Below are 54,372 nucleotides of genomic sequence, written 5' to 3'. Positions count from 1 at the left end.
TTCCAAAGGTGCTGATTTGCCCGGCGCGGGCCCGGTTGACGATCTGCTCCGCACGCCTTCGGGCTGGACGCTCAAGGCGGGTTCCGTGACGCTCCGGCAGGCCTCTCAGTAAAGGCCGCGCAGCAGGCGCTCGATATAGCCGCGCTCAATGGGCTGGAGCCCCTGCTCGCCAACCTTGGAGCGCAGCGCGTCGAGGATTTCGCGCGCCCGCCGCAGCGCCTGTTCGGTGGGCAGGATATTCCGGTCCGGCCCGGTGTCTGGGCTGTTGGAGCGGTTGGGGCGGCCCAGCGGGTCGGTGTCGTCGCCCCGCGCTTCGCCATCGCGCCCCTGGCTTCCCTGCTGGCCCTGGCCGCGCTGGCGCAACTGCTGCGCCAGGCCCTTGGCGCCTTCCCGGAGCTGCGAGAGCGCCTCGCCCTGCTGGCCCAGCGCCTGATCACGGTCCTGGCCGCGGAGCGAGCCTTCGGCGCCCTTCATGTTGCGGCCCGCGTCGCCGAAACTCTGCGGCGGGCTCATGCCGTTGCGGCCCATCTCACGCATCATCTGATCGAGAAGATCGCCGAGTGCGCCCTGTTGGCCGGCCAGATCATTGGGCGAGGGTTGGCCACCCTTGTTGCCGGGCTCCTGCCCAGGCTGGTCGGTGATGCCGCCATCGCCCTGCTCAGGCATGCGCTGTGTCTGATCCATCAGCTTTTGCTGGCGGCGCATCAGGTCGGTCAGCTGGTCCAGCATGTTGTTGAGCGGATCGTTCTGGCCGTTCTGCGCCTGGCCCTGCTGCGGCACCATTTGCAGATTGCGCAGAATGTCATCGAGCTGGGCGAGCAGATCCTTGGCCGCGTCATTGGCGCCGCTCTGGGCAAGACGGTCGATCATGTCGAGCATCTTCTGCAGATCCTGCGGCGTTACCATCTTGAGATTCTGGTTCTGCCGATCGCCGCCCTGATCCTGCTGCCCGTTCCGCTGCGCCTCCTCGCGCATGGACTTCATGTAGCGGTCCATGGCGCTGCGCATTTTGTCCATCAGTTTGGCGATGCGTTCCGGGGGCGCGCCTTCGGCCAGCGCCTGCTCCAGTTCCTTGCGGGCCGCTTCAAGCTCCGCCTTGGCAGAAGCCATCTGGCCATCCTCGATGCCCACCGCTGCCTGCCATAGAAGATTGACGGCCACATCCACATCGTCCTGATCGGCGGCGGCATTGAGGCGCGAGATGATGGCGGCGATGGCGAGATAGTCGCCGCTGCGGTCAATCAGGCCTTGCGGGTATTCGACGAGGGCCGAGAGCATCTGCGCGACCTGGCCGTTTTCCTCCGGCTTGACGATCAAATGGCGGCGCTGCTCGATCAGGGCGCGGGCCAATGGCTTTGTGAAGATGCGCTCCGGCATGCGGAAACGGCGGATTTCGCTGTCCACCCTATGGCCCGCTGCATCGGTGGCGGTGAGCGTCATCTCAACCATGAAACCTGCCCAGGGATGTTCGGCGAGATTGGCTGATGAGGTTCCGGTTTCGGTTTTCGCCGCCGACTTGCGCATCACGATCGGGAATTTCGGCGGGTCGTAAAGAAAGATGCCGTTGCCATCGATGCCATAGCCATCGTCCTGATCGTCGGAGAGCGAGATATCGGCGGTGATGCCTGTTACGCCATAATCATCCTCGGCCTTCCACTTGACGGTGGTGGTGCCCGAGGAATCGCCCGAGGGCAACTCGGTCATGGTGATGGTGGGGGCGCGATCCGGCGTGAGGAGGATGCGCCACTGGGCGACCGTGTTGCCGTTGTCGGTGAGCGAAATGAGCGCCGGGCGGGTAAGCTTCACCTCAGCCTGATAGCCTGTGGCGCCGGTCTGGGTTTTGGGAACGATGCCTTTCAACGGTGCGCCCGTCTCGGGATCGGTGAGGGTGAGCTCAGGCGCCTTCGCCTGCGAAAGCCTGAGGGTGAGCACGGAATTTTCCGGCACGGTCAATTCAGGCTCGGCCCTGAGATGCTCCACCATCGCCGGGCTGGTGAGCAGGATGGGCGGCTTTGCCGTATAGGCGGGGGGCTTCAGCCAGGCATCGAGCATCTGTCCCGGAACCGCAGCGGGACGCGTGAAGGCCAGCGCATCGGCAAAATTGCGGCGCGGTGTGCCAGGGCCGAGCACGACACTGGCGATGAGAGCGAGCGCCACCGGCAGGCGCAGGGCCTTGGGATCAAGCGCGCTCCACCGCGAGCGGGGCGCACCGGCTTTCAAATCCGTGAGGCGCGCCAGTTCGCGCTTCCGGTGCACGTCCCACAGCGCCAAATTGCCTTCGGCCAATTGGTCATCGGCGGAGGAGACGGGGCGATGGGTGAGGCCAGATTGCATTTCGACCCGGCGCATCGCCTGTTTTTCGGTAGGCCAGCGGAAATGCCTGAGAGGCCAGAGCGAGACGGCGAAGGCGATTGCCGCGAGGATCAGGATGGCGAGTCTGAGGGCAGGTGGCAGCCAGGCGGGAAGGCCGGAAAAGATGAAGGCGAGGGTGAGCCCGGCGATCAGCAGCGGCCACAGCAGCAGCGCCCACAAGGCTTCCGCCGCCAGCGCCAGGCGGGCGCGGGAAATCGCAAAGGACACGGAGCGAGGGGGCGCTGAGTTCATGTTGGCGATCATGCTAACACAGAAGGGCCGAATTGTGCCCAGCGCAAAGGATCACGATTAAGGGGGCATCCGGTGTCCCCTCACCTCCCCGTTGCGTTTGCAACGGGTCCCGTCCTCTCCCGCACGCGGGAGAGGACGATTTCCCTTTACTGCCAGCTTGCCAGGCGGTCGAGCCCGATCAGCTCTTCATAGGTCTGGCGGGGGCGGACGAGGGCCCAGCGGTTGTCCTTCACCAGCACTTCCGGCACCAGCGGGCGTGAATTGTAGGTGCCGGACTGGACCGCGCCATAAGCGCCCGCCGTCATGGTGGCGAGAAGGTCTCCGTCCTTCATCGCCGGGAGCTTCCTGTCCTTCGCCAGATAATCACCGGATTCACAAACCGGCCCCACCACATCGGCGGTGATGGAAGACTCGCCGTGCGGCTCCGCCACGGGGATGATCTCGTGATAGGCGTCATAAAGCGTGGGGCGGATCAGGTCGTTCATCGCCGCGTCCTGGATGATGAAGTGCTTTTCATCTCCCTCCTTCACATAGATGACGCGCGACACGAGGATGCCGGCATTGCCGGCGATCATCCGCCCCGGCTCGATCATATACTTAAGACCCAGATGGCCGAGCGTGCGCTTGATCATCTGGGCATATTCATCCGGGTGCGGAGGAACATCATTGGTGCCGCGATAGGGAACGCCCAGGCCGCCGCCCAGATCGAGATGGCGGATGTTATGGCCTTTCGACTTCAGCATCGCCGCGAGATCGGCCATTACCCTGAAGGCCTGCTCGAAGGGTTCGAGCTCGGTGATCTGGCTGCCGATGTGCATGTCGATCCCCGCCACGTCAAGGGCGGAGAGGGAGGCGGCGCGGGCATAGACCTGTTCGGCCCTTGCATAGGAAATGCCGAACTTGTTTTCGGCCTTGCCGGTGGTGATCTTGTGATGCGTCTTCGCATCGACATCGGGGTTGACGCGGATCGACACCTTGGCGCGCTGGCCGGTGCGTTGCGCCACGCTGGCCAGCAATTCAAGCTCGGGCTCGGATTCGATATTGAAGCAGGCGATGCCTTCCTTGAGCGCCAGCGCCATTTCGCGCGCCGTCTTGCCGATGCCGGAAAAGACGATCTTGCGGGCGGGGACTCCGGCCGCCAGCGCGCGGCGAAGCTCGCCTTCCGACACCACATCCATGCCGGCGCCCAGATCCGCCATGGTCTTGATGACGGCCTGGTTGGAATTGGCCTTCATGGCATAGCAGAGCATGTGATCGGTGCCCGCGAAGGCATCCGTCATCACCTTGTAGTGGCGGGTGAGGGTGGCGGTGGAATAGCAATAGAAGGGCGTGCCAATTTCATCGGCCAGCGCCTTCAGGTCCACATCCTCGGCGTGGAGGATGCCGTTCCGGTAAGAAAAATGATGCATGATCAGTCTGGCGTGTCGCCGGGTTTGGCTATGATGGTCTTGGTGGTGTCTGGCGGTTTGCCTGGCTTGGGCGTGCCGGGCGGCAATTCGGGATCGTTGCGCACCCCGCAGGCGGCGAGCGCCACGGCCAGAGCCAGCATCATCAGAATGGCGCGCATGGCGATCCCTCTCAAGCCTTGAGCAGCTTAAGCCAGCGCGCCGCTTCGCGCTTCACATTTTTGGGCGCGGTGCCGCCGAAGCTCCGGCGCGAGGCGACGGAGGCTTCGACCGTCAGCACCTTGAACACATCGCGGATGATGCGGGGCTCGACCGTCTGCATGTCGGCGAGGGTGAGTTCCGGCAAGTCCACGCCCTTCTTCTCAGCCAGCGCCACGAGACTGCCGGTCACATGATGCGCCTCGCGGAACGGCATCTTCAGTGTACGGACGAGCCAGTCGGCAAGATCGGTGGCGGTGGAGAATCCGGAGGCTGCGGCCTTGCGCATTTCCTTTTCGTTCGGCGCTATGTCCTTCACCATGCCTGTCGTCGCCGCAATGGCGAGGGAGAGCGAATCGAAGGCGTCGAAGGCCGGTTCCTTGTCTTCCTGCATGTCTTTGGAATAGGTGAGCGGCAGGCCCTTCATCACCACAAGCAATGCGGTGAGGGCGCCGAGGATGCGGCCCGGCTTGGCGCGCACCAGCTCCGCCGCATCGGGGTTGCGCTTCTGCGGCATGATGGAGGAGCCGGTGGTGAATTTGTCGGACAGCTTCACGAAGCGGAACTGGGCGGTGGACCAGATGACGATTTCCTCCGCAAGGCGCGAGAGGTGGGTGGCGCAGATGGCCGAAGCCGCGAGAGTTTCCAGCACGAAGTCGCGGTCGGCCACCGAGTCGAGTGAATTGCGCGTCGGGCGGTCGAAGCCCAAGGCCTTCGCGGTGTCGTGGCGGTCGATGGGGAAAGATGTTCCGGCCAGCGCAGCAGAACCCAGCGGGCTTTCATTCATGCGCTTCCGTGCATCTGCAAGGCGCGAGCGGTCGCGTGCCAGCATCTCCACATAGGCGAGGCAGTGATGGCCGAAGGTGATGGGCTGCGCCACCTGCAGGTGGGTGAAGCCCGGCATGATGGTGGCAGCGTGGACATGCGCCTTTTCGGCCAGCGCCAGCTGCAAATCCTTCAACTGCGCGTCAAGATGGTCCACGGTGTCGCGGACATAGAGGCGGAAATCGACGGCCACCTGGTCATTGCGCGAGCGGGCGGTGTGCAGCCTTCCGGCCGCCGCGCCGATCAACTCCTTCAGCCGGGATTCGACGTTGAGGTGAATATCCTCGAGCGCCCGGGAAAAGGTGAAGGTGCCGGCGGTGATCTCGGCCTCAATGGCGTCGAGGCCCTTGCGGATCTCCTTCTCGTCGGCCTTCGAGATGATGCCCTGCTTCGCCAGCATGGCGGCATGGGCCTTGGAGCCCGCGATATCCTGTGCGAAGAGGCGCTGGTCGAAGCCGATCGAGGCGTTGATCTCTTCCATGATCGCGTCCGGCCCTGACGAGAACCTGCCGCCCCACATCTTGTTGGTCACAAATTTCCCCACTTCGCCTGAAAAGAAACCGCATGAGCCCCAAAAAGACCCTCGCCGTCCTCATTGTGCTGCTTGCCGCCGTAGGCATTTACTGGTTCGGGGTAGCAGGGCGCAAGCCCGATGCGGCAGCGCCGGGCGACACCATGGCGGCCTTCGTTGTGAAAAAGGAACGCCCGCCGGTTCCGGACTTTAGCTTTGCAGATGGCTCGGGCGCGCCGCTCAAGATCTCGGACTGGAAGGGCCGGGTGGCGCTGGTCAATCTGTGGGCCACGTGGTGCGGGCCGTGCCGCAAGGAAATGCCGGCCCTGGCCCAGCTTGAGAAAGAGCTGGGATCGAAAGATTTTGAGGTTGTGGCGGTGAGCGTGGACAAGAAGGGGGCCGAGGCGTCATCGGCCTTCCTGAAGGAAGTGGGGGCGGACAATCTCAAGCTCTATGTCGATCCCTCGATGGCGGTTTACAGCAGTTTGCAGACCATCGGCCTTCCGACTACGCTTCTGATCGACCGGCAGGGACGCGAAATCGGCCGCCTCATCGGCCCCGCCGACTGGGCCAGTCCCGAGGCGCAGGCGCTCATCAAATCGGCGATTGCGGAGAAGGAGTAGGGCGTTCTCTATCTCCCTGCGATTCCGTGATAATCAGTGCCCATGGATGCCGCACCGGGCAGCAAGAAGGTTTTTCTGAAGTTTGGAGCGTGGACCGCGTGGAATTATCTTTGGTTCACAGTTCTCTTTCCCATTGTGGCCTACGCCGCAGCGATTCCGACCTGGCTCTTCTGTGGGCCTGATTTGCAAAGAACAATCCTGCAAGCATCCTCTGTCATCAGAATCCCGCTAGTTGAGAGCGGCTACGAGATGGTCCGGCAATACAATAGCGATGGAGAAGCCAGCAGGCTCTTGCTGTTTTATGCTATCCAAATGCTTTCGTCAGTTTCCATCGTGTTGGCGGGTGTTCTTGCAGGCATTGTCTTGGGGGCGGCTTTTTATATTGCGGACAAAAAGCTGCCGCTGGATTTGAAAGCATTTTTTCTTTGCCTGGCAGGCTGTTTCTCTGGGCTTATCTATTTGGTTCATCTCGGCAATCCGGATGTAAACAACAGGTATTTCGGTTTGTTTTTACTGCCGGAATTCTGGCTTTTGATATTCTGGATTCCAGCGTTTTTTTCTTCATTTGGATTCTATGGTGTTTTGATGTGCGCCGTGTACTGGATGCTGAGATTGTTCAGAGAATTCAGGCTGATAAATTAGATTAGAAGGCGTTTTGACGGATTTTTGTTTAACTCTCTATCGGACTTGACTCAGCATCAGAGCGTACACTGGCGAAGCGTTTGAACGGTATCTGCGGGGCTGCCGTGAACGGGAAGCCGGTCCCGTGAAAGAATTTCTGCTCAAAGCCAAGCAGCGGGGCCTCCGCCTTCGCGGAGGTGACGGTGGTTTGGAGCCTACCTTGTCGGCACTGGCGTGGCGCCGCGGTAGTCGTAGAAGCCGCGCTGCGTCTTGCGGCCGAGCCATCCGGCTTCGACATATTTCACCAGCAGCGGGCAGGGGCGGTATTTGGAATCGGCCAGGCCCTCATAAAGCACCTGCATGATGGCGAGGCAGGTGTCGAGGCCGATGAAATCGGCAAGTTCGAGCGGCCCCATGGGATGCCGCGCGCCCAGCTTCATGGCGGTGTCGATCGCCTCCACGCCGCCCACGCCCTCATAGAGCGTATAGATCGCCTCGTTGATCATCGGCAGCAGGATGCGGTTGACGATGAAGGCGGGGAAATCTTCCGAGACGGCGATGGTCTTGCCGAGGCCCAGCGCGAATTCCTTAACCGCCGTGAAGGTCTGTTCCTCGGTGGCGATGCCGCGGATCAATTCCACCAGCTCCATCACCGGCACGGGATTCATGAAATGAATGCCCATGAATTTTTCCGGCCGGTCGGTCGAGGCGGCAAGGCGGGTGATCGAGATCGACGAGGTATTGGTGCCGAGCAGCGCGTGGGCGTTGAGATGCGGGCAGAGCTGCTGGAAAATCTTGCGCTTGATCTGCTCGTCCTCAACCGCGCTTTCGATCACCAGATCATAATCGCCAAAGCCTTCATAGGAGGGAACGGCCCTGATGCGCGACAGCGTGGCGTCGCGCTCGGCTTCCGTCGCCTTGCCGGATTTCACCCGGCGCGCCAGATTGCCGTTGATGGTGGCAAGCCCGGCTTCGATGCGCTCCTTGCTGACATCGCAGAGGCCAACCTCGAATCCGCCCTGCGCGCAGACCTGCGCGATGCCGGTTCCCATCTGACCGGCGCCGATGACGCCGACTTTCCTGATTTGCATGGTCTATTTCGATCCGCTCACTGAAGACCGCGGAGCCTATCGTGCGCCTTATTTCAGGGCAAGTGCATTTCGCATGTGCAGCAAAATATCCCCTCCCACCGCGGCGGGAGGGGCTTTGCGTGTTTTTTTACTTCACAACCTTGGCCAGTTCGGCATCGAGTTCCGGCACCGCCTGGAAGAGATCGGCGACGAGGCCATAGTCGGCGACCTGGAAGATCGGCGCCTCCTCGTCCTTGTTGATGGCGACGATGATCTTCGAGTCCTTCATGCCGGCCAGATGCTGGATGGCGCCCGAGATGCCGACGGCGATGTAAAGATCGGGGGCGACGACCTTGCCGGTCTGTCCGACCTGATAGTCGTTCGGCACATAGCCCGCGTCGACAGCGGCGCGCGAGGCGCCGACGGCGGCGTTGAGTTTCCTGGCAACCGAATCGAGCAGCTTGAAATTGTCGCCGTTCTGCATGCCGCGGCCGCCCGAGACGATGACCTTGGCGGAGGTGAGTTCCGGCCGGTCGGACTTCGACAGGTTTTCGCTCTGGTAGGTGGACAGGCCGGGGTTGGCCGCACCCGAAGCCGTTTCGACCGGAGCGGAGCCGCCTTCGCCGGTGGCGGGGAAGGAGGCGGTGCGCACGGTGATGACTTTCTTGCCATCGGTTGACTGCACGGTCTGCACGGCGTTGCCGGCATAGATCAGGCGCACGAAGGTGTCGCCCGAGACGACATCGGAAATATCCGAAATCTGCATCACGTCGAGGAGAGCGGCCACGCGCGGCATGAAATTCTTGCCGTTGGTGGTGGCGGGCGCCACCAGATGCTCATAGGCAGGCGCCAGCCCGACGATAATGGCGGCCATGGGTTCGGCCAGCGGGCGTTCGAGGCCCGCCTGCTCGACATGGATCACCTTCTTGACGCCCGAAAGCCTGGCGGCGGCTGATGCGGCGGGGCCGGCATTGTGGCCGGCCACCAGCACATGCACATCGCCCCCCATCTTGAGGGCGGCGGTGAGCGCCTTGTTGGTCGCGTCCTTCAGCGACGCATTGTCATGTTCGGCAATGAGGAGGACGGCCATCTCAGATTGCTCCCGCTTCCTTGAGTTTCGCCACGAGTTCGGCGGGCGACTTCACCTTGATGCCGGCCTGGCGCTTCGGCGGCTCCTCGGTCTTGACGACCTTGAGGCGCGGCTTCACGTCAGCGCCGTAATCGGCCGGGGACTTTTCATCCAGCGGCTTCTTCTTGGCCTTCATGATGTTGGGAAGCGACGCATAGCGCGGCTGGTTGAGGCGGAGGTCGGTCGTCACGATCAGCGGCATCTTGACCTTGAGGGTCTGCAGGCCGCCGTCGATCTCGCGGGTGATGGTGGCCTCGCCTTGGCCCGGCTCCAGCTTCGAGCAGGCGGTGGCCTGCGCCCAGCCCAGAAGGGCGGCGAGCATCTGGCCGGTCTGGTTGCAGTCGTCGTCGATCGCCTGCTTGCCGAGGATGACGATATCGGGCTTCTCGGCCTCGACCACGCCTTTCAAAATCTTGGCGACGCCAAGCGGCTCAACATAATCGTCGTTCTTCACCAGAATGGCGCGGTCGGCACCCATGGCGAGGGCGGTGCGCAGCGTTTCCTGCGCCTGGGCGGGGCCGATGGTGACGGCAACCACTTCGGTGGCCTTGCCGGCTTCCTTGAGCCTGACGGCCTCTTCGACGCCGATTTCGTCGAAGGGGTTCATGGACATCTTCACATTGGCCAGTTCGACGCCCGAACCATCGGCCTTCACACGGATCTTGACGTTATAGTCGACGACCCGCTTCACAGCGACCAGGACTTTCATGTCTTCCCTCTGTATTGCGGTGCAAAATTCGGGCGGACCCTAGGGATGCGACCGCGCCAAGTCAATTCCGCTTCCGGCACGGCGGGGCGGAAAGCGACGTTTTTTGATGCGGCTTCGCCGCCTCAGGAGGCGAGGCGGCGGATCAGCTGGTGGCGGAGCGCCCAGGTGATGACGACGCCCACCGCGAAACCGCCGATATGCGACCACCAGGCAATCGGCTCATTGCGGGCGCTGGCGAGGAAGACATAGAGAAACTGGAAGACGAACCATGCGCCCAGCACCCACATGGCGCTGATCTTCAAGGGGATGGTGGTGAACAGCAGCACCCAGACGCGCGAGCGGGGATAAAGCACCGCATAGGCGCCGAGCACGCCCGACACGGCGGCGGATGCGCCAATCAGCGGCGATTGCGCGGCAGGCTCCAGCGCCACATGCAGAAGGCCGCCGGCAATGCCGCTCACCAGATAGAGGCAGAGGAAGGCGGCGTAACCGAAGGCATCCTCGACATTGTCGGCGAAGACCCAGAGGAAGAGCATGTTGGTGAAGAGATGCCACCAGCCGGCGTGCAGGAACATGTAGGTGATGAGCGTGAAGGGCTCGGGCACCCCATGCCAGGCCTGCGCCGCCTCGCCATTGAAGACGGCGGGGATCAGCCCATAGGCCTCGGCCACCGCCACCATGGTGGCGTCGCTGCCGAACGCGCCTGTGCTGAGCCAGATCACCACATTCACGGTGATGATCGACAGGGTGACGAACTGGAAGCGGATCACCTTCAGCGGAATGCTGTCGTGAAGGGGAACGAACATCAGCGCGTCTTTCCCGGCACCCACAGCACGTCGCCGGCGCCAAAGGTGTTGGCCCAGCGGCTGGCGACGAAGAAGAAATCCGACAGGCGGTTCACATAGGCCATGGCGGCTTCGCTCACCTGCTCGCCCTGGGCGGCGAGTTCCACCATCAGGCGCTCGGCCCTGCGGCAGACGGTGCGGGCGAGGTGGAGATGGCAGGCCGCCGCTTCCCCCGCCGGCAATACGAAGGAGCGGAGCGGCGAGAGCTCGGCGTTCATGCCGTCGATTTCGGATTCAAGGCGCTGCCACTGGGTGGCGAGAATGCGCAAGGGCTCATAGCCCGGATCGGTGCCGTCATCGGGCACGCAGAGATCAGCACCCAGATCGAAAAGTTCGTTCTGGATGCGGGCCAGCATGGCGTCGAGCTTCCGGTATTCGGGCCGCGCCGTGTGGAGGCGGGCGATGCCCAGCACCGCATTGGTTTCATCCACCGTGCCATAGGCCTGGATGCGCAGATGCGCCTTGGACACGCGCTGGCCGGAGCCAAGGGCGGTGTCCCCGGCATCGCCGGTGCGCGTATAGATACGGTTGAGCACGACCATGGCTCACACCTAACCGCGAATCGGATTGAATTCCACGCGATTTATCACCTTACTCGTCACGGAGCTGGCGGGCCGGGCGTGCAGCCAGCGCAACCCATGTGACCGACAGCCCTGCAACGACGGTGACGGCCATCGCGATCAGGGCGGTGAGCGCCGCTGCCGTGGCGGAAAAGCGCCAGTCCATCTCGAGGATGAAGCGGGCGAGGAACCATGAGGCGAGAGAGCCTGCCGCCACGCCGAACACCGCAGCGGCGAGGCCCAGTGCCGCATATTCGAGCGCGAAGGCGGACATCAGCTGGCGGCGGCTGGCGCCATAGGTCTTCAGCACCACGGCATCATAGACGCGCTCCGACAGGCCCGCCGCCAAGGCTCCGGCCAGCACCAGAACGCCGGTCAAGAGCGTCAGCAGATTGGCGCCCCGGATGGCGGCCAGCATTTTGCTGAGCAAGTCTCCCACCTGGGCAATCACATCCTTCACGCGCACGGCCGTCACGGCGGGAAAGTCGCGGGCCACGCCGTTCAGCAGTTTTGCCTCATCGCCGCCTGTCATCTGTACGGTGACGATATTGGCGTGGGGCGCGCCTTTCAGCGTGTTGGGCGAGAAGACCAGCACGAAATTCATGCCGAGGCTTTTCCAGTTCACCTCGCGGAGGCTCGCGACCGTGGCGGTCATCTCGCGGCCCAGCACATTGACGGTGATGGGATCGCCAATCTTGAGGCCCAGCGCATCGGCAATGTCGGATGTGAGGGAGACGAGCGGCGGGCCAGTGTAATTGGCGGGCCACCATGTGCCCTCTTTCAGGGTGGAGCCATCGGGAAGAGTCTCGGAATAGGTGAGGCCGCGATCGCCGCGCAGCGCCCATGCGCCATCTTCTTTCGGTTTCACCTTTTCCGCTTCAACGCCTTTCACGGCGGTGATGCGGCCTCGCAACATGGGGGCGGTGGTGATTGAAGTTACGCCAGGCGTTGCTTTCAATTCATCGGTGAGGCGGGCTAGATCGGCGGATTGCACATCGGCGAAAAAGAAGGCCGGGGCCTTTTCGGGCAGGTTCGAGGACAGTTCGGCCGATATGGTGCGGTCGGTGAGGGCCAACATCACGAAGAGCGTCAAGCCCAGCCCCAGCGCCATGATGACGGAGACGGAGGCCGCACCGGGCCTGTGAATATTGGACAGCGCATAACGCCAGATGACGGAGCGCGGGCGCGGCAGATATTTGGCTCCGCGCACGATCAGCGTGGCGAGCCCCAGCAGCACGATGAAACTCAGAAGCAGTCCCAGCAGATACCAGCCGGTGACTTCGCCCTGCGGGGAGTTGAGCATCGCCACACCGGCGATGAGTGCCAGGCAGAGGGCGATGGTGGCCAGTTCTTTCCATGACGGCCAACCCTGCGCAGGCAGGGCGCGGTGGCGGAACAGCGCCGAGGCGGGGACGCGGCGGATGCGCGCCAGCGGCCAGAGGGAGAAGGCGAGCGTGACGAGGAAGCCGAAGAGGGCGGCAATCGCCAATGGTTTTGGTTCAATGCCTGATGTGACGGGAAGCGGCAGGATGCCTTCCAGCAGATGCGCCATGAGCGGCGGCACGATCAATCCCAGCGCCACGCCGCCCGCGATGGCGATCAGCCCCACCAGCAGGATTTCGATGAGGTAGATCGCAAAGACATCGCGCGACGTGCCGCCTAAGCATTTCAGCGTGGCGATGGCGGAGGTCTTGCGTGACACGAAGGCCGCCACCGCGTTGGCGATGCCGGCACCGCCGACGATGAGAGAGGCCAGGCCCACCAGCGTCATGAAATAGCCGAGGCGCTGGATGAAACGGTCAGTGCCTTGCGCGGCATTGTCCTTTCCGCGCACCCGCCAGCCTGCATCGGGGAATTTTTCCTTGGCCTGCTTCATCGCCGCCTTGGCTTTGGACGGATCGGCGAGCTTCACGCGGTAGTCCCATGTGATGAGGCTGCCCGGCTGGATGAGGCCCGTGGCGGTGAGCGTGTCATCGGAAATGAGAAGGCGGGGGCCTAGAAGGAAGCCTTCGGAAATGCGGTCCGGCTCGCTGGCGATGACGCCGCGCAGGGTGAGGGTCGCAGTGCCGACGCGCAGCGTGTCGCCGGGTTTGAGGCCGAGGCGCGAAAGCAGCAGCGGATCGGCCACCGCGCCATTGTCCTTCAACGCGTCCGCGAGCGCGGCGCCGCCTTCGAGCGTGAAGGTTCCATAGAGCGGATATGCTCCGTCTACGGATTTTAATTCGGTGAGGGTGGAGCCTTGGGCGGCAACGGCCATGGCGCGCAGTGTGGCGCTGCGGCTCACTTGCCCCTGATCCATGAGCCATGCCTGTTCATCGGCATTGGTCTGGCGGTGAATGAGCGCGAACTCCATGTCACCGCCCAAGAGCGTCTGGCCCTGTTCATCAAGGCCGCGCGACAGCGATGCAGCCAATGCGCCGACAATGGCGATGGTGCCGGTGCCAAGCACAAGGCAGGCGAGGAATATCCAGAAGCCCTGAAGGCCAGCGCGCAGGTCACGCAGCGCGTAGGTAAGCCACAGCGTCACGGATGAGCGCCCGAGACGATGCGGCCATCGCGCACCTCGGCCACGCGGTCGCAGCGTTTGGCGAGTTCCGGATCGTGGGTGATGAGGATCAGCGTCGCGCCCTCCTGCTGCTTCATGGCGAACAGCAGGCGGATGATCTCCTCGCCGGTGTCATGGTCGAGATTGCCGGTCGGCTCGTCGGCGAGGATGATGCTGGCGCCAGAGGCCAACGCCCGGGCGATGGCCACGCGCTGCTGTTCGCCGCCCGACAGCTGGCCGGGATAGTGGGTGAAGCGGTGGCCAAGGCCGACGCGGCCCAGCCTGTCGCGGGCAATCTCCAGCGCATCAGCGACGCCCCGGAATTCCAGCGGCACGGCGACATTCTCCAAAGCCGTCATGGTGGGGATCAAATGAAAGGATTGAAAGATGATGGCGACATGATCGCGCCGGAAGGCCGAGAGCTGATCCTCGCTCCTGCCATCAATGCGCTGGCCGGCCACGGTGACGATGCCGCCGCTCGGCTGCTCGAGGCCTGCCATCACCATGAGCAGCGTCGTCTTGCCCGAACCCGATGGCCCGACGATGCCCAGCGCCTCGCCGGGCTTCACCGACAGATCGACTTTTTTCAGGATTTCAACCTTGCCGGCGCGGCTGGGCAGGGTGAGGCTGACGCCTTCGAGGGACACGGACAGATCGGGCATTGCGCCAAGATGGGAGGTGCTTCATGATTTGTCGAGCGCGCTTGCAGGTGGCGCTTCCTCACCCTAGCTTTGGCATATGCTCCGCCTCCTGACATTTTTCGCCGCCACATTGCTCAGCGTTCATGTTGCCCTGGCACAGCCCACCATTCTGGTGCTGGGTGACAGCCTGACGGCGGGGCTGGGGCTTGCGCCCGCCGACGCCTTTCCGGCGAAGCTCGAAGCGGCGCTGAAAGCAAAGAGGCTCGACGTCAAGGTTGTGAACGCCGGGGTTTCCGGCGACACGGCGGCGGACGGGCTGGCGCGGCTCGACTGGGCGCTCGATCCCGCCACCACGGCGGTGATCGTGGAATTGGGCGCCAATGACGCGCTGCGCGGGCTGCCGCCCCAGCAGATGGAGGCGGCGCTCGACGGCATTCTTGCAAGCCTTGAGCAGAAAAAACTGCCCGTGCTGCTGGCGGGCATGCGGGCGCCCCGCAATCTCGGGCCGGACTATGCGGCGCTCTATGATCCCGTTTTCACGCGGCTGGCGGAGAAGCACGGGGCGCTGCTCTATCCCTTCTTTCTCGATGGCGTGGCCGCCGATCCGGCGCTCAACCAGGCGGATGGCATGCACCCCAATCCACAAGGCGTTGACGTGATCGTCAGCCGCATTCTTCCGGCCACTGAACAACTTCTCGGCAAGGCTGTTGCAAAATAGGGCTTGGAGAATTCCCGAATCACGCTAGCTTTGCTGCACCGCGTTCCGAGCAATCCTTATCCACGAGGAGGCCCGCCATGCCGCGACTGTTCACCGGCCTTGAACTTCCGGAGGATGTCGCCTTCGATCTCGACCTGATGAAGGGCGGGATCATCGGCTCCCGCTGGATCGACCGCGACAGCTTCCACATCACGCTCCGCTTCATCGGCGACATCGACGACGGGATGGCGCGCGAAATCGCCTATGCGCTGGATGGGGTGGAGGCGAGGCCCTTCTCGCTCCGGCTCAAGGGGCTCGGCGTATTCGGCGGCAACAAGCCCCACACGCTTTATGCCGGGGTGGAAGAGAATGCCGATCTCCGCCGCCTGCAATCCATACACGAGCGCATCTGCCAGGTGCTGGGCCTGCCGCCCGAGGGCCGCAAGTTCACGCCGCATGTGACGCTGGCGCGCCTCAAGGACCCGGATTTCCATTCCCTGCATGGCTTCCTCGCCTCGCACAGCCTCTACAAGAGCCGGGGTTTTGAAGTTCCGCGTTTCGTGCTTTTCTCATCGCGCCCATCGCGCGGGGGTGGTCCCTATGCGGTGGAGGAGAGTTACGACCTTCATGACAGACAAAGCGATGATTGGCGTGGAGCGCGCGAAGGCGCTGCATGAGCTTGACGGATGGGCCGAGGCCAAGGGCCGCGACGCTATCACCAAGACATTCCAGTTCAAATCCTTCTCGCAGGCCTGGGGCTGGATGAGCCGGGTGGCGCTTTACGCCGAGAAGGCCGACCATCATCCGGAATGGTTCAACGTCTATGGCCGGGTGGAGGTGACGCTCGCCACCCATTCGGCGGGCGGGGTGACCGCGAAGGACGTGGCGCTGGCGAAGAAGATGAACGATCTGGCGGGATGATATCTCTGTCATCCCGGCGGACGCCGGGACCCAGCCTTCAATCTGCAAAGATGCGGCAAGTCTGGGCTCCGGCTTTCGCTGGAGTGACAGCTGTTTCACACCCGTCTTGAATTGCAGGGCTGTTATGCCCATATTGCCGGGCAAGCAGTTTTGCGGAGGGAGATCCATGGCCGAAACTCGTTATCAGCCCCAGACCCGGACCGGCGCGACCGCCTTTGTCGACGAGGGCCTGCGGAGCTACATGCTCAAGGTTTACAACTATATGGGCGCTGGCCTTGCCATCACCGGCATCGCCGCGATCCTCACCTTCATGGCGGCGGTCGACACGTCCGGCGCCACGGCGGCGCTCACCCCCTTCGGGCAGGCGCTGTTCACCAGCCCGCTGAAGTGGGTGGTGGTGCTGGCCCCGGTGGCCATGGTGTTCTTCCTGTCCTTCCGCATCCAGACGCTCAGCGTCCAGACGGCGCAGATGCTGTTCTGGGTCTATGCGGCGCTGATGGGCCTGAGCTTCGCCTCGCTGGGGCTCGTCTATACGCATGGGTCGATCGCCCGGGTGTTCCTGATCACCGCCGGCACCTTCGGCGCCATGAGCCTTTATGGCTACACGACGAAGCGTGACCTGACGGGCTGGGGATCGTTCCTGTTCATGGGCCTGATCGGCCTCATCATCGCCTCGCTGGTCAATATCTTCTTCGCCAGCTCGGCCATGACCTTCGTGCTGTCGGTGGTCGGCGTGCTGATCTTCACGGGGCTTACCGCCTATGACACGCAGAAGATCAAGGAAATGTATTACGCCGCCGATGACGGCACGGTGATGGGCCGCAAGGCCATCATGGGAGCGCTCAGCCTCTACCTCGACTTCATCAACCTGTTCCTGTCGCTGCTGCGGCTGTTCGGAAACCGGAACTAGGATTAACGCAGACCCTAAAAAATGCCCGGCCTTCGCGCCGGGCATTTTGTTTGGGGCGAGGGATCAGACGGTGGTGAGTTTCGGCTGCTTCATCAGCACGCGGAGCACCTGTGCGAGATCATGGCCGCGCTTGAGGATGAGGCCGCCCTGGGCGATCACCGCATACATGCCCTGCCGGCGGGACAAGGCCGGATCCTTGACGATGCGGTAGAGCGGCACTTCGCTGGAGCGCCGGAACACCGAGAACACCGCCGTGTCGCGCCCGAACTCCATGGCGTAATCGCGCCATTCGCCGGTGGCGACCTTGTTGCCGTAGAGGCCGAGGATGGTGGTGAGTTCGCGTCGGTCGAAGGCCACCTGCTCGGGCCGCGTGCCCCGGCCTGTGGCTGAGCCCGCCCCGGAGCCTGCGCCCCAGGACGGGAAGGAAATTATCGCGTCCTGATCGTCCATCTCCCCACCTGTGCTGACGGGGTTGCAACTTCAATTGATGATGTACCCAAAGCGGCGGTCTGGCAAGTGCGCGAAAAATCTTGCTTTCGCCGCATTTGCATCAAGCTCCTGCCGCGCTCGGGCGTGATCTTTTGATCGTTGCCTCTATCGCCCGGCCGGGATCGTCTCCGGAAATCTCAGCCCCCCAGCCCCTCCGGGCTGCTCCCGCCGGGCACCCTCGCTCCCTTTCGTGAGTGAGTTGTTGTGTTGCGTTTCTCGCGGCCGGATTGCCCATCCGGCCGCTTTCTTTTTGGGCCTTGACGCAACGGGGGCTTGATCCGATATCGCCCGCAGCAGATTCCAGCGGCGAGGACGGCATGGCGAAGGCAGCGAAGAAAACCACCGAATCGGCGGTACCCGAAACCCACGCCTTTCAGGCCGAGGTGGCGAAGCTTCTGCAGCTCATGGTGCACTCCGTCTATTCCGACCGCGATGTGTTCCTGCGCGAACTGATTTCCAATGCCGCCGACGCGCTGGACAAGCTCCGCTATGAGGCGATCGCCCAGCCCGATCTTCTCGAAGGCGAAGCGGCGCTCGCCATCACCATCACGCCGGACAAGGACGCGAAGACGCTCACCATCGCCGACACCGGCATTGGCATGAGCCATGACGAGTTGGTCGAAAATCTCGGCACCATCGCCAAATCCGGCACGCAGGCCTTCGTGGAAAATGTGAAGGAGGCCAAGGGCGACGTGCAGCTGATCGGCCAGTTCGGCATCGGCTTCTATTCCGCTTTCATCGTGGCATCGAAAGTCGAGGTCACGTCCAGGCGGGCCGGCGAGGCAAAGGCCTTCACCTGGGTTTCGGAAGGCGCTGGCAGCTTCACGATTTCGCCCGCCGAAAAACCAGCGCGCGGCACCTCCATCGTGCTGCATCTCCGCGAGGATGCGCTGGAGTTTCTGGAGCCCTGGAAAATCGAGCAGGTGGTCAAGAGCTATTCCGACCACATCGCCCATCCCATCCTGCTGAACGAGGGCGAAGGCGAGCCGAAGCAGATCAACACCGCGAGCGCGCTGTGGACGAGGCCCAAATCCGAGATCACGCCCGAGCAGTACAAGGATTTCTACGGCGATCTGTCCGGCGACTACAATCCTCCCGCGCTCACCATCCATTACCGCGCCGAGGGGCGGCATGAATATACGGTGCTGCTGTTCGTGCCGGGCGAACGGCCGTTCGATCTCTACGATCCCGAGCGCCACGGGCGGCAGAAGCTTTATGTGAAGCGCGTCTATATCGCCGACGATGCGCAGCTGCTGCCGCCTTACCTGCGCTTCGTGCGGGGCGTCATCGACTCGGAAGACATGCCGCTTAACCTGTCGCGCGAGATGCTGCAGAACAATCCGCAGGTGGCGGCAATCCGCAAGGCCGTCACCAACAAGGTGCTCAGTGAACTGAAGAAGAGCGCCGAAACCGACGCCGCCACCTTCATGAAGATCTGGGACGTGTTCGCGCCGGTCATCAAGGAAGGCCTTTATGAGGATATGGAGCGGCGCGACCAGCTGTTCGAGATCGCCCGCTTCCGCAGCACCGATGGCGAGGCGGTGACGCTGAAAGACTATATGTCGCGCCTGAAGGAAAACCAGACGGCGATCTATTACCTCACCGGCGAAGATGCGAAGAAGGCGGCATCGAGCCCGCAGCTTGAAGGCTACAGGGCGCGGGGCCTTGAGGTGCTGCTGCTGACCGACCCGGTCGACAGTTTCTGGGTGCGCACGGCAGCGGGCTTTGACGGAAAGCCGTTCAAGTCCGTCGCGCAGGGGGCCGCCGATCTCGATCTCATTCCCTTGAAGGATGAGACGAAGCCTGAAACCGCAGGCGACGTTGCCACAGCCAGCCTCATCGCCGCGTTGAAGCAGGCGCTGGGCGAACGGGTGAAGGATGTGCGGGTGTCGAAACGGCTGACCGACAGCGCCTGCTGCCTCGTCGCCGATGGCATGATGGACCGCACGCTGGAAAAGCTGCTGTCGCGGCAAAAGGATTCCGGCGTGTCGGTGAGCGCGCCGATCCTTGAAATCAATGCCGGGCATCCGCTCGTTGTGGCGCTGGCGAAAAGCGTTGAGGCCAAGGGCGCTGATTCGGTTGGTGAGGCGGCGCAACTGCTGCTCGACCAGGCCTTCATCCTCGAAGGTGAGCCGGTGGCCGATCCTTCGGCCTTCGCGCGCCGTATCGCCGACGTCATGACGCGGGTGTTTTCGTGATGTTACTTTGAAGCCACAGCCATAAGTAAAATCGGGCGCGGGGTTTCATTCCGCGCCTTTTCTGTTACAAGCGCCTCCTCACGCGAACAGAAACGGAGACAGCCATGATGAGGATTTTCACGCGACGCTGATCTCCAGGCCGCTCAGGGCCTGGGGCCTTGAGCAGCAAGCGTATCACGCGCCTCAGGCGCTTTCCTGACTTTCAAATCACTGTTGCCGCCGAATCCCGCATTGCGTCCGCATGCGCGGCCCCGGCTGCGGCATCCTGCATGTTTTCACGCGTTACCGGGGCTCTCCCCGCGCGCGATGGAGAGACTCATGTTTTCGCTCAAATCCGATCTTCTGTTTCCGAGTGTTGAAATGGCGAAGGCGCTGGTCCGCAAACTCAATCCGCCGCGCAAAAGCCTCGATCATTATGTCGATGCGCGCGAGCTCATGCGCATGCAGCGTGAGCTTCACGAGATGCGCGACCGGGTGATGCTCAATTCCGTGGGCTGGCGCAACCTCATGCGTTGACGCCCCATGATCTTGCGCTACAGTCGCGCCCGGAGCGCCGCAGGCCGCGCGGCATGTGTAACATGCCGGGCAGCGGGGTTACGGCGTTCCATTGTCATTGGGAAGACACCAACCAACGGGCCTTCCGGCATTATCGCCTCCGGGCGAAGCCGCGGCACCGCCTTGCGGGCGAACAGCCCCCGCGGTGCGGCCAGCGATGCCGGAAGGCTTTTCACGCCGGGAGAAGGCCATGGAAGATTCCACCTGGGTTACGGTGCTGATCGCCCTTGCGGTGATCCTCGTGCTGCTGGCGCTGGGCCCATTCCGCCGCAAGGACGCCAAGCCGTCTCACAGCTTCATCAATGAATGGCAGACCGGGCTTCTTTATAAAAAGGGTAAGTTCGTGCAGGAAGTGGGGCCAGGCAAATACTGGCTGTTCGGCGGGCGCACGCTGTATGCCGTGCCGAAAAGCGAGCAGATGCTCATTGCCTCCGGCCAGGAGGTGCTGTCGCAGGACCGGCTTCAGTTCAAGATTTCCGCTGTGGTGGTGTACACGATCACCGCGCCGCGCAAGATATTCGAAGCGACGCTCGGGCAATACAACACGCGGCTTTTGACCGACCTGCAGCTGATTCTGCGTGAACTATCCTCCAGCCGGGCGCTTGAAAAAATCATCGATGCGCGGGCCGAGTTCGATGCGGAGCTACTGGCCAAGGTGAAAGAGCGCATGGAGCCGCATGGGATCACGATTTAATCCGCCGCCGTGCGCGATGTGATGCTCTCCGCCGAAACGCGGAAGCTTTATTCGGAGTTTGAACGGGCGCGGCTGGAAGGGCTGGCGGCGCTGGAGCGGGCGCGGGGCGAGCAGGCCTCGCTCCGGTCGCTCGCCAATGCGGCGCGTATGCTGAAGGGCAATCCCGAACTCATGAATCTGCGGCTCCTGCAGGCATTGCAGGGCCAGCCTGGAAAAGCGCCGCCCACCCTCGTGCTGGGCGCGTCTTCGGGCATCTTGCCCGTTTCACCCGATGAGGAGTCCGCCATATGAGTGATGTGATGGTGATCGGCGCGGGGCTGGCGGGCGCTGCGGCCTCGGCGAAGCTCGCGGCGGCAGGGCTTTCCGTCACGGTGCTCGAAGCGCGGGACAGGGCCGGCGGCCGCGGCTGGTCCAGGCCCTTCGCGGGTGGCCAAGGCGAACTGCTTGAATTTGGCGGGGCGTGGATCACACCCTGGCATCACCGCTTGCGGGCGTTGGTGGCGCGGCACGGCCTCTCGCTCCGGCCCCGCCACGAAGTAACGGGCAGGCGCTTTGTGGCGGAAGAGCCTGCCGACTATGCGGCACGGCTGGCCCATGAGCGGGCGCTGGCGCGGGTGGCGGCGGATGCGCTGCTGCTCAAGATGGGGCATGGCGTGAATGAGCATGGCGAGGCGCTGAGAGGCATCAGCTTCGCAGCCTATCTCGACCGCATCGGCGTTTCACCCTTTACGCGGGCGCAGTTCTCGGCGTGGTGGTCCGTCTCCGGCAACGGTGATCCTGAAACAATGGCCGCCAGCGAATTCCTGGCCAGTGCCTCCTATGATAGCGGGCTGGCGGAAGGCATGATCCGCTTCTGGGCCGACACGGTGGCGCCTGGGATGGGCGTTCTGGCGGAGCGCATGATCTTGGCTTCCGGCGCCATCTGGAGGCGCGAGACGGCGGTGAGGGAGATTCGTCAGCTTACGGATCATGTGAAGGTTGTGACCGCCGCAGAAACATTCCAGGCGCGTGCCGTGGTGGCGGCGCTGGGCATCAACCAGATGAGGCCCTTGCGCTTTATGCCGGAACTGCCGGAGGCGAAGCGCCGCGCCATTGCCACGGGCCATGGCGGATCGTCCTTCAAAATCTGGGTGAAGATGGAGGGCGTGGCGCTGGGCACGCTCGTGAGCGGCGACGGAAGCGGCATCGAACTCGCCTTCGCGGAACGGAAGGCGCAGGACGGCACAACGCTGGTGGTGGGCTTTGGCCTGAGCAATTCCGAAGCGCATCCCGGCGATGCCGCGTGGGTGAAGCGTGAGATGCAGAAGCTGCTGCCCAATGCGCGCTATGTGGCGCATGACTGGCACGACTGGGTGAATGACCCTTACGCAGCGGGCACCTGGGTTGCCGCTCCCGCAGGCCATGAGGCGGGGCTTGAGGCGGAAAACTGGCAGCCGGAAGGCCGGATCGCCTTCGCCTCCTCCGATTATGCGCCCGATCAGGCGGGCTGGTTTGAGGGGGCGGTGATCTCGGGCGAGAAAGCGGCGGATGATGTGATGGGGATGCTCTGACGTCTCCCTCTCCGCGGCAGCGGGATCGAGAAGTCAGCCCACCGTATCGCGGAAAGCCTCAAGTGTGGTGTTGGCGCCGCAGAGGATGACGCAGACGCGTTCATCCTTTTCGGGGCGATAGGCGCCGGTGAGCAGGGCGGCCAGCGCGGTGGCGCCGCCCGGTTCTGAAATCAATTGCAGAACCTGCCAGATGTGGCGTTGGCTGCGGCGGATATCGTCATCGCCCACCAGCACCACCTGATCGATGTGCGCGCGGGCGATCGGGAACATCAGTTCACCCACGCGGCTGGCGCCGAGGGAATCAACGGCAAGGCCTGACGGCGCAATGGTCACGCGGTCCCCTGCCGAGAGCGCGGCATGAAGGGTGTTGCAGCTTTCAGGCTCGACGCCCACCACCTTCACGCGGCCCTGATACCACGCCGCGATGCCGCCGATGAGGCCGCCGCCGCCGACCGCGACCAGAACCGTATCAAGATCCGGCGACTGGTCTTCCAGCTCGCGCGCCAGCGTGCCCTGGCCTTCCAGCGTCGCGGGCGCATCATAGGCGTGGATCGAAAGCGCGCCGGTTTCAGCGATATAAGCCTCGCACAGCGCCAGAGCCTCGTAATAGGTCTTGCCCTGCTGCACGATCTCCGCGCCGTAAGAGGCGATCTTCTTCACCTTGGCGGGGGATGAGATTTCGGGGACGAAGATGCGCGCCCTGTGGCCCAGCGCGCGAGCGGCATATGCCGCCGCAGCACCATGATTGCCGCCGGAAGCGGCTGCCACGCCGGGGCCTTGCGGATCGCGGCCCACCAGCGTGTTGAACGCGCCCCTTGCCTTGAAGCTTCCGGAATGCTGCAGCAGTTCCAGCTTCAGCGTGACGGGGCGGGCGATACCGTCAAGCGTGACGTCAATGACGGGCGTGCGCCTGACATGCGGGGCAATGCGCTGGGCGGCGCGCGAAATCGCCTCGCGGGTGATGGTCATTCGGCGGGGGCCACGTGGACGAGGGTGGAAGACTTGGCCGCGAAGGCCTCGTCATAATAGCGCTTCTGGGCCAATGCGGCGGTCAGCGCATTGCGCATCAGAATCGATACGGTGACGGGGCCGACGCCGCCGGGAACGGGTGTAATCCAGCCCGCAACTTCGGCGCAGGCGTCATAATCCACATCGCCCACGGTGATGCTCTTGCCGCCCTCTTCGATCTGGTTGATGCCGATGTCGATCACGGCGGAGCCGGGCTTGATCATGTTGGCGGTGATGAAACGGGGCTTGCCGACTGCTACGAAAATCGCGTCTGCCGCGCGCGAATGGACGGCGAGATTGCGCGTCATGTGATGGCAGACGGTGACTGTGGCGCCTTCCGCCATCAGCAAAAAGGCGATGGGCTTGCCGACGATTTCGGAATGGCCGATCACCACAACCTCAAGGCCTTCGAGCCTGAGGCCCGTGCGCTTCAGGAGTTCGACGGAGGCGGCGGCGGTGCAGGGGGCGAGCGAGGTGTCGCGGTAGACGATGTTGCCGATCGACGCCGGGTGCATGCCCTCCACATCCTTCAGTGGATGGATGGCCGTCTGCAGTTCGCGGATGTCGAGATGCCTGGGCACCGGGCGCTGGATGATAACGCCCGTAACGCGGGGATCGGTATTGAGGGCAGAGAGGATGCCCGTCATTTCCAGCCGCGAGACATTGGCCGGCAGGTTGCGCTCCTCGAAGGTGATGCCGGCCTTTTCGGCGCCTCGCGCCTGGTTGCGCACATAGAGGCTCACCGCCGGCACATCGCCGATGGTGATCGAGACGAGCTTCACCGGCCAGCCCTTCTGGGCAAGTTCGGTGACGCCCTTGCGGACGCTGGCGGTGATTTCTTCGGCGACGGGCTTGCCCAAAAGGGCGTTGTGATGGGTGGTCATGGCGCGGGCGTTCTAGCCGAGGCGTTTGCACTTGTCATGCGCTGATCGCCATGCGGAGGCCCCGGGCGTCGTGCTGGTCAATGGCGGGAAAGCGGATCGCCTCGCCGTCGCGGATGCGGCGGGCGGCCCATGCGCAGGCACAGGCATCGAGCAGATCATCCGCGCCCACGTCGCTGCGCCGGTAGAGGGCTTCGGGCAGGTCATCAATCGGGAAGCCTGCCTGTTCAAGCAAGCTGCGCCGTAGCGCGAGGCCCGGCGGAGAGGGCGTTCCTTTCACCTTCTTGGGAAGGGCAAGCGGCTGGCCGCCGTTCATCGCCCAGAAGGCGAATTCCGGATGAACCTCATGCACGCGCTGCTGCAGGGCGGGCGTCATCAGCGCATCGATCTCGCGCATCTTGGGGAAGAGGTGGAAAATCTGTTTGGAGATTTTCTTCGGCGGATGGGAGGCTTCGAGATTGGCGGTGCAGGCCTCGCGGTAACCGGCGCAGGCGACGGCGGCGCGGGTGGGCACGGCAAAGACGCTGGATTGCCGCGCCCCCAGCCGTTTCCGCACATCCTTCTCGGCCTGCCGCCCCTCACGGGCGGGAAAACCGATGGGCATGTCCACGGCGATGATGGCGGCTTCCAGCGCCAGCACCTCCGCGAAGGTGCGGCACAGGCGATGGGTGACAGCCTCGTTCCAGATAACGGCAATCCATCCCACGGGGCAGCCGTCCACACCGATGACGCTGCTCATCCTATAAGCGCCTGCGCCACGGCGAGAACATCGGTGCCGTGGCTCATGGCGATGGCGCGGTCGAGCTTCTGCATCGCGGCGGGGAGGGCGCGTTCGGGGGGTGATGACAAGCGTTCGGCCAGATAGGCGCCGCTCAGGAAATCGCCGGTGCCTTGCGGGACATGGGGCAGCCGCTGGCGTTCGAGGCGGGTGACGGCGTTTTCTGTGATGGCGAGGGTGAGGAGGAAATCCTCCGTATGCGGAACAGATGTCGCCAGCACCTCGGGCGTGCCCAGGCTGTGGGCGGCGGCGATGGCTGATGCTTCATCGGCCACGGGGATGCCGGACAGCCAGCCCAGCTCAAAGGCATTGGGGGTGATGATGGTGGCGAGCGGCAGCAAATGGCCGCGGATGGCCGTTGCTACATCCTCCGGCACATAGAGCGCATCGCCGTCGCCAATCACCGGGTCTACCAGCACGATGGGCGCGTTGAGCGAAGCGATGGCGCGGGCTGCTTCTTCCACCTGTTCAGGCGATGCGAAATAACCGGTCAGCACCGCATCCACCTTGTCCAGCGCGCCGCGCTCCTTCAGTGCGGCGAGGATGGCGGCGAGTTGGGCCGCCTCGGTGCGGAAGCCTTGAGGCCTGCCATGGCCGGGATGGTTGGAAAGCGTGATTGTGGGAAGCGCCATCACCTCGTGGCTTTTCGCCTGCAGTGGCGGCACCAGCGCCGTGAGGCCCACCGGCCCCCAGGCCACTTGTGAGGAGATGGCCAGCACGCGCGCCATCACAGCATCCCCGCATCCATGAGATAGAGCAGGACCGACGCCGAGATGGCGGCCAGCGCCGTGCCCAGGGCAATCGCGCCCGAGACGGCGGCCAGCGCCTCGTCATTGCGGTGGGCGAAGAGAAAGGCATTGGCGCCGGTGGGCATGGCGGCAAAGAGGATCGCCACCTGCGACCACAGGGGCGGCAGGCTGACCACGAAGCGCAGCAGGCCGAAGACGCAAAGCGGCAGCAGGATCATCTTGAGGGCGATCAGCGTGAACATGCCCGTCCATGCGCCTTTGAGCGAATAGGCGGCAAGCGACAGGCCCAGCGCGAACAGCGCCGTGGGTACGCTGGCATCGGCCAGCATGGAGAGCATCTTGTCGATGACGGGGTTCAGGCGCAGCCCGCCAGTGCGCCAGATGGCCCCTGCCAGCAGCGCCAGCACGATGGCGTTCTTCGCCAGGTTGAGAAACAGTTCGCGCGCCGTGCGGGCGAGCGAGAAGCCCGCATCATGGCGGGTGAGTTCATGATGCACGGTGGCGGTGAACCACAGGATGGGCGCATGAACGGAAAGGATCATGCCGAGCGGCACGCCCACCTTGTCGCCGAAATGCGAGAAGGCGAGCGGCGTTCCCAGCAGCGCCAGATTGCCGAAGCCCGCCGCCATGGAGGCCGCCGATCCGCCGCCATCGGAAATGCCGTCAATGCGGGGGGCGATGACGGCGGTGATGCCCCAGGTGATGGCGATGCCGCCGAAGAAGGCGATCCACAATCCCCAGGGCGCCCCTTCCTGCGGCGTCATGGTGGCGACGGTCTTGAACAGCAGCGCCGGAATCGCGGCGTTGAAGACGAAGAGCGTGATGCCCTTGCCCGCCACCTGATCGATGATCCCGGCTTTCGCAAATCCATAGCCCAGGACGATCATGCCGAAGACCGGCAGGACAGTGATGAGAATGGCGTTCAAATGAAAACCCGCGCAGCAAGGATGAGACATCCTGCTTACAGGCGGCGAACGGCAAGGTCAAAGATCGGAAGAGCAGGCGGGTCCTACAGCCAAGGCTGGCTTGTGTGCTGCTTCTTCTCGAAGGTGTCGATCGACGCCTTCTTTTCCATGGTGAGGCCGATATCGTCGAGGCCGTTCAGCAGGCAGTGCTTGCGGAAGGGATCGAGGTCGAACTTCACCCTGCCGCCGTCGGGCCCCCTGATTTCCTGGTTGGGGAGATCGATGGTGAGGGTGGCATTGGATCCACGCTCGGCGTCGTCCATCAGCTTGGCCAGATCTTCCGGGCTTACCTTGATGGGCAGAATGCCGTTCTTGAAACAGTTGTTATAGAAAATATCGGCGAAGCTCGTTGAGATCACGCAGCGGATGCCGAAATCGAGCAGCGCCCAGGGCGCGTGCTCGCGCGAGGAGCCGCAGCCGAAATTGTCGCCCGCCACCAGAATCTCGGCCTTGCGGTAGGCCGGCTGGTTGAGGACGAAATCCTTGATCTCCTTGCCGTCCTGCGTATAGCGCATTTCGAAGAACAGCGACTTGCCGAGGCCCGTCCTCTGGATCGTCTTCAGGAACTGCTTGGGGATGATCATGTCGGTGTCGACGTTCACGATGTTGAGCGGGGCCGCGACGCCGGTCAGGGTTTCAAACTTCTGCATGAGCGCCTCCTCAGGCTGCCTTAGGAAGATCGACGCCGAGTGTTTCCTCAGCGCCGATCATCAGGTTGAGATTCTGCACGGCGGCGCCGGACGCGCCCTTGCCGAGATTGTCGTAGATCGACACCAGCAGCACTTGCCCCGCCGCATCATTGGCAAAGACATGGAGGCGCATGCGGTTGGTGTTGTTCAAGACCTCCGGCGACACATCGGCGGAGCGTTCGACCTCGGCCAGCGGCGCCACCTCGATGAAGGCCGAGTCCGCATAGGCATCGGCCAGCACGCGGTGAATGCCCGCCGCATCGGTCTTGCGGGCGAAGAGATGGGTATAGAGCGGCACCGCGCCCAGCATGCCTTGCGCATAATTGCCGACGGCGGGCTGGAAGATGGGCGCGCGGCTCAGGCCCGCATAGTGCTTCATCTCGGGGAGATGCTTGTGCTGGAACGTCAGGCCATAGGGGAGATAGGGAATGGCGGACGGGCCTTTCGCCTCATACTCCTCGATCATCTTGCGGCCGCCGCCGGAATAGCCCGACACGGCATTGTAGGTGACGGGATAATCGGGCTTGAGCAGGCCCTGGTCGATCAGCGGGCGGATACAGGCGATCAATCCTTGCGGATAGCAGCCGGGGTTGGCGACGAAACGCGCTGCGGCGATTTTCTTCGCCTGGTCGGCGGAGAGTTCGGGAAAGCCATAGGCCCATTGCGGATTGGTGCGGAAGGCGGTTGAGGCGTCGATCACCCGGGTCTTCGAGCCCGGCGCAATCATCGCCACGGCGTCCTTCGCCGCATCATCGGGCAGGCAGAGGATGGCGACATCCGCCTCGTTCAGCAGTTCGCGGCGCGCCGCCTCGTCCTTGCGCCGCTCGGGCGCGATCGAAAGCAGCGTCACATCGCTCCGGCCCTTCAGCCGGTCGCGGATCTGGAGGCCGGTGGTGCCTGCCTCGCCATCGATGAAAATGCTCGTCATGGCGGGTCTCATACAGGGGGAGGGGCGGCCCCGCAACATGAACAGCCGCTAAATGCATGGCTCAGATGCGGTTCAGGGCAGGGGGCCTAGAAGCAACGTCAACACCGGTGATCATCACCGATGGGGCAACACACGAAGGAACCAAGCCATGTTTCGCAAGACCCTGATCGCCCTCGCCGCCACCGCCGCCTTGGGCGGCGCCATGACCACGACTGCTGAAGCCCATCATCACAAGTTCATCGTCGACATCGGCTTTGGCGGATGGGGCGGCGGCTATGGCGGCGGATACTGCGGCTATGAGGCCGTGCCCGTGAAGAAGTGGAACAAATGGCACGACGCCTACAAGATCATCTGGGTGAAGCAGTGGGTTTGCTACTGATCGTACCCTGAACGAGACCCGGGGCCGGGTTCTCCCTCCTCCCCCACTCCCTGCCTGGTCCCGGACAAGAAACCGGCTGCGCATCCCCCTCCGCAGCCGGTTTCGCTTTTGAAAGATCACTTTTGCACGCCATTCCGCGCATACTTGGCATGCCGGAACATTGCGCATTTGCAAAGCTTGTCCCGCTATCACGCCCCACCGGATTTATGCCGGGGCGGCAACAGAAAGGGACAACTCATGCGCAAACTCATGATCGCGCTTTCCTGCGCCGCGGCAGCAAGCCTTGGTGCGGCAACGGCAGCACAGGCAGACGCTCCGATCTGGAAGCACAAGCACCACAATGGCGGCAATTGGGGAGGTGGCCCTGGTCATCATCCCGGCGGCAATTGGGGCGGGCCCGGTGGCTGGAACCACCATCACCATAATGGCGGCGTGAATATCGGCATCGGCCTTGGCGGCTTCGGGCCGGGTTGGGGCGGCGGCTGGTATGGTCCGGGCTATGGCTACTACGGCGGATATGGCGGGGGATACTACGCGGCTGATTGCGGCTGGCGGCCCGTCAAGCGCAAGGTGTGGAATGCCAGCCACACCCGCTATCGCATCGTGTGGAAGAATAAGCGCGTTTGCTGGTAAGCAACCGGGGGCGCGGCGATTCACCTTTGGATCGCCGCGCCTTGGACTTTCAGGCGCATGGATGGCAAACTGCCGCCATGCGCCATTTGTGTTTCAGCATGTCGGGAGCGGAAAGTTTGTGTGAGGCGCTTCGCGATGCGGAGCGCGATGAGTTGGTCATCAGGGGACTGTTTGACGATCTGTCGATGGGTCCGATCAACGATGTGTGTAGCGCGGAACGGCAGGCATGGCTTCAGGACATCCTACATGGCGGAGATGTTTTTGCGGATTGGGATGCGCACATGCATTTCTGGTCGAGCATAAATTTGATGCAAACGGATGACGTGACAATTTGGTATTCCAGCCGCAATGCACGCGATTATTGCGGTTTTCTGGAATTTCTTAGACGATTGCCTGCCGATGCTGATTTGATCGCTGCAAACATCGCCGATGGAAATTTCTCTGCAAAATTCGGGGCCGAAGCCGAACAGCCGATTTATTCGACTGGTTTGCTTTTGCCTCATCACTGGGTTTCAGCATTCGCGCTTGCCCGCATGCGCGCACGAAGGGAGTATGCAAAGGAACTTGAGAATTGGGAACGGCTCAGAGAAGAGAATGCACCGCTGCGGGTTTTTCGCGATGGCCGCCTGATATCAGCCAAAGAGGATTTTTATGATCAAGGCCTGTTCCGCCATTTGTCGGACAGGTGGCGAAAGGTGGCCTATGTGGTGGGGCGAACCATGATGGATTTCTCGGATATGCCAGAGCCGCAAATGATCAGCGATCTCTGGCTTGACCACCGTATCAATGTGCTGGTGGACGCAGGCATGATCAAAGAGATCGGCGAAGGTGACATGAGACATCGTGAGATCAGGCTGAAAGCCTGATCTCCGGCGCAAACCTAATCTGTCTACTGATCATATCGCCGCTGAGCGCATCACGGCGCGGGCGGGGTCATTGCCGCCTTTGAGCAGAATCTGGATGTGCTTCCAGCGCGGATCACCGGAATAGTCGTGGCATTTGCCATTGGCATCGCACTGGACGGCATTGCCATTCACCGTATCGCGGCAGCCATAGGCACCGGTCTTGCTTTGCAGGCCATAGCCTTCGCCCTTGTCTCCCAGGTGATCGCAGGCGGCGGCCAGCGCCTCGCGGCTCTTGTTGTACGAGATGGGGGCATAGCTGGCGAAGGCCGTGCCCCACAGGATAACGCTCAGGGCAAGGCCGAAAAGCACTGACTTCATGATGGGGAAAATCTCCGGTTGCAGGTGATGACGCCACCATGCGGGTGAGCGCGTGAACGCCAGCGCAACGGGATTTTCATCGGGGCTTCAGGCTCGTGGCGGAAAAGCGGCGTCAGCCCGCCGCCGCCTCGATCGCTTCCATGTCTTCATCCGACAGGCCGAAGTGATGGCCGATCTCATGCACCAGCACATGGGTGACGATTGATCCCAGCGTCTCCTCATGCTCGGCCCAATAGTCGAGCATGGGGCGGCGGTAGAGGAAGACCATGTTGGGCAGGCGGCCCGTTTCGGGAGCTGCCGCATCCTGCGCCAGGCCGATACCCTGAAACAGTCCCAGAATGTCGAACGGCGTTTCGGCGTGGAGTTCGTCCAGCACCTCATCGGTGGGAAAGTCCTCGACGCGGATGACGACATCGCCGGTTAGCGCGCGGAATTCCCTGGGCAGGCCCGCGTAAGCCTGCCGTGCGAGAGTTTCAATGTCGGAAAGGGTAGGGGCGGACAGACGGCCCAAGGCCGTATCAGCCGCCAAGACCTGTTACTGGCAGAACATCAGGCAGGTGCCCGACTTTTCCGTCATGGCCTGAACGGTGGTGAAGCCGGCCATGGCGCCGGTGGCAAGGGTGAGAAGAACGAGGCCGAACAGCACGCGACGCAGAAATTTGGTATCGGCCTGCACAGTTGTACCCACTGGAAATCCCCATTTTTAGGCAATCGGTGAACTTGCGATTCACTCTACTGCCGCCGTGGTGACATATCCCTTAACGGGGAGTTCATCAACCGTTAATGGCAAAACCGTGCGCGATGACGGCAAAGCTGTGGCCAAAATGCCAAAGGCCTGCCGGGTCCGTCCGTCAGGCCTTTGAAAACAGGGTTAATTTTCCGTTTCAGGCGGGCTTGCGCACATCCACGAAATGGCCTGCAAGGGCGGCGGCTGCGGCCATTTCCGGGCTGGCCAGATGGGTGCGGCCGCGATAGCCCTGACGGCCCTCGAAATTGCGATTCGAGGTGGAGGCGCAGCGCTGGCCGGGTTTCAGCTGGTCGGGGTTCATGCCCAAACACATGGAGCAGCCGGGTTCGCGCCATTCAAAGCCCGCCGCCTTGAAAATCCTGTCCAGCCCTTCGGCCTCCGCCTGTTCCTTGACGAGGCCGGAGCCCGGCACGATCATCGCATAGGCAAGGCTGCCGGCGATCTTCTTGCCCTCGACGATCTTCGCCACGACGCGCAGATCCTCGATGCGGCCATTGGTGCAGGAGCCGATCCACACCACGTCGAGCGGCACCTCGGTCATCTTCTGGCCGGGCTTGAGGCCCATATATTCGAGCGCCCGCCATTTCGACTGGCGCTTGCCTTCCTCGGCAATGTCATCGGGGTTGGGGATCGCGGCGGTGATCGCCATCACGTCTTCCGGGCTGGTGCCCCAGGAGATGATGGGCGGCAGCGAGGCTGCATCGAGTTTCAGCACGCGGTCAAAATGGGCGCTTTCATCGCTGCGGAGCGTGTTCCAATAGGCTTTCGCCTTGTCCCAGTCCGCACCCTTGGGCGACATGGGGCGGCCTTCGAGATAGGCATAGGCCTTTTCATCAGGGGCGATCATGCCGGCGCGGGCGCCGCCCTCGATCGTCATGTTGCAGACCGTCATGCGGCCTTCCATGGTGAGATCGCGGATCGCTTCACCGGCGAATTCGATCACCGAGCCGGTGCCGCCCGCCGTGCCGATCTCGCCGATGATGGCGAGGATGATGTCCTTGGCTGTCGAGTGGGGGGCGAGCTTGCCATCCACCTGCACCAGCATGTTTTTTGCCTTCTTCTGGATCAGCGTCTGGGTGGCCAGCACATGCTCGACTTCCGATGTGCCGATGCCGTGGGCCAAAGCGCCGAACGCGCCATGCGTCGAGGTGTGGCTGTCGCCGCAGACAATCGTCGTGCCGGGCAGCGTGAAGCCCTGCTCGGGGCCGACGACGTGGACGATGCCCTGGCGCTTGTCCAGCTCATTGAAATAGCGGACGCCGAATTCCCTGGCGTTGTTGGCCAGCGTCTCCACCTGGATGCGGCTTTCGGCCTCGGCGATGCCCTTGGATCGGTCGGTGGTGGGCACATTGTGGTCCACCACGGCCAGCGTCTTTTCCGGGTGGCGCACCTTGCGGCCGGTCATGCGCAGGCCTTCGAAGGCCTGGGGCGAGGTCACCTCATGGACGAGATGGCGGTCGATATAGAGCAGCGCCGTCCCGTCTTCGGCTTCATGGACGAGGTGATCGTCCCAGATCTTGTCATAGAGGGTGCGGGCTTTGGCCATATCAGGGTTGCCTTCGGAAGAGTGGTTTTGCGGGGCTATTTAAGCCTCGGGACGCTCAAGTCAAATCCCATCGCTGCATCACACATTTGCCGGTTTGTGCGGGCTTGATCGCGGGATGGGAAGCAGGCGGGCAATGATTGCGGGTGGTTTGAGCCTTGGCGCGGCGGGCGTGGCGCTGGCTGCAGCGCCCGCAAGCTGGCGGCACATCGGGCTTTCCTATCTCACCGATCCTGTGCCCCGCCCTCCTGCCGCGGAAGCCCGGCCCTTCGCGGTTGCCGAACCCTGGGCGATGACGCTGATCCGCGCGGCGGAGCGGCAGATCGGCGAAACGCTGTTCTATGATCCGCGCTACCAGCGCATCGCCTATCCCGGCGGCGACGTGCCGCGCATTTCAGGCGTGTGCACGGATGTGGTGATCCGCGCCTATCGCGACGGTTTTGGCGCTGACCTGCAGCGCCTCGTACATGACGACATGGCGGCCAATTTCACGGCCTATCCGAAGCTCTGGGGCCTGAGCAGGCCCGACAGCAATATCGATCACCGGCGGGTTCCCAATCTCAAGGTGTTCTTCGCGCGGCATGGGCGGGTGCTTGAGGTTTCTGCCGATCCTGCCGCCTACCGCCCCGGCGACATCATCACCATGAAGATGCCGGGCGGGCAGCCGCATATCGCCATCGTCACCCATAGGCCCAGCGGCGACAGGCTGCGCCCCGAGATCGTGCACAACTATGGCGCTGGAACGAGGCTCGAGGATGCGCTGTTCGCTTACGTCATTGACGGGCATTTCAGGTTCGACCCCCGGGCGGCAACATCAAGGATCTGAGGCTGAAGGGCTCTCCATTAACCTCATTGCCCATTCTCCTCTGCCATGATGGGCCATGAACATTCTTTGCATCCGGCTGGGCCACCCCGGCGACACCAGCCGCTCCGGCATCGCGGAAGAGCTGGAACGCCGGGGGCATCATGTGGATGACCGAGTGATCGCCGAAGGATCGCGCTGGCAGATCATCCGCCAGATTCTGCTGATGCCCGTGAGCTTCGGCGGCTATGACGCCATCATCAGCACCAGCTATCATTGCGCCTTCGCGGTGAGCCTCCGCCTGAGGGCGCAGCGCCGCCGCCCGCTGAACATCGTCATCGGATTCAATCTTTCGGGAAGGCCGTGGAAGGTTGGCGTCCGGCCTGCCGACGCGCTGTTTAACTGGATCTTCCGGCGGCTCGATCTGGTGATCGTGCATTCGACCGCCGAAATCGGCCTGATGGGTGAGCTGCATCATCTTGACCGCAACAAAATCCATTTTGTGCCGTGGGGATTCGACCTGCCGGACGAGCCCGCCGCAACGCCTTCGGTTCCCGTCCCCGACGGGCCACTGTTCTGCATGATCGGGCGCAACAACCGCGACTTCGCCACCTTCTCCGTGGCCGTTGAAAAAGCGGGCTGCAAGGGCGTCATCATCACCGACCGGTTTGCGGAAGTCCCGGCAACAGGCCCTCATGTGCAGGTGATCTACAATGCGCCGCTGGCCGAATGCATGTTCTGGATCGAAAGAGCCGTTGCCAATGTCATTCTGGTCAATGACGAGATGCGGGGCGCGGGGCATATCACGGCGGTTCTCGGCATGCTGCTGAAGCGGCCGCATATCTTCTCGCGCGCCCAGACCATCGCCGATTATCTGCAGGCGCCAGATCACGGGATCGCCGTGGCGATGCATGATGCCGATGACACGGCGCGGGCGATGCAGCTTGTGATCGCCCAGCCGCAACGCGCCCAAGAGATGGCGTTGCGCGGATACCAGCATGCGCGCCATGATCTCTCGCATGCCGCCGTGACCCGCCAGATGGCCGATCTCGTTGAACAGGCGCTGGCTAGACGCCCGAGCGGGCGCGCCTGAGGCGTTCAATAAAGGGCTGCAACAGGCGCGACCGGTCCCACCACTTCTCCGTTCCCAGATCGCTGCGAGAGGAAAACTGGGTGATCAGCTGCGGCGCCGCCACAAGCGTTCTGAAATCCGGGTTCTGCTGGCGGAACATGGTGAAGGCGCCATCGACATGCATGGGGCCGCCCACCGGATCGCCGGGTTGCCTGTGCTTGCACGCCTGAAGATAGTCAACGATGCGGCGCGCGGCGGCGGGCGTCACGGCATAGGCATGGGTGGTCATCACCGGCCCGTCCCATGGCCTGAGCGGCTGGCCCGCGGGCGGGATCGGGTTGCCATATCCGAAATAGAGCATGTCCCACGGCCCGGATTTGATGAGAGCGGGCAAATCGGGCAGGGCGGCCCAACGCTCCATTTCAAACTTGATGTCGTCCTCGAGCACCAGCGCCAGCCGGTTCTGCCGTGCGCAGTCCTCCAGCACCAGAAGATGGCTCTCGAAGCAGCCGCGCGCGCCGAGGGTGGGAAAATCCCCGGCATCCTCGAAGCGGATGGCATCGAAATAGCGCAGTCCGCGCGCCTCCATGTCAATGCCCAGCGCGGCGAATTGCCGGTTCACCCGCGCGCGCCGGTCCGTGCGGGCCGTGAGGCTGATGATGCGAATGAACGGAAATTGCCGCAACACCGCAGCAACGACAGGTCCTGCCTTCTGCTGTTGCTGAGCCATCACACCTTCACCGCGCGGATCGAAAAGCTGAGAGGTAATTTCGGAAATCCGTCCGGCAATCGCCACATGGTGCGGCGGCCTTCGACGGGCACCATGATGGGCGCGAACTGCCAGGCCAGCAGCTCATGCTCGTGCAGCCACGAAAGCCTGAGGCCCGAGCCGATCACGGCATTGATGACATTGGAGAGCGGATGAATCCATTCGACGGTCGTGGTGTTCGTCAGAATGGCGGTGTCGCCCGTGTAGGTGGTTGACTCATTCATCACCAGAGGTTGGCCCATGGGCGTGCGCCAGTCATAGCCGGGCCGCAGATCAGGCTGGCGCTCGTCCGCCACCATCAATGAGGGATGGCCCTCGAGCAGATAGAGTTCGCCGCCGGGCTTCAGGAGCGATGCGGCCACTTCGGCCCAGCGCGCCACATCGGGCAGCCAGCAGAGTGCGCCCCAGGTGACATAGACCATGTCGAAATCGCCATCGATGAGCTGGCGCGCGTCATAGACATTGCCTTCCATGAAGCTGGCATCAAGGCCGGTGTGGCGCTGAAGCGTCCGCGCTTCGGCGATCGCCACGGGCGAAAAATCGAGACCCACCACCGATGCGCCGCGCCTCGCAAGGCACAGCGTGTCGATGCCGAAATGGCATTGCAGATGGGCGATGCGCTTGCCCGCCACATCGCCGATCTCGGCATGCTCAATGTCGTGCAGATTGTCGGCGCCAGCGAGAAAGGCCTTGACGCGATAGCCGCCTGCTTCGTCTTTCACATGAATCGCCGCGCGCTCATCCCAGTTGCGGCGGTTGATGGCGAGATAGTCCTTCACGACGCAGGCCGTGCGGCGAAGCGGATGGAGAAGCGGGTGCCGTTGTCCTGCGCGTAGCCGAAATCATTGCCAAGCTGCTGGCCCAGCGCGCGCACCAGCCTGGTACCCATGCCCTTGTGGTCATCGGAAGGTTCATAGCCCACGCCATCATCGGCAATCACCAGTTCGGCGCGCGTTTCATCAAGCGGCTTTGCCGTCACGGAGATATTGCCCCGCTCGCGTCCCTCAAAGGCGTGTTTCATGGCGTTGGAAATCACTTCGTTGACGATGAGGCCCAGAGGCGAGGCGAGATCGCGGTCCACCGTCAGATGCGCGATACTGGATGTGATGGCAACCTGATCGCCATAGCTCTTGCGGATGCTGTCGAGCAGGCTTGCGAGATATTGCGCCAGGTCGACCTCGGTATATTGATCCATGCGGTAGGCCTGCTCATGCACGGCGCTCATCGCGGCGATGCGGCCCGCCATGTCGCGCTTGGCATCGGCGGGAAGCGGCTGCAACTGCACCAGCGAGGCCACGGTCTGCAGATTGTTCTTCACGCGGTGGTGAATTTCGCGGAACAGCAGCGTGTTATGCTCGGCGGCGGCGGCCAATTGCAGGCGCAGGTTTTCATCATCGCGCATCAACCGCGTCACCCACCAGACGATGCCGCCGATGGCGGCAAAGAGCGGCACAAGGATGGCCAGCAGTTTCCATGTGTCGCGCCAGTAATGCGCCATCGCATAGCTGGTGGAGAGGTTGGCTGTCACCAGCAGCGGCGCATTGGCGAGGCGGCGGTAGCCGACGATGCGCAGTTCATTGTCGATGGTGGAGCGCGTTTCATAGGTGCCGTCGGGCGATTTTGGCAGATAGTCCTTGAACAGCGGACTTTCGGAAATATTGATCACCTTGCCGGTGGGCGGGTGGCGGGCCACCAGCAGGCCGTCGTCGCGCACCAGCGTGATGGTGGAGAGTGGCCCCAGGTCCAGCGTCCGCCACAGGGTGGTGACAACGCTGGTGGGAATAACGAGTGCGGCGGTCCCGGCAAATTGCCCGCCGCGCATGATCTTGCGGGCGAGGATGAAGCTCTGCTGATCGGGGTCCGTTTCGGAGGCCGACGGCGCGGCCAGCAACGTTTCTGGCGGCGTTTCAGCCGTGGCGAGAACGCCGGGCTGGTTCAGGCCATCGATGCCCGCAGCACTTGCCGGATAGCGCGTGCCATCTGGCAGGATGACGGCGGCGGCAACGCCCTGGGGAAGATTTTTCTGCAAGGCCGCGATCTCGGCATCGAAGCTCGCAGGCGGATGGGCAGGGTCGGGGCCTAATTGCCGGTCTATCCCGTCCAGCGCCTGGCGGCTGGCGCGCACCAGCCATTCCATGTTCGTCGCCACGATCTGGGCCGAAGCGGCGGCTTTCAATTTTCCGGCTTCGCGCGCCCCTGCATAGCCGTTCCACAGGAGAAGCCCCGCGCCCGCCAGCAGGATGGCGAGCAGGCCGAAGATCAGCGCGAAGGCTGCTGGCGCGGAGCGGATCGCGCTTGCCTTTGCCTGTTTGCCGGGGCCTGCCACATCACGCTCCAAATCATTTCGCGCCGACAGTTATGGAGGGTTCCGGGCGAAGGTCAAGAAACCGGCGGCAATGCAAAAGGGCCGGATCGCTCCGGCCCCCGCAAAACCATCCGTGAACGGAAGATCAGGCTTCCTTGGCTTCTTCCTTGGGCGCATCTTTCGGCGCGGCGTTGAGGCCAAAAGCCTTCTGCTTCTCGGCGATGCGCGCCGACTTGCCGGTGCGGCCACGGAGATAATAGAGCTTGGCGCGGCGCACCTTGCCGTGGCGCACCACCTTGATCGAGTCGATCAGCGGCGAATAGACGGGGAACACGCGCTCCACGCCTTCGCCATAGCTCATCTTGCGCACGGTGAAGTTCTCGTTCAGGCCGCCGCCGGAGCGGGCGATGCAGACGCCTTCATAGGCCTGCACGCGGGTGCGCTCGCCTTCCTTCACCTTCACATTGACGATCACCGTGTCGCCGGGGCCGAAGTCCGGCACGGCGCGCTGGGCGGCCACAACCGCAACCTGCTCTTTCTCGAGCTGAGCAATGATATCCATAATTCTCTTCCTCTTGGGGTTGCGGGCTCATACCCGCAACCGATTCAAAAATCAAATCTTTTGGTCCTTGCGGGCCGCCCAGAGATCGGGCCGCCGCGCCTTCGTTAATTCCTCCCGCCGCCCGCGCTTCCAGCGGGCAATGGCCCCGTGGTCGCCGGAGAGTAAAATCTCCGGGATTTCAAGGCCTTCCCAGAGGTTGGGCTTGGTGAACTGTGGGTGTTCCAGAAGCCCGTCCTCGAAACTTTCTTCCGTGCCGCTTTCCGCCTTGCCCATGACGCCGGGCAGAAGCCTGACCACCGCATCGAGCAGCACCAGGCCTGCGGGTTCGCCGCCCGACAGCACGTAATCTCCCACCGACACCTCGCGGAGGCCGCGTTTGCCGATCACCCGTTCGTCCACGCCCTCGAAGCGGCCACAGACGATGAGGCAGCCCGGCCCCGCCGCCAGTTCGCGCACCAGCGCCTGGGTCAGGCGCTCACCGCGCGGGCTCATCAGCAGCCTCGGGCCCTGATGGGGCGCTGCGTCGATGGCCGCCGCCAGCACATCGGGTTTCAGCACCATGCCGGCCCCGCCACCCGCCGGATGATCATCCACCGTGCGGTGGCGATCCGTGGCGGCGTCACGGATGTCGCGCACGCTAAGCGACCACACACCCTTTTCCAGCGCGCGGCCCGCCAGCGACAGGCCGAGCGGCCCCGGAAACATGTCCGGGAACAGGGTGAGGATGGTGGCCGCGAAGCTCATGCGTCACGCTCGCCCTTGCCGTCGGAGAGATAATCCCCCGGCAGGTCGACCGTGACGGTGCGGGCTTCAAGGTCCGTCTCCCGCACGAAGGGATCGGCATAGGGGATCAGCACGGTGTCCTTGCGGCCTTCCACTTTGACCTCCAGCAGATCGCTGGCGCCATAGTTGGGAAAGCCCACCACCTCGCCCAGCACGCTGCCGTCCTTCAACTTCACGGTGAGGCCGATCAGGTCGGCCACGTAAAGCTCATCCTCATCGGGCTCCGGCAGTCGTTCGCGGGGCACGAAGAGTTCCGTTCCCTTCAGCGCTTCCGCCGCGTTGCGGTCCTGCACGCCTTTCAGGCTGGCGATGAAGCCATCCTTCTGGGCGCGCATGCGGCTGATCTCCAGACCCTTGCCCCCCGCCGTCTGCAACGGGTTGTAGGAGGGCAGGGCTTCCGGATCGGCGGTGAAGCTCAAAAGCTTCACCTCGCCCCGGATGCCATGCGCGCCGGTGATGACGCCGACGAGGATCAGGTCTGCCATGCGATTCCCGTCCTTCCCCGGTCAGGGAAGAAGCAAAAATCAGCCCGCGGCCTTTTCGGCGGCGGCCGCAGCGGCCTTCTCGCGCTCCTGGCGCTTCTTGCCGGGCAGCGCCTTCTGCGGATTGTTGCGCGCCTCGCGCTTGGCAAGGCCGGCCTTGTCGAGGAAACGCAGCACGCGGTCGGTCGCCTGCGCGCCCTTCTTTAGCCAGGCCTGGGCCTTCTCGCCGTCGAGCTTCACGCGGTTGGCGTCGTCCTTCGCCAGCATCGGGTTGAAAGCGCCGATCACGTCGATGAACTTGCCATCGCGCGGGCTCGCCGCATCGGCAATCACGATGTGATAATAGGGGCGCTTCTTGCTGCCCGCACGGGCGAGACGCATCTTTACGGCCATGTCTTACTCCTTTTGATCCGTAGTCAGTTGATTGTCAGTCTTAGGTTTAGATTGTCGCCGATCCTCATTTTGGAATGAGGAATTTCAAACGAAGGCGTCAGTGAAACTTCAATAAGATTCCAATTGTGCATCGGCCTTATCGACACCTGCCTGCCATTCTCGAGGCAGAATAAAATCTCATAGTCGTAGCTTCGGACTTCCTCGAGTTTTTCAAGATGGGGCCACGCCTTCATCTGATTTGATATCGAGATATATGAATAAATCTCGATTTTCCTGATTGGATTGTGCTCGGGCGAGTTGCGATAGACCCAGCTACTCGGATTTTCCCCGGTCAGTTCAGCCCAGGATTTCTCATGTTCTGAAAGAGAATAGCGATACAAATGATCTTCCGTAAACGGAGCATCTAGTTCGCAAATTTCCAGTTGCGCATATTCTGCGATATCATTCTTCACAGACTTGATGAGCAGAATCCGGTCCGTGTAAAATCCGCCATCGCCATGCGACGCAGCCCAAGGCGTCCGCATAGCAAGAGCCTTACCTACAATGGGTTTCAACGCAGCCTGAGCCTGCTCTGAAAGCCGTTCCTCTATCAGGGATGCGGTTTCGATCATCACTACTTCTTCTTGCCGGGAAAGCCCGGCAATCCCTTGAAGGCGCCGCCGCCCAAGCCGGGGAGGCCTCCGAGGCCCGGCAGCTTGCCGCCGCCGAGGCCAGGCAAACCGGCGGGCATCTGCGGCAGGCTGCCGCCCTTCATCATGTCTTTCAGATCGGCGGGGAGCGCATTGGGATCGAGCTTCGAGAGCTCCTCCTGCATGCGCTCGAGTTCCGCCGCATCGGGGGCGCCCTTGGAGCCTCCCATCATCTTGCCGAACAGGCCCTTGCCCTGGCCCATCTGCTTCATCATCGCCGCCATCTGCAGATGCATCTTGAGCAGGCGGTTGATCTCTTCCACCTTGGTGCCGGAACCGGCGGCGACGCGCTTCTTGCGCTTGCCGTCCATCAGCTTCGGGTTGCGGCGCTCATAGGGCGTCATCGAGCCGATGATGGCCATCTGGCGCTTCAGGACCTTGTTGTCGAGGTCCATGCCTTCCATCTGCTTCTTCACCTTGCCCATGCCGGGCAGGAGATTCATGACGCCGCCCATGCCGCCGAGCTTCTGCAACTGCTTCAACTGGTCGGCCAGATCCTCAAGATCGAAAGCGCCCTTCTTCATGCGCTCGGCGATCTTCTTCGCCTTCTCGTGGTCGATCTCGAGCGCCGCCTTCTCGACCAGCGAGACGACGTCGCCCATACCGAGGATGCGGCCGGCAATGCGCTCGGGGTGGAAATCCTCGAGGCCATCCAGTTTTTCGCCGGTGCCCATCAGCTTGATGGGCTTGCCGGTGACGGCGCGCATGGAGAGCGCGGCACCGCCACGGCCATCGCCGTCGATGCGGGTCAACACGATGCCGGTGATGCCGATCTTTTCGTCGAAGGCGCGGGCGAGGTTCACGGCGTCCTGCCCGGTCAGCGCATCGGCGACCAGAAGCGTTTCATTGGGCTTGGCGATGTCGCGGACGGCTGCGGCTTCGGCGAGGAGTTCCTCATCGATGTGGAGGCGGCCCGCCGTGTCGAGCATCACCACATCATAGCCGCCCTTGCGGGCTTCCGACATGGCGCGCCTGGCGATCTGAACCGGCGTCTCACCCTTGACGATCGCGAGTGTGTCGACCTTCACCTGTTGGCCAAGGATCGCCAGCTGTTCCTGCGCGGCGGGGCGGCGGGTGTCGAGAGATGCCATCAGCACGCGGCGCTTCTCCCGGTCCTGCAGGCGGCGGGCGATCTTGGCGGTGGAGGTGGTCTTGCCCGAACCCTGCAGGCCCACCATCAGGATGGGCACGGGGGGTGCGGCACGCAGGTTGAGGCTTGATCCTTCCGAGCCGCCCAGCGTTTCGACCAGCGCGTCGTGGACGATCTTCACCACCATCTGGCCGGGCTTGATCGACTTCACGATCTCGGCACCCACGGCCTTGGCCCTCACCTTCTCGGTGAAGGTGCGGACCACTTCCAACGCCACATCGGCTTCAAGCAGGGCGCGGCGGACCTCGCGCAGCGCCTCGTCCACGTCGGATTCCGACAAGGCACCGCGTCCGGTGATCTTGTCGAGAATGCCCGAGAGGCGGTCGCTCAGTGTTTCAAACATAATTCACAATCCAATTGCCCAAACGCAGAACGCACCCGGGGGCGCAACGCGCTGCCGGATGCTGGCCGCCGCACCTCCCGGAGGATCAGACCCCCATGTGTGCGGATGCCTCGAGACGTTCAAGCCTCAAGAGATTGTCGGGGACATAGGGGAAAGGGGCGGGGAAGTCAAATGGGGTGAGTAAAGTTTACAGCACCGGCCCGAACATGGCGATCGTGTTGTTGAGAAGCTGGCGGGGATAGGACCAGTTCTTGACCGTGTCCTTGCTGACGGGCGTGCATCTGGCGAGATAGTCCTGCTGGCGCTGGCGCACGGCGGCGGCGACGGCCTTGTCGGCGAAGAGCACGTTGTTCTCGTAATTCAGATCGAAGCTGCGGCGGTCGAGATTGGCGGAGCCGATCAGCGCCATCTCGCCATCGGCCACCATGGTCTTGGCATGCAGAAGGCCGCCGTGAAACTCATGCAGGCTCACGCCCGCCTCGAGCAGCGGCAGATAATAGCTGCGGCTGGCGGCGGCGACGAGGCGGCTGTCATTGCGCGCCGGCACCATCAGCGTCACCGCCACGCCGCTCCGCGCGGCGCTGCTGAGGGAGGTGAGCAGGAATTCGTCGGGGATCAGATAGGGCGTGGTGATGATGAGTTCGCGGCGCGCATACTGGATCACCGAGGCGAAGATTTCCGGCATGGCCGAGGGCCGTGTCGTGGGGCCGGTGCCGGTGGCCTGGGCCAGCACACTTCCCGGCTCTTTCTCCGGCAGCGGCTCGAGCAGCAGCGGAGCCAGATCATGCTGGGGTTTCACCGCCATCCACTGACTGGCGAAGATGTGCTGGTTCTGCCGCGCCATCGGGCCTTCCACCCGCAGCATGATGTCGACCCATGGCGCAAATTTGGGCTTCACGCGGAATTCCGGATCGGCGCAGTTCTGGCTGCCCACATAGGTGATGCGGTTGTCGATCACCACGATCTTGCGGTGATTGCGGAGGTCGATCCTTCCATTGAACATGCGCACAAAGGGATTGCCGATGCTGAGCGCCACCATGGTGTGAGCGCCCGCCTTGGCCATGTCCGCCCAGTGCGGCGAGCGGATCAGCAGGCGGGAACCTAAGCTGTCAGCCACCACCCGGCAGGCGACACCCCGCGCGGCGGCGCGTTTCACCGCCTCGATGACCTTGGCGCCGTTCGTGTCGGTGAGCCAGATATAGAAGGAGATGTGCACATGCCGCGCGGCGGCGTCGATGTCCTCCACCAGCCGGGCGATGGCGGCGTTGGAATCGGCCATCAGCTCGACGCTGTTGCCGGAGACGGGCGTGTGGCCGTTGATCGAATGGCCGATGTCGAAGGCGCGGATGCCCTTCCTGATGTCTTCGGGTTTCTCTGCGAGGCCCGGGCATTCCGTAAGGGCGGGCAGATGGCTGAGGGCGCGCTGTTCGCCGCGCCTGCGGCTGCGGCCAATGTCGGTTTCGCCCAGCAGCAGATAGGCGATGATGCCCACCACCGGCAGCGCCATGATCACCAGCACCCAGGCGATGCGGGACGCCGGTTCCCGGTGCGGCCTGAGGATCGCCCGCACGAGGAAGCCCACATGCACGAGGGTATAGAGAATGGAGAGGAAGAAAGTGAAGCTCAGCGGCGGCATATTTCAATCCTCTCCATCACCGGCCTTGCGCCGGTGAACCAGACTTTCCCCGCCTGGCGCGTTTGAAAGTCTGGGTGGCCTGGTCATGCCTTGCCATGGAGAGTCTTGCGCGTCTTTTCTTCGCACCGGGATTTACGGCCGCACCTTGTGGCCGACCTTGACGCCATCGATGGTGAGGTCGAGGCCGTCGGTGCGGGTTTCCTGGATGAGCCATTTGCCGCCATGGCGCTCCCAGAGATCGCGCGACAGGGCTTCGAGCGCGATGGTGTGGTTCTTGCCATCGCTCGCCATCTGCTGCTGGGTCATGTCATAGCGCTGCATGACGGTGGCGATATCGCCTGCGATGCTCACCGAGAGGACCGTGGTTTTCCCCGTGCTGCCGGCGGGTGCGCCGAGAATCTGCGGCAGGATGTCTTCCAGCAGCTTTCGCTTGTCCTCGAGATCGATGCTGGCGAAATCGCTGTCGAAGGTGGCGCGCAGCGCCTTTTCATCCCGGGCGACGACGGCGGCATGAAACGTATCATAAAGCGTCTGGAAATCGCTCCTGTCATCGGCCAGCGCAGAGCTGCCGCAGAGGAGCAAGGCGATGAGGGCCGCTGCCCTTGCGCGCTTCACTTTGCGTTCCTCAGGGCTTCAGCCTGGGCATAGAATTTCTTTTCCCATTCCTTGTGATTGTCCATCCCCTCCTGAATGAAGGGCGTGAAGATCGCCAGATTCATCAGGCACCAGTTCACGAAGCGGGCGGGGAAGCGCAGCGGCTTCACGAAATCGACGAACAGCACCACGCGCACCTTGTCCGAATGGTTCCACGCCTCATGTTCATAGGCATCGTCGAAGATCAGAACCTTGCCCTCGCTCCAGTGGCAGATCTGTTTGTCGACGCGGATGGCGATCTTGTCCGGCTCGTTCGGCACGATCAGCCCCAGATGCAGGCGCAGCACGCCGTTATAGGGCCCGCGGTGGGCGGGAAGATGCTTGCCCGGCTCGAAGATCGAAAACATCGCCGTCTTGATGCCGGGAATGGTCTTCACCGCCTCCCACGTTCCGGGGCAGAGCGCGATGTTGCGCTCGGAGGGAATGCCGAAGCCCATGAGGAAAAAGGTCTTCCAGTTGTTATCGGTGGAGAGCACCTTCACATCCGTCGATATGTCCTGGAAATTCGGCAGGTCGGCCTTGCGGGTCAGCACGCGCTCAAGCTCGGCGCGAATGACCGGAAACGCCTTCTCCACATCGGCGGCCCAGGGGAAGGTCTTGTTGTCATAGACCGGCGGATTGCCGTGAATGGCATATTTGAGGTTCAGCCGCTCGGCCCAGGCGACGATCTTCATGAAGATGCGGGTTACGGTGCCCGGCCGCTCCATGGCATGGTCGATGCCTTCGGTGGTGAAGGTCTGCTGCGGTTCGGGTTTGTTCATGCTCGGGCCTCGTGCCTCTGTTTCCCGCTCCTTATGGCATTTATGCGGATTTCGCAAAGTTGCGGCTTTGTAAGGTGGCCATGCGCCGGACGCGCCGGGAGGCTAGCTTTTTGCCGCGTTTTCCCCATATATGCGGCCCATGCAGCACGCACAGGCCACGCATTTCCGCAAGATGAACGGACTCGGCAATGATTTTGTCGTGTTCGATGCGCGGGCGCGCCCCATTGCCATGGATGAAGCAAAGGCCCGCGCCATCGCCGACCGTTCCACCGGCATCGGCTGCGACCAGCTGATCGTGCTGGAGCCGTCGAAGACCGCCGACGTGACCATGCGCATCTGGAACAATGAAGGCTTCGAGGTCGAAAGCTGCGGCAATGCCTCGCGCTGCATCGCCGACCTCCTGTTTGACGAAAAGCATGTGACGCGCGCCACCATCGACACCAAGGGCGGATTTCTCGTCGCCGAAAAGGGCGGCGAGAAGCTTGTCACCGTGGACATGGGCGCGCCCCGCTTCGGCTGGAAGGACATTCCGCTGTCCGAACCCTTCGCCGATACGCGGCACATTGAATTGCAGGTGGGTCCTATCGACGCGCCGCTCATCCATTCGCCCTCTGTGGTGAATGTCGGCAATCCGCATTGCATCTTCTGGGTGAAGTCGCTCGACGTGGTTGATCTCGCCAAGGTGGGGCCGATGCTCGAGCATCATCCGCTGTTTCCGGACCGCGCCAACATCACGCTGGCGCGGGTGGATGCGCCCGATCATGCGGTGATCCGCGTGTGGGAGCGCGGCGCGGGGCTGACCAAGGCCTGCGGCACGGCGGCCTGCGCGGTGCTGGCGGCGGGCCACCGCATCAAGATGCTGAAGCCCAAGGCGCGCATCACGCTGCCGGGCGGCGATCTCATCCTCGAGCAGCGGGCCAGCGACGGTCACATCCTGATGACCGGCCCCGTCACTTATGAATTCGAGGGCGAATTGCCCGCCCATCTGGCGGTCTAGCGCCGTGGCCCTGCCCGAGATCATCACCTTCGGCTGCCGCCTCAACACCTATGAGTCCGAGGTGATGCGCGGCCATGCCGAACAGGCGGGACTGCAAGACGCCATCATCTTCAACACCTGCGCCGTCACGGCGGAAGCGACGCGGCAGGCCCGGCAGGCGATCCGCCGGGCGCGCAAGGAAAACCCGTCCGCCCGCATCATCGTCACCGGCTGCGCGGCGCAGACCGAGCCTGAAACCTTCGCCGCCATGGCGGAAGTCGATCTGGTTCTCGGCAATGCCGAGAAGATGAAGGCGGAAAGCTGGACGCCCATCGATTTCGGCGTCAGCGGCACCGAGCGGGTGCGCGTCAATGACATCATGTCGGTGCGCGAGACGGCGTTGCACATGATCGATGGCCTGTCTGACCGCACGCGCGCCTTCGTCCAGGTGCAGAACGGCTGTGATCACCGCTGCACCTTCTGCATCATCCCCTTCGGGCGCGGCAATTCGCGCTCGGTTCCGGCGGGCGAAGTGGTGGAGCAGGTGCGCCGCCTCGTCGCCAATGGTTATTCCGAAATCGTGCTGTCGGGCGTCGACATCACCTCCTGGGGCGCCGATCTTCCGGGCACACCCAAGCTCGGCAATCTCGTGGGGCGCATCCTGAAGCTGGCGCCGGATCTGAAGCGGCTGCGCATTTCCTCAATCGATTCCATCGAGGCCGATCCGGAACTGTTCGAGATCATGGCTGAAGAAGCGCGGCTGATGCCGCACATCCATCTCTCCTTGCAGGCGGGCGACAACATGATTTTGAAGCGCATGAAGCGCCGCCATTCGCGCGAGCACTCGATTGCCTTCTGCAATGACCTTCGCGCAAGGCGGCCCGATATTGTGTTCGGAGCCGACATCATCGCAGGATTTCCCACCGAGACGGATGAGATGTTCGAAAACTCGCTCCGCATCGTGGAAGAGTGCGGCCTCACCTATCTGCATGTGTTTCCGTTCTCGCCGCGCAAAGGCACGCCCGCCGCCAAGATGCCGCAAGTCGAAAAGCAGGTGATCAGGGAACGCGCCCGCCTGTTGCGCGCCGCAGGGCAGGCGCGGCTCAATGCCTTTCTCAATGGCGAACTGGGGGCCACGCGGCAGGTGCTGGTCGAAACCGGACGTTCCGGCCGCACCGAGCATTTCGCACCGGTGAAATTCGTGCAGGAGATGACGCCGGGGGCCATCGTCAAGGCGCGTGTCACGGGTTTAAGTGACGCGCATCTCGAGGCGAGACTCGCAGCGTGAGCGGGTTCTTCAAGAAACTCTTCAACCGGGTCATCGGCAAGACGGAGCAGCCCGCCCCGCCGCCCGCCGAGGAGATAAAGGCGCTGCCGGAACCAGAGCCTGAGGCCATTGCGGCTGAGCCGGTTCCCGAGCCCGACCCTGTTGTCGAAGACGTACCCGCACCGGCGGAGCCAGAACCTGTTGCGGAAGAGCGCGGCCATTCCACCCCGGCTGCCGAACCGGAGATCGAAACGCCTGCGGAGGTGCTTCCCCCGCCCGTAACGCCGCCGCGCAAGCAGAAAGAGCCTCCCCCGCCAAAGCCCGCAGCAAAGAAGGCCAAGGCTGAACCGGAGGCTCCGGCGATAAAGCCGAAGGCCAAGGCCGCGCCGCCTCCACCACCTTCTCCGCCGCCAAAGAAAAAGGCCAAGGCCGAAGCGGCAGCGCCGCCGCCCAAAAAGAAAATCGTCAGGGAAGAGCCGCCGCCCCCGCCGCCGAAGAAGCCGAAGGTGAAGGCTCCGCCGCCTCCGCCTCCGCCGCCCGCGAAGAAGGCGAAAGAGAAGGAAAAGACGCCGCCTGTTGCCGCGCCGCCGGAGATTGCTGTCGAGGAGGCTCCGCCTCCATCGCCACCCAAGCTCGAAGTGCCGCCGGAGGAGCCCGTTGTCCTCCAAGCGCCGCCAGCGCCTGTTGTGGAAGAGATTGCTCCGCCGCCTGTCGAGCCCGATCTTCCCAAAGCCGGGCAATTGCGTGCCACGAAGCCGGCGGAGCCCGTGGCCGAGCCCGAGCCCGAGCCTGTGGCGCGGCGCGGCTGGCTGTCGCGCCTCAAGGATGGGCTCTCCAAATCCTCGCGCTCCATCACCGGTTCGATCAGTTCGATCTTCACAAAGCGCAAGCTCGACAGGGCGACGCTCGATGAACTGGAGGACGTGCTGATCCAGGCCGACCTTGGCCTTCCCGTCTCCGAGCGCATCGTCGCGGCCGTCTCGGCGGGGCGCTATGACAAGGAGATCGAGCCGGAAGAGGTGAAGCGCATCCTCGCCGAGGAAGTGGCGAAGGTTCTGAAGCCCGTCGAGGTGCCGTTCAACTTCGGATCGGAAAAGCCCTTCGTGATCCTCGTCGTCGGCGTCAATGGTGCTGGCAAGACGACGACCATCGGCAAGCTGGGGGCCATCGCGGCGGGCGAGGGCTACAAGGTGATGTTCGCGGCCTGCGATACCTTCCGCGCCGCGGCCATCGAACAGCTCACCGTCTGGGGCCAGCGCACCGGGGCCAAGGTCATGTCACGCCCCACGGGGGCTGATTCCTCGGGCCTCGCCTTTGACGCCATGAAGGAAGCGAAAGCCACCGGCACCGACATTCTCTTCATCGACACGGCGGGCCGCCTGCAGAACAAGGCCTATCTGATGGACGAGCTCGACAAGATCGTGCGCGTCGTCAAGAAGCAGGACGAGACGGCGCCCCATGCCGTGCTGCTGGTGCTCGACGCGACCACGGGCCAGAACGCCATGGCGCAGGCCGAGGTTTTCACCAAGGTGGCGGGCGTCACCGGCCTTATCATGACCAAGCTCGACGGCACGGCGCGGGGCGGCATTCTCGTCGCCATCGCGGAAAAGTTCAAACTCCCCGTCCATGCCATCGGCGTGGGCGAGTCCATCGACGACCTCCAGCCCTTCGAGGCGGAGGCCTTTGCCCGCGCCATCGCGGGACTTGAGGTTTCATGAACAAGACAACGAAACTGCTGGTCGAATTCGGGCCGCTGGTGGTGTTCTTCCTGGCCAACTGGCTGGGCGGGCCTTTCTGGGCGACGGGTGCGGTGATGGTGACCACGGCGGCGGCGCTCGTCGTCTCGTGGGCGCTGACCCGCAAGCTGGCGATCATGCCGCTCATCACATTTGTGTTCGTGCTGGTGTTCGGTGCGCTCACCTTCTGGTTTCATGATCAGGTGTTCCTGCAGGTGAAGGTGACACTCATTTACGTACTTTTCGGCACCGTGCTGTTGGTTGGCGTGTTTTTTGGCCGGAGTTACATGAAGATGCTGATGGACAGCGCCATGACCATGCCCGATTCCGCCTGGCGCACGCTGTCGATCCGCTGGGGGGTGTTCTTCCTCGGCATGGCGGTGCTTAACGAGGTGCTGCGGCGCGGCCTCTCATGGGATCACTGGGTGCTGTTCAAGGCGTTTGGATTGATCGGCCTTGTCATGCTCTTCGCGCTTGCGAATGCGCCCTTCATGGCCCGGCACATGGTTGAGACAGAGGCCAAGTAGAACCGTTAAAATTGTCGGTATGGCCAGTGCGGCAGCTTGAACACATGCTTCAAGAAAAGCCCTAAACCACTTGTCAAGTGTTGCAATCCGTGCGCTGATCTTCTTAAAGTTACGTCTCAACGGTATGGCTTAAGGGGTGGACGGAGTTTTTTTGTCTTTTTGCTTGCGGGCCCAAACTCAAGCCGCTAGGACAACGCGGCTTCGGAGCGGCCCTCAAGGATCGTGCTTCAAAAAGGTTTCCCGGACACAACAGGGCGGAACAACGCGCAAGACTGGCAGAGGCAACAGGCTGGTTTGCGTGGCAGGAGTAGGGGTTCATGACGGTAACGAAAGACGTGAAACAATTCACGCGGTCTCCATCGCATTTGCTGAAGCGCTCGGCACAATATGCAAGCCACATCTATATGGGCGAAGTCGGCAAGTCCGGCCTTACGCACCGCCAGTTCACCGTGCTCTTGGCCGTCGACGCCAATGACGGCAAGAGCCAGACCGATCTGGTGAAGATTACGGGCATCGACCGCTCGACCCTCGCCGACCTCGTGGCCCGCCTCCTCGCGCAGGGCTATCTGCAGCGCCGCCGCACCAAGGACGATGGCCGCACCAACGCCATCCGCATCACCGCCATCGGCAAGAAGATGCTGAAGACCGCGCAGCCGGGCGCCGATGAAGTGGACAAGCAGGTTCTCTCGCTCATCCCCTCCGCCGACCGCAAGACCTTCCTCGATACGCTTTCGGTGCTGGCCGCCGAGATGGACAAGATCGAGGAAAAGGAACCGGCCAAGCCCATCCGCAAGATCAAGACCCGCAAGCGGGCGTGATCGCTCTCCTTCTCCCCTTGCGGGAGAAGGTCCGGCGAAGCCGGGGATGAGGGGTCGCTCCGAATTCAAACGCCCACCCCCTCATCCGTCTCGCGCTGACGCGCGATCCACCTTCCCCCGCGAGGGGGGAAGGGCGTTATGAAAAAATCCGTTTACGGAAGATTTCGGCCAGCCTGCCCAGTTGCGGGCCGAAGGCTTCCGGATGGCCGTCATCGGGGAAGGCGTTTGAAACCTCCGCCGCCAGCGCCATGAGCGGCTTGGGCACCGGCCGCCCTGTTACCGCATAGGCGCGCATGGCGATGGGGGCCAGCGTCGCAAGGGTCATATCAAGCAGTTCCCCGGCGCGCTCCTGCTTGCTCCAGGCGGGAAAGACTGGCGAGGCCACGTCATCCTGCCCGAAGCCGCCCGATTCCGAACCGGGAAGCAGCGAGGGTTGCGCCAGCATGCGCGCCTCCTCACCATAGCCCACCATGGCCATGCCCATGCAGCCCAGATAGCTCAGGCCATCGGGCATGCCAAGGAAGGGCGGCAGCAGCGACACGGCGGGATCCTGCAACTTCACGCCCATGCGCTCGCCGATCAGGCACAGATTGGCATAGGCGGCGGTGAGTTGATCCATGGCCGAGACGGCCTGCGCATTGTGATAGCCGCCGGTCGAAATCATCTCGCCATCGGGCCGCCGGGCATCAGGGAACAGGAACACCGGATTGTCGCTGGCCGAGGCGAGCGACTGTTCCGCCACCTCTTTTGCCAAGGATGCGGCGCGGTGCGCCTCGCCCAGCATGCGGGGCGCAATGCGGAAGGTGACAGGCGCCTGATAGGGCCGTCTCTCACCGCCATGGCCGCCATCGATCAGTGTGCGGAGCTTTTCCAGCGCCCAGGCATCATGCGGATTGTTCCACAGCGCCTCCAGCTCCTTCGCGTAATGTCCCAACGGCGTGTTGAAGGCTTCCGCCGCAAGCGCAAACACCTCCGCCGCGATCTCCAGCCGGGTTTCGGCGGCCAGCGCCGCATCGGCCACCAGTGCTGCGCCTGCGGGTGAGCCATTGACGAGGGAAAGCATGTCCTTCTCGGCCATGTCGAGGCCCGAGGCCATTTGCGCGAAGAGATGCGAGAGCGAGAGGATTTCACCGGCACCGCCCTGTCCCCGCGCCGGGAGCGGCGGCAGCGGCTGGCCATCCAGCATGTGCGCCACGGCTTCGGCGACATGGGGCGAAACGGCGGAATGGCCCTCGACGAAATTGGCAAGCCTTGCAAAGACGATGGCGCGCGCCACGCGCTCCGGCACCGGATCGCCCCACGAGGCGGCACGATGCCATGTGGGGGCCTTTGCCTGTTCCTTCCGTTCTTCAGGCGAAAGCCTGCGTTTGGCCTGATGGCCATAGCCGGTGTTGACGCCGTAAATGGTGATCAAGGGATTTTCCACCAGCGCCATGAAGTCCGCTCGGCGCTTTGCCATCTCTTTCTGCGCGCCATCGCTGAAGCGCACCGCCTCGCGCCCCCAGGCCACGCGGCGGCAATGATCCAGCGTCATGTCCTTGAGGCTCGAAAGCACGACGGTCATCGGTCAGTCCTGTTTGAGAGGCGTTTTGGCCTTGTCGATTTCGGCGGCGAAGGGGCCTGCCAGCGCCTCAGCACTCAGGGGGCCGATCTGCTTGAAGCGGATGATGCCCTGCCCGTCGATCACATAGGTTTCGGGCACGCCATAGACGCCCCAGTCCACGGCGGCGCGGCCATTCACATCGGCCACGATGGCCGAAAAGGGATTGCCCAGCGTGCCGAGGAAGCGGCGCGCATTTTCGGCATCGTCCTTGTAGTTGATGCCGTAGAGATGAATGTCCTTGCGCCCGGCGAGTTCGAGCAGCAGCGGATGTTCCTCGCGGCAGGGCGCGCACCACGAGGCCCAGACATTCACCACGCTCACGCCGCCGCCCTTCAGATCAGCAGAAGTGAAGGCCGGAAAGCCCGAACCTTCAATGGCGGGCAGCGTTACCTCAGGCGCGGGTTTGCCGATCAGTGCTGAGGGAACCGTTTGCGGATCGCCGAACAGGCCTTTCCAGAACAGCAGCGCCAGCGCCGCGAACAGGATGACGGGCAGCGCGATCAGGACGGGATTGGGTTTTTGAACGGGCGTTTCCGTCATGGCGCATCCTTGCGGCGCTGATCCAGCCGCTGCGCTTCGGCACGCAGTGCCCTGTCGCGCCAGATGATCCAAGCAATCAGGCCAACCAGCAACGCGGCGCTGATCGCATAAGATGCCGCGACGAACCCGAAATGCGGGGCCTGCATATCCATCAGCGCTGGCCCGCCTCGGCGATGCGGAGCTGCCTGATCTTGCGCGCCGCGATCTCGGCGCGGATTGCGGTCAAGTGCAGGCAGAGGAAGAGAAATGTATAGGCGATCCCCATCACCAGCAGTGGCCACAGCATGGAGGGCGCGATGGTGGGGCCATCCATGCGGAAGACGCTGGCCGGCTGGTGCAGGGAGTTCCACCAGTTCACCGAAAAATGCACGATCGGAATATTGATCACGCCCACCAGCGCCACGACGCGGGCGATGGGGGCTGCCAGATGCGGCTCCTCGATCGCCTGCCACACGGCGATGTAACCCACATAAAGCAGGAACAGGATGAACATGGAGGTCAGCCTTGCATCCCACACCCACCAGGCGCCCCACATGGGCTTGCCCCACAGCGAGCCCGTGACGAGGGCAAGAAAGCAGAACACCGCCCCGATGGGGGCTGCGGTTTTTGCCGCCGCATCGGCAAGCGGATGGCGGAAGACGATGGCGACGGCGCTGGCCAGCGCCATCACGCAATAGACGAACAGCGCCATCCAGGCGGCGGGCACATGCACATACATGATGCGTACCGTTTCACCCTGCTGATAGTCAGCGGGCGCCGTCACCAGCGCGCCATAAAGCCCCACGGCAAAGAGCGCCAGCGTCAGCCCCCAGGCCCAGGGCAGCACGGCATTGGCGAGGCTCACAAAGCGTTGCGGATTGGCGAGATATTGCATGGCCGGGTTCTAGCGCGCTCCCTTCAGCGGAGATAGGCCTTCAGTGCCGCAGCGGCGGCGATGGGCGAGAGAACAAGGCTGGCCAGCGCCAGCGCGGCCAAAATCAACAAAGACGGTGTGGCAAGATCGGGGCCGGCGCCGGGCGTTGAGGCCGAGACGCCGAAGATCATCACCGGAATATAAAGCGGCAGCACCAGCAGAGAGACGAGCAATCCGCCGCGCCGCAAGCCCACCGTCACCGCGGCGCCAATCGCCGCCAGAAGCGACAGCGCCACCGAGCCCAGCCCCATCGCCAGGGCAAGAGGGGCGATCCCTTGCGGTTCGAGATTGACGAGAAAACCCAGAAGCGGTGCGGCGATGGCAAGCGGCAGGCCGGTCGAGATCCAGTGTGCCACCGCCTTGGCGAGCGCCACAAGTTCCAAGGGCACCGGCCCCATCGCCATGATGTCGAGCGAGCCGTCATCGAAATCCTGCTGGAAAATCCGGTCGGCAGAGAGCAGCACGGCCAGCAGCAGGGCGATCCACAGCAGGCCGGGGGCGAGGCGTTGCAGCAGGTTCTGGTCCGGCCCCAGTCCGATCGGCAGCAGCACGATCACGGTGAGGAAAAATCCCAACGCCGTTCCCGCCCCGCCGCCCTGCCGAAGCGCCAGCACAAGATCGCGGCGGATCAGGGCCCAGATGAGGCTCATGCCGTCATTCCAAGATCGAGCGTGTGCCGGGCTTTCAATCCCAGTTCCGTGTGGGTGGCGGCGATGATCATGCCGCCCTCCTGCAAATGCGCGCGCATCACGCCGCTCAAGCGCTG

Annotated in this window: 63 protein-coding genes (2 of these 63 only partly in view); 22 read left to right on the top strand and 41 right to left on the bottom strand. The window is 63.2% G+C overall.

Annotation, left to right across the window (positions count from 1 at the left end; all coding sequences use genetic code 11):
• A protein-coding gene (locus QM694_RS12995) for a hypothetical protein (protein ID WP_415007358.1) crosses the window boundary here: on the top strand, nt 1-112 show its end. 374 nt of this gene lie to the left of the window's left edge; 112 of the gene's 486 nt are visible here — the last part of the coding sequence; the start codon falls outside the window, past its left edge; the stop codon is at nt 110-112.
• Here the strand turns inward: QM694_RS12995 and QM694_RS12990 are convergent.
• The 4 genes from QM694_RS12990 to argH form a co-directional block, all read right to left on the bottom strand.
• The gene (locus tag QM694_RS12990) at nt 106-2,604 is read right to left on the bottom strand and encodes a TIGR02302 family protein (RefSeq protein WP_415007357.1); all 2,499 of its coding nucleotides are present in this window, start codon (nt 2,602-2,604) and stop codon (nt 106-108) included. The genes QM694_RS12995 and QM694_RS12990 overlap by 7 nt on opposite strands.
• A gap of 146 nt (nt 2,605-2,750) precedes the next feature.
• Nucleotides 2,751-4,013, bottom strand: a complete 1,263-nt coding sequence (gene lysA / locus QM694_RS12985; RefSeq protein WP_415007356.1) for a diaminopimelate decarboxylase — start codon at nt 4,011-4,013, stop codon at nt 2,751-2,753.
• Nucleotides 4,014-4,015: 2 nt separating this feature from the next.
• Nucleotides 4,016-4,171, bottom strand: coding sequence for a lipoprotein (locus tag QM694_RS12980; RefSeq protein ID WP_415007355.1), 156 nt, complete (start codon nt 4,169-4,171; stop codon nt 4,016-4,018).
• 11 nt (nt 4,172-4,182) lie between these two features.
• On the bottom strand, nt 4,183-5,565 hold the full coding sequence (gene argH / locus QM694_RS12975) for an argininosuccinate lyase (protein ID WP_415007354.1): 1,383 nt from the start codon (nt 5,563-5,565) through the stop codon (nt 4,183-4,185).
• Nucleotides 5,566-5,597: 32 nt separating this feature from the next.
• Here argH and QM694_RS12970 point away from each other — a divergent pair, with 32 nt between their 5' ends.
• Nucleotides 5,598-6,167 (top strand): TlpA family protein disulfide reductase, encoded by a 570-nt coding sequence (locus QM694_RS12970; protein ID WP_415007353.1) that lies wholly within the window; start codon nt 5,598-5,600, stop codon nt 6,165-6,167.
• Between the two features lie 42 nt (nt 6,168-6,209).
• Nucleotides 6,210-6,809, top strand: coding sequence for a hypothetical protein (locus tag QM694_RS12965; protein ID WP_415007352.1), 600 nt, complete (start codon nt 6,210-6,212; stop codon nt 6,807-6,809).
• A gap of 194 nt (nt 6,810-7,003) precedes the next feature.
• Here the strand turns inward: QM694_RS12965 and QM694_RS12960 are convergent, their stop codons facing one another.
• The 7 genes from QM694_RS12960 to QM694_RS12930 form a co-directional block, all read right to left on the bottom strand.
• Complete coding sequence (locus tag QM694_RS12960) at nt 7,004-7,879, bottom strand: 3-hydroxybutyryl-CoA dehydrogenase (protein WP_415007351.1); 876 nt, start codon at nt 7,877-7,879, stop codon at nt 7,004-7,006.
• A 127-nt stretch (nt 7,880-8,006) separates the two neighbouring features.
• A complete protein-coding gene (locus QM694_RS12955; RefSeq protein WP_415007350.1) occupies nt 8,007-8,948 on the bottom strand; it encodes an electron transfer flavoprotein subunit alpha/FixB family protein in 942 nt (313 codons plus the stop codon).
• 1 nt (nt 8,949) lies between these two features.
• Complete coding sequence (locus QM694_RS12950) at nt 8,950-9,696, bottom strand: electron transfer flavoprotein subunit beta/FixA family protein (protein ID WP_415007349.1); 747 nt, start codon at nt 9,694-9,696, stop codon at nt 8,950-8,952.
• 122 nt (nt 9,697-9,818) lie between these two features.
• Nucleotides 9,819-10,502: a rhomboid family intramembrane serine protease gene (locus QM694_RS12945; protein WP_415007348.1), complete on the bottom strand. Its 684-nt coding sequence runs from the start codon at nt 10,500-10,502 to the stop codon at nt 9,819-9,821.
• On the bottom strand, nt 10,502-11,083 hold the full coding sequence (locus QM694_RS12940; protein WP_415007347.1) for a cob(I)yrinic acid a,c-diamide adenosyltransferase: 582 nt from the start codon (nt 11,081-11,083) through the stop codon (nt 10,502-10,504). Before QM694_RS12940 ends, QM694_RS12945 begins: the two co-directional genes overlap by 1 nt.
• A 49-nt stretch (nt 11,084-11,132) precedes the next feature.
• On the bottom strand, nt 11,133-13,628 hold the full coding sequence (locus QM694_RS12935) for an ABC transporter permease (protein ID WP_415007346.1): 2,496 nt from the start codon (nt 13,626-13,628) through the stop codon (nt 11,133-11,135).
• Nucleotides 13,625-14,308 (bottom strand): ABC transporter ATP-binding protein, encoded by a 684-nt coding sequence (locus QM694_RS12930; RefSeq protein WP_415007345.1) that lies wholly within the window; start codon nt 14,306-14,308, stop codon nt 13,625-13,627. Before QM694_RS12930 ends, QM694_RS12935 begins: the two co-directional genes overlap by 4 nt.
• Before the next feature lie 76 nt (nt 14,309-14,384).
• On the opposite strand from QM694_RS12930, the gene QM694_RS12925 reads away from it, so the two are divergent.
• The 4 genes from QM694_RS12925 (at nt 14,385) to QM694_RS12910 (ending at nt 16,815) form a co-directional block, all read left to right on the top strand.
• Complete coding sequence (locus QM694_RS12925) at nt 14,385-15,005, top strand: arylesterase (RefSeq protein ID WP_415007344.1); 621 nt, start codon at nt 14,385-14,387, stop codon at nt 15,003-15,005.
• Between the two features lie 77 nt (nt 15,006-15,082).
• On the top strand, nt 15,083-15,661 hold the full coding sequence (gene thpR, locus QM694_RS12920) for an RNA 2',3'-cyclic phosphodiesterase (protein WP_415007343.1): 579 nt from the start codon (nt 15,083-15,085) through the stop codon (nt 15,659-15,661).
• Nucleotides 15,612-15,905, top strand: a complete 294-nt coding sequence (locus tag QM694_RS12915) for a 4a-hydroxytetrahydrobiopterin dehydratase (protein ID WP_415007342.1) — start codon at nt 15,612-15,614, stop codon at nt 15,903-15,905. The genes thpR and QM694_RS12915 overlap by 50 nt, the downstream gene beginning before the upstream one ends.
• A 166-nt stretch (nt 15,906-16,071) precedes the next feature.
• Nucleotides 16,072-16,815: a Bax inhibitor-1/YccA family protein gene (locus QM694_RS12910; protein WP_415007341.1), complete on the top strand. Its 744-nt coding sequence runs from the start codon at nt 16,072-16,074 to the stop codon at nt 16,813-16,815.
• A gap of 63 nt (nt 16,816-16,878) precedes the next feature.
• On the opposite strand, the gene QM694_RS12905 is transcribed toward QM694_RS12910, so the two are convergent.
• Nucleotides 16,879-17,265 (bottom strand): DUF2794 domain-containing protein, encoded by a 387-nt coding sequence (locus QM694_RS12905; RefSeq protein WP_415007340.1) that lies wholly within the window; start codon nt 17,263-17,265, stop codon nt 16,879-16,881.
• Between the two features lie 356 nt (nt 17,266-17,621).
• Here QM694_RS12905 and htpG point away from each other — a divergent pair, with 356 nt between their 5' ends.
• From htpG to QM694_RS12880, 5 genes are all read left to right on the top strand, one after another.
• Nucleotides 17,622-19,502 (top strand): molecular chaperone HtpG, encoded by a 1,881-nt coding sequence (gene htpG, locus QM694_RS12900; RefSeq protein ID WP_415007339.1) that lies wholly within the window; start codon nt 17,622-17,624, stop codon nt 19,500-19,502.
• A 318-nt stretch (nt 19,503-19,820) separates the two neighbouring features.
• On the top strand, nt 19,821-20,018 hold the full coding sequence (locus tag QM694_RS12895) for a hypothetical protein (RefSeq protein WP_415007338.1): 198 nt from the start codon (nt 19,821-19,823) through the stop codon (nt 20,016-20,018).
• Nucleotides 20,019-20,247: 229 nt separating this feature from the next.
• On the top strand, nt 20,248-20,751 hold the full coding sequence (locus tag QM694_RS12890; protein WP_415007337.1) for an SPFH domain-containing protein: 504 nt from the start codon (nt 20,248-20,250) through the stop codon (nt 20,749-20,751).
• 9 nt (nt 20,752-20,760) lie between these two features.
• Nucleotides 20,761-21,042, top strand: coding sequence for a hypothetical protein (locus QM694_RS12885; protein WP_415007336.1), 282 nt, complete (start codon nt 20,761-20,763; stop codon nt 21,040-21,042).
• Complete coding sequence (locus QM694_RS12880) at nt 21,039-22,301, top strand: flavin monoamine oxidase family protein (protein WP_415007335.1); 1,263 nt, start codon at nt 21,039-21,041, stop codon at nt 22,299-22,301. Before QM694_RS12885 ends, QM694_RS12880 begins: the two co-directional genes overlap by 4 nt.
• Nucleotides 22,302-22,334: 33 nt before the next feature.
• Here QM694_RS12880 and QM694_RS12875 read toward each other — a convergent pair whose 3' ends face one another.
• From QM694_RS12875 to argC, 7 genes are all read right to left on the bottom strand, one after another.
• Entirely contained in the window at nt 22,335-23,270 is a 936-nt protein-coding gene (locus QM694_RS12875) for a threonine/serine dehydratase (protein WP_415007334.1), read from the bottom strand.
• On the bottom strand, nt 23,267-24,193 hold the full coding sequence (locus QM694_RS12870; protein WP_415007333.1) for a bifunctional 5,10-methylenetetrahydrofolate dehydrogenase/5,10-methenyltetrahydrofolate cyclohydrolase: 927 nt from the start codon (nt 24,191-24,193) through the stop codon (nt 23,267-23,269). Before QM694_RS12870 ends, QM694_RS12875 begins: the two co-directional genes overlap by 4 nt.
• Before the next feature lie 34 nt (nt 24,194-24,227).
• The gene (locus QM694_RS12865; RefSeq protein ID WP_415007332.1) at nt 24,228-24,929 is read right to left on the bottom strand and encodes a DUF429 domain-containing protein; all 702 of its coding nucleotides are present in this window, start codon (nt 24,927-24,929) and stop codon (nt 24,228-24,230) included.
• Complete coding sequence (locus tag QM694_RS12860; protein WP_415007331.1) at nt 24,926-25,696, bottom strand: bifunctional hydroxymethylpyrimidine kinase/phosphomethylpyrimidine kinase; 771 nt, start codon at nt 25,694-25,696, stop codon at nt 24,926-24,928. Before QM694_RS12860 ends, QM694_RS12865 begins: the two co-directional genes overlap by 4 nt.
• Nucleotides 25,696-26,643, bottom strand: a complete 948-nt coding sequence (locus tag QM694_RS12855) for an AEC family transporter (protein WP_415007330.1) — start codon at nt 26,641-26,643, stop codon at nt 25,696-25,698. The genes QM694_RS12860 and QM694_RS12855 overlap by 1 nt, the downstream gene beginning before the upstream one ends.
• Before the next feature lie 83 nt (nt 26,644-26,726).
• Nucleotides 26,727-27,332, bottom strand: a complete 606-nt coding sequence (gene leuD / locus QM694_RS12850; protein ID WP_415007329.1) for a 3-isopropylmalate dehydratase small subunit — start codon at nt 27,330-27,332, stop codon at nt 26,727-26,729.
• Between the two features lie 10 nt (nt 27,333-27,342).
• The gene (gene argC, locus QM694_RS12845; protein WP_415007328.1) at nt 27,343-28,299 is read right to left on the bottom strand and encodes an N-acetyl-gamma-glutamyl-phosphate reductase; all 957 of its coding nucleotides are present in this window, start codon (nt 28,297-28,299) and stop codon (nt 27,343-27,345) included.
• Between the two features lie 148 nt (nt 28,300-28,447).
• Between argC and QM694_RS12840 the strand changes: the two genes are divergently transcribed.
• The 3 genes from QM694_RS12840 (at nt 28,448) to QM694_RS12830 (ending at nt 30,177) form a co-directional block, all read left to right on the top strand.
• A complete protein-coding gene (locus QM694_RS12840; RefSeq protein WP_415007327.1) occupies nt 28,448-28,678 on the top strand; it encodes a hypothetical protein in 231 nt (76 codons plus the stop codon).
• Nucleotides 28,679-28,915: 237 nt separating this feature from the next.
• Nucleotides 28,916-29,311: a hypothetical protein gene (locus QM694_RS12835; protein WP_415007326.1), complete on the top strand. Its 396-nt coding sequence runs from the start codon at nt 28,916-28,918 to the stop codon at nt 29,309-29,311.
• A gap of 41 nt (nt 29,312-29,352) precedes the next feature.
• Nucleotides 29,353-30,177 (top strand): DUF3658 domain-containing protein, encoded by an 825-nt coding sequence (locus QM694_RS12830; RefSeq protein WP_415007325.1) that lies wholly within the window; start codon nt 29,353-29,355, stop codon nt 30,175-30,177.
• Nucleotides 30,178-30,207: 30 nt separating this feature from the next.
• Here the strand turns inward: QM694_RS12830 and QM694_RS12825 are convergent, their stop codons facing one another.
• The 4 genes from QM694_RS12825 to leuC all read right to left on the bottom strand — a co-directional run bounded on the left by QM694_RS12825 (nt 30,208) and on the right by leuC (nt 32,828).
• On the bottom strand, nt 30,208-30,534 hold the full coding sequence (locus QM694_RS12825) for a hypothetical protein (protein WP_415007324.1): 327 nt from the start codon (nt 30,532-30,534) through the stop codon (nt 30,208-30,210).
• Nucleotides 30,535-30,646: 112 nt separating this feature from the next.
• Entirely contained in the window at nt 30,647-31,045 is a 399-nt protein-coding gene (locus QM694_RS12820; RefSeq protein WP_415007323.1) for a metallopeptidase family protein, read from the bottom strand.
• A gap of 24 nt (nt 31,046-31,069) precedes the next feature.
• The gene (locus QM694_RS12815) at nt 31,070-31,222 is read right to left on the bottom strand and encodes a hypothetical protein (RefSeq protein WP_415007322.1); all 153 of its coding nucleotides are present in this window, start codon (nt 31,220-31,222) and stop codon (nt 31,070-31,072) included.
• 196 nt (nt 31,223-31,418) lie between these two features.
• Nucleotides 31,419-32,828, bottom strand: coding sequence for a 3-isopropylmalate dehydratase large subunit (gene leuC, locus QM694_RS12810; RefSeq protein ID WP_415007321.1), 1,410 nt, complete (start codon nt 32,826-32,828; stop codon nt 31,419-31,421).
• Between the two features lie 133 nt (nt 32,829-32,961).
• On the opposite strand from leuC, the gene QM694_RS12805 reads away from it, so the two are divergent.
• Nucleotides 32,962-33,651, top strand: a complete 690-nt coding sequence (locus QM694_RS12805) for a DUF1287 domain-containing protein (protein WP_415007320.1) — start codon at nt 32,962-32,964, stop codon at nt 33,649-33,651.
• A gap of 55 nt (nt 33,652-33,706) precedes the next feature.
• On the top strand, nt 33,707-34,720 hold the full coding sequence (locus QM694_RS12800) for a hypothetical protein (protein ID WP_415007319.1): 1,014 nt from the start codon (nt 33,707-33,709) through the stop codon (nt 34,718-34,720).
• Here QM694_RS12800 and QM694_RS12795 read toward each other — a convergent pair.
• The 12 genes from QM694_RS12795 to QM694_RS12740 all read right to left on the bottom strand — a co-directional run bounded on the left by QM694_RS12795 (nt 34,695) and on the right by QM694_RS12740 (nt 45,226).
• A complete protein-coding gene (locus QM694_RS12795; protein ID WP_415007318.1) occupies nt 34,695-35,429 on the bottom strand; it encodes a glycosyltransferase family 25 protein in 735 nt (244 codons plus the stop codon). The two genes, QM694_RS12800 and QM694_RS12795, sit on opposite strands and share 26 nt — an antisense overlap.
• Nucleotides 35,429-36,247 carry a class I SAM-dependent methyltransferase gene (locus QM694_RS12790; RefSeq protein WP_415007317.1) on the bottom strand — a complete coding sequence of 273 codons (819 nt, stop codon included), beginning with the start codon at nt 36,245-36,247 and terminating at the stop codon, nt 35,429-35,431. The genes QM694_RS12795 and QM694_RS12790 overlap by 1 nt, the downstream gene beginning before the upstream one ends.
• A complete protein-coding gene (locus QM694_RS12785; RefSeq protein WP_415007316.1) occupies nt 36,244-37,794 on the bottom strand; it encodes a sensor histidine kinase in 1,551 nt (516 codons plus the stop codon). Before QM694_RS12785 ends, QM694_RS12790 begins: the two co-directional genes overlap by 4 nt.
• A gap of 124 nt (nt 37,795-37,918) precedes the next feature.
• The gene (gene rplS / locus QM694_RS12780; RefSeq protein WP_415007315.1) at nt 37,919-38,335 is read right to left on the bottom strand and encodes a 50S ribosomal protein L19; all 417 of its coding nucleotides are present in this window, start codon (nt 38,333-38,335) and stop codon (nt 37,919-37,921) included.
• Nucleotides 38,336-38,386: 51 nt separating this feature from the next.
• Nucleotides 38,387-39,079 (bottom strand): tRNA (guanosine(37)-N1)-methyltransferase TrmD, encoded by a 693-nt coding sequence (trmD, locus tag QM694_RS12775; protein ID WP_415007314.1) that lies wholly within the window; start codon nt 39,077-39,079, stop codon nt 38,387-38,389.
• A complete protein-coding gene (gene rimM / locus QM694_RS12770; protein ID WP_415007313.1) occupies nt 39,076-39,603 on the bottom strand; it encodes a ribosome maturation factor RimM in 528 nt (175 codons plus the stop codon). Before rimM ends, trmD begins: the two co-directional genes overlap by 4 nt.
• A 39-nt stretch (nt 39,604-39,642) precedes the next feature.
• Complete coding sequence (gene rpsP, locus QM694_RS12765) at nt 39,643-39,993, bottom strand: 30S ribosomal protein S16 (RefSeq protein ID WP_415007312.1); 351 nt, start codon at nt 39,991-39,993, stop codon at nt 39,643-39,645.
• A 23-nt stretch (nt 39,994-40,016) separates the two neighbouring features.
• A complete protein-coding gene (locus QM694_RS12760) occupies nt 40,017-40,604 on the bottom strand; it encodes a hypothetical protein (RefSeq protein ID WP_415007311.1) in 588 nt (195 codons plus the stop codon).
• Between the two features lie 2 nt (nt 40,605-40,606).
• On the bottom strand, nt 40,607-42,175 hold the full coding sequence (ffh, locus tag QM694_RS12755) for a signal recognition particle protein (RefSeq protein ID WP_415007310.1): 1,569 nt from the start codon (nt 42,173-42,175) through the stop codon (nt 40,607-40,609).
• Nucleotides 42,176-42,362: 187 nt separating this feature from the next.
• Nucleotides 42,363-43,811: a cardiolipin synthase gene (cls, locus tag QM694_RS12750; protein ID WP_415007309.1), complete on the bottom strand. Its 1,449-nt coding sequence runs from the start codon at nt 43,809-43,811 to the stop codon at nt 42,363-42,365.
• Between the two features lie 132 nt (nt 43,812-43,943).
• Complete coding sequence (locus QM694_RS12745) at nt 43,944-44,426, bottom strand: nuclear transport factor 2 family protein (RefSeq protein WP_415007308.1); 483 nt, start codon at nt 44,424-44,426, stop codon at nt 43,944-43,946.
• A complete protein-coding gene (locus QM694_RS12740; RefSeq protein ID WP_415007307.1) occupies nt 44,423-45,226 on the bottom strand; it encodes an aspartyl/asparaginyl beta-hydroxylase domain-containing protein in 804 nt (267 codons plus the stop codon). Before QM694_RS12740 ends, QM694_RS12745 begins: the two co-directional genes overlap by 4 nt.
• 139 nt (nt 45,227-45,365) lie before the next feature.
• On the opposite strand from QM694_RS12740, the gene dapF reads away from it, so the two are divergent.
• From dapF to QM694_RS12715, 5 genes are all read left to right on the top strand, one after another.
• Nucleotides 45,366-46,223 carry a diaminopimelate epimerase gene (gene dapF, locus QM694_RS12735; RefSeq protein ID WP_415007306.1) on the top strand — a complete coding sequence of 286 codons (858 nt, stop codon included), beginning with the start codon at nt 45,366-45,368 and terminating at the stop codon, nt 46,221-46,223.
• A gap of 4 nt (nt 46,224-46,227) precedes the next feature.
• Nucleotides 46,228-47,490, top strand: coding sequence for a tRNA (N(6)-L-threonylcarbamoyladenosine(37)-C(2))-methylthiotransferase MtaB (gene mtaB, locus QM694_RS12730; protein ID WP_415007305.1), 1,263 nt, complete (start codon nt 46,228-46,230; stop codon nt 47,488-47,490).
• Nucleotides 47,487-49,187, top strand: coding sequence for a signal recognition particle-docking protein FtsY (gene ftsY, locus QM694_RS12725; protein WP_415007304.1), 1,701 nt, complete (start codon nt 47,487-47,489; stop codon nt 49,185-49,187). Before mtaB ends, ftsY begins: the two co-directional genes overlap by 4 nt.
• Nucleotides 49,184-49,732 (top strand): septation protein IspZ, encoded by a 549-nt coding sequence (gene ispZ / locus QM694_RS12720; protein WP_415007303.1) that lies wholly within the window; start codon nt 49,184-49,186, stop codon nt 49,730-49,732. The genes ftsY and ispZ overlap by 4 nt, the downstream gene beginning before the upstream one ends.
• Before the next feature lie 317 nt (nt 49,733-50,049).
• Nucleotides 50,050-50,550 (top strand): MarR family winged helix-turn-helix transcriptional regulator, encoded by a 501-nt coding sequence (locus QM694_RS12715; protein WP_415007302.1) that lies wholly within the window; start codon nt 50,050-50,052, stop codon nt 50,548-50,550.
• Between the two features lie 136 nt (nt 50,551-50,686).
• Here QM694_RS12715 and QM694_RS12710 read toward each other — a convergent pair whose 3' ends face one another.
• The 6 genes in view from QM694_RS12710 to ccmA are tightly spaced (at most 23 nt apart) and all read right to left on the bottom strand, a layout consistent with a single transcriptional unit that may run on beyond the window.
• Nucleotides 50,687-52,114, bottom strand: coding sequence for an aromatic amino acid lyase (locus tag QM694_RS12710; RefSeq protein ID WP_415007301.1), 1,428 nt, complete (start codon nt 52,112-52,114; stop codon nt 50,687-50,689).
• Between the two features lie 3 nt (nt 52,115-52,117).
• Complete coding sequence (locus tag QM694_RS12705) at nt 52,118-52,693, bottom strand: DsbE family thiol:disulfide interchange protein (RefSeq protein ID WP_415007300.1); 576 nt, start codon at nt 52,691-52,693, stop codon at nt 52,118-52,120.
• Nucleotides 52,690-52,845, bottom strand: coding sequence for a heme exporter protein CcmD (gene ccmD / locus QM694_RS12700; RefSeq protein ID WP_415007299.1), 156 nt, complete (start codon nt 52,843-52,845; stop codon nt 52,690-52,692). Before ccmD ends, QM694_RS12705 begins: the two co-directional genes overlap by 4 nt.
• Nucleotides 52,845-53,567 (bottom strand): heme ABC transporter permease, encoded by a 723-nt coding sequence (locus tag QM694_RS12695; RefSeq protein WP_415007298.1) that lies wholly within the window; start codon nt 53,565-53,567, stop codon nt 52,845-52,847. The genes ccmD and QM694_RS12695 overlap by 1 nt, the downstream gene beginning before the upstream one ends.
• A 23-nt stretch (nt 53,568-53,590) precedes the next feature.
• The gene (gene ccmB, locus QM694_RS12690) at nt 53,591-54,256 is read right to left on the bottom strand and encodes a heme exporter protein CcmB (protein WP_415007297.1); all 666 of its coding nucleotides are present in this window, start codon (nt 54,254-54,256) and stop codon (nt 53,591-53,593) included.
• On the bottom strand, nt 54,253-54,372 hold the end of the coding sequence (gene ccmA, locus QM694_RS12685; RefSeq protein ID WP_415007296.1) for a heme ABC exporter ATP-binding protein CcmA. It continues 480 nt past the right edge of the window; the window shows 120 of its 600 coding nt (coding positions 481-600); its start codon lies off the right edge, out of view; the stop codon is at nt 54,253-54,255. The genes ccmB and ccmA overlap by 4 nt, the downstream gene beginning before the upstream one ends.

This window comes from Aestuariivirga sp., assembly GCF_047602625.1.
Taxonomy (GTDB): domain Bacteria; phylum Pseudomonadota; class Alphaproteobacteria; order Rhizobiales; family Aestuariivirgaceae; genus Aestuariivirga.
This window is presented reverse-complemented; position numbering and strand designations above follow the sequence as displayed.

Coding starts and splice junctions, on each gene's coding strand:
- QM694_RS12990 (WP_415007357.1), bottom strand. CDS start 2,604: ATGAACTCAGCGCCCCCTCGCTCCGTGTCCTTTGCGATTTCCCGCGCC.
- lysA (WP_415007356.1), bottom strand. CDS start 4,013: ATGCATCATTTTTCTTACCGGAACGGCATCCTCCACGCCGAGGATGTG.
- QM694_RS12980 (WP_415007355.1), bottom strand. CDS start 4,171: ATGCGCGCCATTCTGATGATGCTGGCTCTGGCCGTGGCGCTCGCCGCC.
- QM694_RS12970 (WP_415007353.1), top strand. CDS start 5,598: ATGAGCCCCAAAAAGACCCTCGCCGTCCTCATTGTGCTGCTTGCCGCC.
- QM694_RS12965 (WP_415007352.1), top strand. CDS start 6,210: ATGGATGCCGCACCGGGCAGCAAGAAGGTTTTTCTGAAGTTTGGAGCG.
- QM694_RS12960 (WP_415007351.1), bottom strand. CDS start 7,879: ATGCAAATCAGGAAAGTCGGCGTCATCGGCGCCGGTCAGATGGGAACC.
- QM694_RS12955 (WP_415007350.1), bottom strand. CDS start 8,948: ATGGCCGTCCTCCTCATTGCCGAACATGACAATGCGTCGCTGAAGGAC.
- QM694_RS12950 (WP_415007349.1), bottom strand. CDS start 9,696: ATGAAAGTCCTGGTCGCTGTGAAGCGGGTCGTCGACTATAACGTCAAG.
- QM694_RS12945 (WP_415007348.1), bottom strand. CDS start 10,502: ATGTTCGTTCCCCTTCACGACAGCATTCCGCTGAAGGTGATCCGCTTC.
- QM694_RS12940 (WP_415007347.1), bottom strand. CDS start 11,083: ATGGTCGTGCTCAACCGTATCTATACGCGCACCGGCGATGCCGGGGAC.
- QM694_RS12930 (WP_415007345.1), bottom strand. CDS start 14,308: ATGCCCGATCTGTCCGTGTCCCTCGAAGGCGTCAGCCTCACCCTGCCC.
- QM694_RS12925 (WP_415007344.1), top strand. CDS start 14,385: ATGCTCCGCCTCCTGACATTTTTCGCCGCCACATTGCTCAGCGTTCAT.
- thpR (WP_415007343.1), top strand. CDS start 15,083: ATGCCGCGACTGTTCACCGGCCTTGAACTTCCGGAGGATGTCGCCTTC.
- QM694_RS12915 (WP_415007342.1), top strand. CDS start 15,612: ATGACAGACAAAGCGATGATTGGCGTGGAGCGCGCGAAGGCGCTGCAT.
- QM694_RS12910 (WP_415007341.1), top strand. CDS start 16,072: ATGGCCGAAACTCGTTATCAGCCCCAGACCCGGACCGGCGCGACCGCC.
- QM694_RS12905 (WP_415007340.1), bottom strand. CDS start 17,265: ATGGACGATCAGGACGCGATAATTTCCTTCCCGTCCTGGGGCGCAGGC.
- htpG (WP_415007339.1), top strand. CDS start 17,622: ATGGCGAAGGCAGCGAAGAAAACCACCGAATCGGCGGTACCCGAAACC.
- QM694_RS12895 (WP_415007338.1), top strand. CDS start 19,821: ATGTTTTCGCTCAAATCCGATCTTCTGTTTCCGAGTGTTGAAATGGCG.
- QM694_RS12890 (WP_415007337.1), top strand. CDS start 20,248: ATGGAAGATTCCACCTGGGTTACGGTGCTGATCGCCCTTGCGGTGATC.
- QM694_RS12880 (WP_415007335.1), top strand. CDS start 21,039: ATGAGTGATGTGATGGTGATCGGCGCGGGGCTGGCGGGCGCTGCGGCC.
- QM694_RS12875 (WP_415007334.1), bottom strand. CDS start 23,270: ATGACCATCACCCGCGAGGCGATTTCGCGCGCCGCCCAGCGCATTGCC.
- QM694_RS12870 (WP_415007333.1), bottom strand. CDS start 24,193: ATGACCACCCATCACAACGCCCTTTTGGGCAAGCCCGTCGCCGAAGAA.
- QM694_RS12865 (WP_415007332.1), bottom strand. CDS start 24,929: ATGAGCAGCGTCATCGGTGTGGACGGCTGCCCCGTGGGATGGATTGCC.
- QM694_RS12860 (WP_415007331.1), bottom strand. CDS start 25,696: ATGGCGCGCGTGCTGGCCATCTCCTCACAAGTGGCCTGGGGGCCGGTG.
- leuD (WP_415007329.1), bottom strand. CDS start 27,332: ATGCAGAAGTTTGAAACCCTGACCGGCGTCGCGGCCCCGCTCAACATC.
- argC (WP_415007328.1), bottom strand. CDS start 28,299: ATGACGAGCATTTTCATCGATGGCGAGGCAGGCACCACCGGCCTCCAG.
- QM694_RS12840 (WP_415007327.1), top strand. CDS start 28,448: ATGTTTCGCAAGACCCTGATCGCCCTCGCCGCCACCGCCGCCTTGGGC.
- QM694_RS12835 (WP_415007326.1), top strand. CDS start 28,916: ATGCGCAAACTCATGATCGCGCTTTCCTGCGCCGCGGCAGCAAGCCTT.
- QM694_RS12825 (WP_415007324.1), bottom strand. CDS start 30,534: ATGAAGTCAGTGCTTTTCGGCCTTGCCCTGAGCGTTATCCTGTGGGGC.
- leuC (WP_415007321.1), bottom strand. CDS start 32,828: ATGGCCAAAGCCCGCACCCTCTATGACAAGATCTGGGACGATCACCTC.
- QM694_RS12805 (WP_415007320.1), top strand. CDS start 32,962: ATGATTGCGGGTGGTTTGAGCCTTGGCGCGGCGGGCGTGGCGCTGGCT.
- QM694_RS12800 (WP_415007319.1), top strand. CDS start 33,707: ATGAACATTCTTTGCATCCGGCTGGGCCACCCCGGCGACACCAGCCGC.
- QM694_RS12795 (WP_415007318.1), bottom strand. CDS start 35,429: ATGGCTCAGCAACAGCAGAAGGCAGGACCTGTCGTTGCTGCGGTGTTG.
- rplS (WP_415007315.1), bottom strand. CDS start 38,335: ATGGATATCATTGCTCAGCTCGAGAAAGAGCAGGTTGCGGTTGTGGCC.
- trmD (WP_415007314.1), bottom strand. CDS start 39,079: ATGAGCTTCGCGGCCACCATCCTCACCCTGTTCCCGGACATGTTTCCG.
- rimM (WP_415007313.1), bottom strand. CDS start 39,603: ATGGCAGACCTGATCCTCGTCGGCGTCATCACCGGCGCGCATGGCATC.
- rpsP (WP_415007312.1), bottom strand. CDS start 39,993: ATGGCCGTAAAGATGCGTCTCGCCCGTGCGGGCAGCAAGAAGCGCCCC.
- QM694_RS12760 (WP_415007311.1), bottom strand. CDS start 40,604: ATGATCGAAACCGCATCCCTGATAGAGGAACGGCTTTCAGAGCAGGCT.
- ffh (WP_415007310.1), bottom strand. CDS start 42,175: ATGTTTGAAACACTGAGCGACCGCCTCTCGGGCATTCTCGACAAGATC.
- cls (WP_415007309.1), bottom strand. CDS start 43,811: ATGCCGCCGCTGAGCTTCACTTTCTTCCTCTCCATTCTCTATACCCTC.
- QM694_RS12740 (WP_415007307.1), bottom strand. CDS start 45,226: ATGAACAAACCCGAACCGCAGCAGACCTTCACCACCGAAGGCATCGAC.
- dapF (WP_415007306.1), top strand. CDS start 45,366: ATGCAGCACGCACAGGCCACGCATTTCCGCAAGATGAACGGACTCGGC.
- ispZ (WP_415007303.1), top strand. CDS start 49,184: ATGAACAAGACAACGAAACTGCTGGTCGAATTCGGGCCGCTGGTGGTG.
- QM694_RS12715 (WP_415007302.1), top strand. CDS start 50,050: ATGACGGTAACGAAAGACGTGAAACAATTCACGCGGTCTCCATCGCAT.
- QM694_RS12710 (WP_415007301.1), bottom strand. CDS start 52,114: ATGACCGTCGTGCTTTCGAGCCTCAAGGACATGACGCTGGATCATTGC.
- QM694_RS12705 (WP_415007300.1), bottom strand. CDS start 52,693: ATGACGGAAACGCCCGTTCAAAAACCCAATCCCGTCCTGATCGCGCTG.
- ccmD (WP_415007299.1), bottom strand. CDS start 52,845: ATGGATATGCAGGCCCCGCATTTCGGGTTCGTCGCGGCATCTTATGCG.
- QM694_RS12695 (WP_415007298.1), bottom strand. CDS start 53,567: ATGCAATATCTCGCCAATCCGCAACGCTTTGTGAGCCTCGCCAATGCC.
- ccmB (WP_415007297.1), bottom strand. CDS start 54,256: ATGAGCCTCATCTGGGCCCTGATCCGCCGCGATCTTGTGCTGGCGCTT.